This window comes from Neorhizobium sp. T25_13, assembly GCF_002968675.1.
Lineage (GTDB): Bacteria > Pseudomonadota > Alphaproteobacteria > Rhizobiales > Rhizobiaceae > Neorhizobium > Neorhizobium tomejilense.
This window is the reverse complement of record NZ_PVBI01000001.1, coordinates 509,669-567,339: the sequence shown is the minus strand read 5'-3', so window position 1 is coordinate 567,339 and position 57,671 is coordinate 509,669. Positions and strand designations below refer to the sequence as shown.

The 57,671-nt window shown below is 62.1% G+C and carries 49 protein-coding genes and 2 pseudogenes (1 of these 51 cut by a window edge); 15 read left to right on the top strand and 36 right to left on the bottom strand.

Annotated elements, in window-relative coordinates; genetic code table 11:
- Window positions 1-263: 263 nt before the first annotated feature.
- On the top strand, window positions 264-488 hold the full coding sequence (locus C5J22_RS02705) for a hypothetical protein (protein ID WP_046665581.1): 225 nt from the start codon (window positions 264-266) through the stop codon (window positions 486-488).
- Window positions 489-502: 14 nt separating this feature from the next.
- On the opposite strand, the pseudogene C5J22_RS31570 reads toward C5J22_RS02705, so the two are convergent.
- The 8 genes and pseudogenes from C5J22_RS31570 to C5J22_RS02660 all read right to left on the bottom strand — a co-directional run.
- Window positions 503-688: pseudogene (locus tag C5J22_RS31570) on the bottom strand (Crp/Fnr family transcriptional regulator); the annotation flags it as partial.
- Window positions 689-900: 212 nt separating this feature from the next.
- Complete coding sequence (gene uxuA / locus C5J22_RS02690; RefSeq protein ID WP_105437038.1) at window positions 901-2,100, bottom strand: mannonate dehydratase; 1,200 nt, start codon at window positions 2,098-2,100, stop codon at window positions 901-903.
- Between the two features lie 16 nt (window positions 2,101-2,116).
- Entirely contained in the window at window positions 2,117-3,166 is a 1,050-nt protein-coding gene (locus C5J22_RS02685) for an L-idonate 5-dehydrogenase (RefSeq protein WP_105437037.1), read from the bottom strand.
- Window positions 3,167-3,222: 56 nt separating this feature from the next.
- A complete protein-coding gene (locus C5J22_RS02680; protein ID WP_046635894.1) occupies window positions 3,223-4,629 on the bottom strand; it encodes a TRAP transporter large permease in 1,407 nt (468 codons plus the stop codon).
- Window positions 4,630-4,631: 2 nt separating this feature from the next.
- Window positions 4,632-5,207: a TRAP transporter small permease gene (locus C5J22_RS02675; RefSeq protein ID WP_105437036.1), complete on the bottom strand. Its 576-nt coding sequence runs from the start codon at window positions 5,205-5,207 to the stop codon at window positions 4,632-4,634.
- Window positions 5,208-5,276: 69 nt separating this feature from the next.
- Window positions 5,277-6,251, bottom strand: coding sequence for a sialic acid TRAP transporter substrate-binding protein SiaP (locus tag C5J22_RS02670; RefSeq protein WP_105437035.1), 975 nt, complete (start codon window positions 6,249-6,251; stop codon window positions 5,277-5,279).
- A gap of 57 nt (window positions 6,252-6,308) precedes the next feature.
- The gene (locus C5J22_RS02665) at window positions 6,309-7,022 is read right to left on the bottom strand and encodes a FadR/GntR family transcriptional regulator (RefSeq protein WP_105437034.1); all 714 of its coding nucleotides are present in this window, start codon (window positions 7,020-7,022) and stop codon (window positions 6,309-6,311) included.
- Window positions 7,023-7,138: 116 nt separating this feature from the next.
- Window positions 7,139-8,053, bottom strand: coding sequence for a LysR family transcriptional regulator (locus C5J22_RS02660; protein WP_105437033.1), 915 nt, complete (start codon window positions 8,051-8,053; stop codon window positions 7,139-7,141).
- Between the two features lie 237 nt (window positions 8,054-8,290).
- On the opposite strand from C5J22_RS02660, the gene C5J22_RS02655 reads away from it, so the two are divergent.
- On the top strand, window positions 8,291-9,187 hold the full coding sequence (locus tag C5J22_RS02655) for an MBL fold metallo-hydrolase (protein WP_205837146.1): 897 nt from the start codon (window positions 8,291-8,293) through the stop codon (window positions 9,185-9,187).
- 183 nt (window positions 9,188-9,370) lie between these two features.
- A complete protein-coding gene (locus tag C5J22_RS02650; RefSeq protein WP_105437031.1) occupies window positions 9,371-9,610 on the top strand; it encodes a hypothetical protein in 240 nt (79 codons plus the stop codon).
- 103 nt (window positions 9,611-9,713) lie between these two features.
- On the opposite strand, the gene chrA is transcribed toward C5J22_RS02650, so the two are convergent.
- The 3 genes from chrA to C5J22_RS02635 all read right to left on the bottom strand — a co-directional run bounded on the left by chrA (window position 9,714) and on the right by C5J22_RS02635 (window position 13,195).
- Window positions 9,714-11,120: a chromate efflux transporter gene (chrA, locus tag C5J22_RS02645; RefSeq protein WP_105437030.1), complete on the bottom strand. Its 1,407-nt coding sequence runs from the start codon at window positions 11,118-11,120 to the stop codon at window positions 9,714-9,716.
- Window positions 11,121-11,125: 5 nt separating this feature from the next.
- Complete coding sequence (locus C5J22_RS02640) at window positions 11,126-11,938, bottom strand: sulfurtransferase/chromate resistance protein (protein WP_105437029.1); 813 nt, start codon at window positions 11,936-11,938, stop codon at window positions 11,126-11,128.
- Window positions 11,939-12,178: 240 nt separating this feature from the next.
- Window positions 12,179-13,195 carry a LacI family DNA-binding transcriptional regulator gene (locus C5J22_RS02635; RefSeq protein ID WP_105437191.1) on the bottom strand — a complete coding sequence of 339 codons (1,017 nt, stop codon included), beginning with the start codon at window positions 13,193-13,195 and terminating at the stop codon, window positions 12,179-12,181.
- A gap of 180 nt (window positions 13,196-13,375) precedes the next feature.
- On the opposite strand from C5J22_RS02635, the gene C5J22_RS02630 reads away from it, so the two are divergent.
- The 7 genes and pseudogenes from C5J22_RS02630 to C5J22_RS31565 form a co-directional block, all read left to right on the top strand.
- A complete protein-coding gene (locus tag C5J22_RS02630) occupies window positions 13,376-14,410 on the top strand; it encodes a Gfo/Idh/MocA family protein (protein WP_105437190.1) in 1,035 nt (344 codons plus the stop codon).
- Between the two features lie 11 nt (window positions 14,411-14,421).
- Window positions 14,422-15,327 (top strand): sugar phosphate isomerase/epimerase, encoded by a 906-nt coding sequence (locus tag C5J22_RS02625; RefSeq protein ID WP_105437028.1) that lies wholly within the window; start codon window positions 14,422-14,424, stop codon window positions 15,325-15,327.
- Window positions 15,328-15,405: 78 nt separating this feature from the next.
- Window positions 15,406-16,638: a sugar ABC transporter substrate-binding protein gene (locus C5J22_RS02620; protein WP_105437027.1), complete on the top strand. Its 1,233-nt coding sequence runs from the start codon at window positions 15,406-15,408 to the stop codon at window positions 16,636-16,638.
- A 72-nt stretch (window positions 16,639-16,710) separates the two neighbouring features.
- Window positions 16,711-17,613, top strand: a complete 903-nt coding sequence (locus C5J22_RS02615; RefSeq protein WP_105426612.1) for a carbohydrate ABC transporter permease — start codon at window positions 16,711-16,713, stop codon at window positions 17,611-17,613.
- The gene (locus C5J22_RS02610; protein ID WP_105426611.1) at window positions 17,610-18,437 is read left to right on the top strand and encodes a carbohydrate ABC transporter permease; all 828 of its coding nucleotides are present in this window, start codon (window positions 17,610-17,612) and stop codon (window positions 18,435-18,437) included. The genes C5J22_RS02615 and C5J22_RS02610 overlap by 4 nt, the downstream gene beginning before the upstream one ends.
- Window positions 18,434-19,504, top strand: coding sequence for an ABC transporter ATP-binding protein (locus C5J22_RS02605; RefSeq protein ID WP_105437026.1), 1,071 nt, complete (start codon window positions 18,434-18,436; stop codon window positions 19,502-19,504). Before C5J22_RS02610 ends, C5J22_RS02605 begins: the two co-directional genes overlap by 4 nt.
- Window positions 19,505-19,942: 438 nt before the next feature.
- Window positions 19,943-20,146, top strand: a pseudogene (locus C5J22_RS31565) (transposase); the annotation flags it as partial.
- Window positions 20,147-20,199: 53 nt separating this feature from the next.
- Here the strand turns inward: C5J22_RS31565 and C5J22_RS31560 are convergent.
- From C5J22_RS31560 to tssA, 20 genes are all read right to left on the bottom strand, one after another.
- Window positions 20,200-21,645, bottom strand: coding sequence for a hypothetical protein (locus C5J22_RS31560; RefSeq protein ID WP_245440268.1), 1,446 nt, complete (start codon window positions 21,643-21,645; stop codon window positions 20,200-20,202).
- A gap of 9 nt (window positions 21,646-21,654) precedes the next feature.
- Complete coding sequence (locus C5J22_RS02595) at window positions 21,655-23,259, bottom strand: GMC oxidoreductase (protein ID WP_105437024.1); 1,605 nt, start codon at window positions 23,257-23,259, stop codon at window positions 21,655-21,657.
- Entirely contained in the window at window positions 23,259-23,711 is a 453-nt protein-coding gene (locus tag C5J22_RS02590) for a hypothetical protein (RefSeq protein WP_105437023.1), read from the bottom strand. The genes C5J22_RS02595 and C5J22_RS02590 overlap by 1 nt, the downstream gene beginning before the upstream one ends.
- Window positions 23,708-24,397 (bottom strand): phytochelatin synthase family protein, encoded by a 690-nt coding sequence (locus C5J22_RS02585; protein WP_105437022.1) that lies wholly within the window; start codon window positions 24,395-24,397, stop codon window positions 23,708-23,710. Before C5J22_RS02585 ends, C5J22_RS02590 begins: the two co-directional genes overlap by 4 nt.
- Window positions 24,394-24,732 (bottom strand): c-type cytochrome, encoded by a 339-nt coding sequence (locus C5J22_RS02580; protein ID WP_105437021.1) that lies wholly within the window; start codon window positions 24,730-24,732, stop codon window positions 24,394-24,396. The genes C5J22_RS02585 and C5J22_RS02580 overlap by 4 nt, the downstream gene beginning before the upstream one ends.
- 2 nt (window positions 24,733-24,734) lie before the next feature.
- Window positions 24,735-26,270 (bottom strand): multicopper oxidase family protein, encoded by a 1,536-nt coding sequence (locus C5J22_RS02575; protein ID WP_172746500.1) that lies wholly within the window; start codon window positions 26,268-26,270, stop codon window positions 24,735-24,737.
- A gap of 501 nt (window positions 26,271-26,771) precedes the next feature.
- Window positions 26,772-27,731, bottom strand: a complete 960-nt coding sequence (locus C5J22_RS02570; RefSeq protein ID WP_172746499.1) for a serine/threonine-protein kinase — start codon at window positions 27,729-27,731, stop codon at window positions 26,772-26,774.
- Window positions 27,724-28,341 carry a PP2C family serine/threonine-protein phosphatase gene (locus C5J22_RS02565; protein WP_172746498.1) on the bottom strand — a complete coding sequence of 206 codons (618 nt, stop codon included), beginning with the start codon at window positions 28,339-28,341 and terminating at the stop codon, window positions 27,724-27,726. Before C5J22_RS02565 ends, C5J22_RS02570 begins: the two co-directional genes overlap by 8 nt.
- 86 nt (window positions 28,342-28,427) lie before the next feature.
- Window positions 28,428-29,183 carry a type VI secretion system-associated protein TagF gene (gene tagF, locus C5J22_RS02560; RefSeq protein ID WP_172746497.1) on the bottom strand — a complete coding sequence of 252 codons (756 nt, stop codon included), beginning with the start codon at window positions 29,181-29,183 and terminating at the stop codon, window positions 28,428-28,430.
- A 15-nt stretch (window positions 29,184-29,198) separates the two neighbouring features.
- A complete protein-coding gene (gene tssM, locus C5J22_RS02555; RefSeq protein ID WP_105437017.1) occupies window positions 29,199-32,771 on the bottom strand; it encodes a type VI secretion system membrane subunit TssM in 3,573 nt (1,190 codons plus the stop codon).
- Window positions 32,768-33,655 carry a type IVB secretion system protein IcmH/DotU gene (gene icmH / locus C5J22_RS02550; protein ID WP_105437016.1) on the bottom strand — a complete coding sequence of 296 codons (888 nt, stop codon included), beginning with the start codon at window positions 33,653-33,655 and terminating at the stop codon, window positions 32,768-32,770. Before icmH ends, tssM begins: the two co-directional genes overlap by 4 nt.
- On the bottom strand, window positions 33,652-34,983 hold the full coding sequence (gene tssK, locus C5J22_RS02545; RefSeq protein ID WP_105437015.1) for a type VI secretion system baseplate subunit TssK: 1,332 nt from the start codon (window positions 34,981-34,983) through the stop codon (window positions 33,652-33,654). Before tssK ends, icmH begins: the two co-directional genes overlap by 4 nt.
- A gap of 74 nt (window positions 34,984-35,057) precedes the next feature.
- Complete coding sequence (tssJ, locus tag C5J22_RS02540; protein WP_105437014.1) at window positions 35,058-35,543, bottom strand: type VI secretion system lipoprotein TssJ; 486 nt, start codon at window positions 35,541-35,543, stop codon at window positions 35,058-35,060.
- Window positions 35,540-37,510 (bottom strand): type VI secretion system-associated FHA domain protein TagH, encoded by a 1,971-nt coding sequence (gene tagH, locus C5J22_RS02535; RefSeq protein ID WP_172746495.1) that lies wholly within the window; start codon window positions 37,508-37,510, stop codon window positions 35,540-35,542. The genes tssJ and tagH overlap by 4 nt, the downstream gene beginning before the upstream one ends.
- Window positions 37,507-38,598, bottom strand: coding sequence for a type VI secretion system baseplate subunit TssG (gene tssG, locus C5J22_RS02530; RefSeq protein WP_105437012.1), 1,092 nt, complete (start codon window positions 38,596-38,598; stop codon window positions 37,507-37,509). Before tssG ends, tagH begins: the two co-directional genes overlap by 4 nt.
- The gene (gene tssF, locus C5J22_RS02525) at window positions 38,595-40,343 is read right to left on the bottom strand and encodes a type VI secretion system baseplate subunit TssF (RefSeq protein WP_105437011.1); all 1,749 of its coding nucleotides are present in this window, start codon (window positions 40,341-40,343) and stop codon (window positions 38,595-38,597) included. The genes tssG and tssF overlap by 4 nt, the downstream gene beginning before the upstream one ends.
- A 15-nt stretch (window positions 40,344-40,358) precedes the next feature.
- Window positions 40,359-40,769 (bottom strand): type VI secretion system baseplate subunit TssE, encoded by a 411-nt coding sequence (gene tssE / locus C5J22_RS02520; RefSeq protein WP_105437010.1) that lies wholly within the window; start codon window positions 40,767-40,769, stop codon window positions 40,359-40,361.
- A 101-nt stretch (window positions 40,770-40,870) separates the two neighbouring features.
- Window positions 40,871-42,352: a type VI secretion system contractile sheath large subunit gene (gene tssC, locus C5J22_RS02515; RefSeq protein WP_105437188.1), complete on the bottom strand. Its 1,482-nt coding sequence runs from the start codon at window positions 42,350-42,352 to the stop codon at window positions 40,871-40,873.
- Between the two features lie 81 nt (window positions 42,353-42,433).
- Window positions 42,434-42,934 (bottom strand): type VI secretion system contractile sheath small subunit, encoded by a 501-nt coding sequence (tssB, locus tag C5J22_RS02510; RefSeq protein ID WP_105437009.1) that lies wholly within the window; start codon window positions 42,932-42,934, stop codon window positions 42,434-42,436.
- Between the two features lie 171 nt (window positions 42,935-43,105).
- Window positions 43,106-44,788 carry a type VI secretion system protein TssA gene (gene tssA, locus C5J22_RS02505; protein WP_172746494.1) on the bottom strand — a complete coding sequence of 561 codons (1,683 nt, stop codon included), beginning with the start codon at window positions 44,786-44,788 and terminating at the stop codon, window positions 43,106-43,108.
- 221 nt (window positions 44,789-45,009) lie between these two features.
- Here tssA and C5J22_RS02500 point away from each other — a divergent pair, with 221 nt between their 5' ends.
- The 4 genes from C5J22_RS02500 to C5J22_RS02485 all read left to right on the top strand — a co-directional run bounded on the left by C5J22_RS02500 (window position 45,010) and on the right by C5J22_RS02485 (window position 47,170).
- Window positions 45,010-45,369, top strand: a complete 360-nt coding sequence (locus C5J22_RS02500; protein WP_172746493.1) for an STAS domain-containing protein — start codon at window positions 45,010-45,012, stop codon at window positions 45,367-45,369.
- Between the two features lie 43 nt (window positions 45,370-45,412).
- Window positions 45,413-45,817 carry an ATP-binding protein gene (locus C5J22_RS02495; RefSeq protein WP_172746492.1) on the top strand — a complete coding sequence of 135 codons (405 nt, stop codon included), beginning with the start codon at window positions 45,413-45,415 and terminating at the stop codon, window positions 45,815-45,817.
- Between the two features lie 84 nt (window positions 45,818-45,901).
- Complete coding sequence (locus tag C5J22_RS02490; protein WP_105403562.1) at window positions 45,902-46,324, top strand: hypothetical protein; 423 nt, start codon at window positions 45,902-45,904, stop codon at window positions 46,322-46,324.
- Between the two features lie 72 nt (window positions 46,325-46,396).
- Window positions 46,397-47,170, top strand: coding sequence for a MinD/ParA family protein (locus C5J22_RS02485; RefSeq protein ID WP_105403563.1), 774 nt, complete (start codon window positions 46,397-46,399; stop codon window positions 47,168-47,170).
- A gap of 30 nt (window positions 47,171-47,200) precedes the next feature.
- On the opposite strand, the gene C5J22_RS02480 is transcribed toward C5J22_RS02485, so the two are convergent.
- The 5 genes from C5J22_RS02480 to C5J22_RS30975 all read right to left on the bottom strand — a co-directional run bounded on the left by C5J22_RS02480 (window position 47,201) and on the right by C5J22_RS30975 (window position 54,721).
- Complete coding sequence (locus C5J22_RS02480) at window positions 47,201-48,727, bottom strand: serine/threonine-protein kinase (protein WP_105437005.1); 1,527 nt, start codon at window positions 48,725-48,727, stop codon at window positions 47,201-47,203.
- Window positions 48,728-48,795: 68 nt separating this feature from the next.
- Window positions 48,796-50,439 (bottom strand): sigma 54-interacting transcriptional regulator, encoded by a 1,644-nt coding sequence (locus C5J22_RS02475; protein WP_105437004.1) that lies wholly within the window; start codon window positions 50,437-50,439, stop codon window positions 48,796-48,798.
- A 138-nt stretch (window positions 50,440-50,577) separates the two neighbouring features.
- Complete coding sequence (tssH, locus tag C5J22_RS02470) at window positions 50,578-53,292, bottom strand: type VI secretion system ATPase TssH (protein ID WP_105437003.1); 2,715 nt, start codon at window positions 53,290-53,292, stop codon at window positions 50,578-50,580.
- Between the two features lie 451 nt (window positions 53,293-53,743).
- A complete protein-coding gene (locus C5J22_RS02465) occupies window positions 53,744-54,253 on the bottom strand; it encodes an Hcp family type VI secretion system effector (protein ID WP_105403567.1) in 510 nt (169 codons plus the stop codon).
- Between the two features lie 225 nt (window positions 54,254-54,478).
- Window positions 54,479-54,721 (bottom strand): hypothetical protein, encoded by a 243-nt coding sequence (locus C5J22_RS30975; protein ID WP_172746491.1) that lies wholly within the window; start codon window positions 54,719-54,721, stop codon window positions 54,479-54,481.
- Between C5J22_RS30975 and C5J22_RS02460 the strand changes: the two genes are divergently transcribed.
- Window positions 54,708-57,671: the 5' portion of a DUF2169 domain-containing protein gene (locus C5J22_RS02460; RefSeq protein WP_105437002.1), read on the top strand. It continues 255 nt past the right edge of the window; only the first 2,964 of its 3,219 coding nucleotides appear in the window; its start codon is at window positions 54,708-54,710; the stop codon falls past the right edge of the window. The genes C5J22_RS30975 and C5J22_RS02460 overlap by 14 nt on opposite strands.

The window sequence follows — 57,671 nt, the reverse complement described above, 5'->3', positions numbered from 1 at the left end:
ATTTCTGCAAAGAGACTGCTGCCCATGCCGAACCTGCTGTTCAACCCGTGAACCGGGTCCGCGCAGGCCTCGCCGGGCTGTCTGCTCCAGATACAGCGCGGTCAGCGCCTCCGGACTTTGTGTCGATCCCATCAGACGATCGATATTACCGCTATAATTCAGCGTGTTGACGTTTCAAGGCCCCGCGAATTCCTCAGGCAAAAAATGGAATTTTGCCGTCTCGCCTCCATATAAATGGGTGGAAGCATGGAAAGGAAGAGATCATGACAATGACTTCAGAGGACGTCATCGCCGTACTCGGCCCCGTCGACCGGACACTTGTGACCGAGGTAATCGCAACCGGGGCGACCCAGGCTGAGCTGGCCGAGGCCTGGGCCTGGATCAGCAACGACGAAGCCCTGATGGGCGAAGGGCGGCATCTGCCGATCGGCAGGGTTGCCGCCCTTGTCGATCTGCTCGCCGCCGACGAAGAAGAGCAGGCCGAATAAACTTGGCAGTGGTTCCGATCGGACCTGGCCTCGGGCGGGCCATATGCGTCGTGCGCGAATTCCTCCATTGCAGGCCTGTCCCGGATGGTGATCATCCCTCGCTGCGAGCGGATGAACAAATTGCCCTCAAGGATGTGCAAGGAGCTGGTCACGCTGGGACGCCGTACGGCCAGCATCACCGAAATGAAATCGTGGGTAAGGGCAGACTGCCTTCGCGGCGGTGGGCAGTTTGGTCTTCGCAGTATCCGTGTCTGCGACGCAGCCGGGGACCTTCTTTCGGAGGTCACGGTTCGTCAGGCGCTCGCCGGCATCATTCCTTCCGGCGCGGTTGAACCTCCGCCGGCTGCTTGAACGCCCAGGTTCCCAACGACCATGTAAAGCTGACTACTGTTGGCCGGGAGGCCGCGCATGATCATGCCCCCAGGCCATAGCGGGGATGCGTGAGAGTTCGCTCGATACCGCGAAGCTCCGCCAGCCCCTTCAGCCGCCCGATGGCGGGATAGCCCGGCTGCGCACCGCGGGTCAGGTCGTCGAGGATTTCCTGCCCGTGATCCGGTCGCATCGGGATGCGGTGATCCTCGCGGCCTTCCCCGCGCCGACGGGCCTCCTCCGAAAGCAGCGCGGCGATCACGGCAACCATGTCCGTTGCGCCTTCCAGGTGCTCGTCCTCGAAGAAAGAGCAGGGGACCGTATCGGTGTCCCGCGTCACATTGCGCAGATGCACGAAATGAATGCGGTCGCCAAAGCGCGAGGCGATGAAGGGCAGATCGTTATCGGCTCTTGCGCCCAGCGAGCCCGTGCAGAGCGTCACGCCATTGGCGCGCGCGCCGACCTGATCCAGCATATGTGCGTAATCGGCTTCGGTCGACAGGATGCGCGGAAGGCCGAGCAACGGCCAGGGCGGATCGTCGCCATGGGCGCAGATGTTGATGCCGACTTCTTCCGCCACGGGCGTGACTTCCATCAGGAAGTCGACGAGGTTCTGCTGCAGTCGTGCCCGGTCGATGCCCTGGTAGGACCGCAGCTTTTCCAGCAGCTGGTCGAGCGTATAGCCGTCCGCCGAGCCCGGCAGCCCGGCGCCGATGTTCTTGCCCAGGGCTGCGATCTTTGCATCCGCCATTTCGGAACGCCGCTTCGCCGCATCCTCCTGCAGCCATTCCGGATAATCGCCGTGGGCCTTGGGACGTTTGAGGATATGGATATCGAAGGCGGCAAAATCGGTCAGGTCGAACCGCATGGCCTTGGCGCCATGGCGGGTGTCCCAGCGCAGGTCCGTGCGTGTCCAATCGAGGATCGGCATGAAATTGTAACAGACCGTGCGGATGCCGGAGGCCGAGAGACGCCGCAGCGTTTCCTGCCAGTTGGCGATATGGCGCTTCCAGTCGCCGGTCTGCGTCTTGATGTCTTCGGAGACTGGAACACTCTCAACGACATCCCACACCAGGCCGCCAGCCTTGATCTCCTCATGCCGCCTGGCGATTTCGTCGACCGGCCAGACCTCGCCGGTCGCAATATGATGGAGCGCCGAAACGATGCCTTCCGCGCCGGCCTGCGCCGCATCTCTCACGCTCACTTTGTCGATCGGGCCGAACCAGCGCCACGTATGTCTCATGTCTTGTCCCTCACGATTATTCGGTCTGCCCGAATGTGATCTGCACCTTGCAGGCCTTGGAACGATCCGCAGCCTGCTCGAAAGCCGCGGTCACCGCATCCAGCGGGAAGCTGTGCGAAATGATCGGCCGCACGTCGATACGCCGCCTGGCAATCAGATCGACCGCCTCGGCGAATTCGGTATGGAAGCGCTGCGAGCCGCGCCAGACGATCTCCTTGCCGACCAGCGCATTGAGCGGGATGGTCATGTCACCCGTCACGCCGACCTGGACGAGGGTTCCGCGCGGCTTGATCGCGGCAAATGCCGATCGCAGGGCCGCACCTGAAGCCGAGCATTCGAACACCACGTCGAAACTTCCCTTGTTCTCCTGGAAGGGGAGAAGCCCGTCCGGATCGGAAGCCACGTTGATCGTCTCGGTCGCTCCCATGGACGGCGCGCGTGACAGTGCCGCATCGGCCAGATCAGTTACCACGATCCGGGCGGCGCCCGCATGCCGGGCCGCGGCGACCGTCAGAAGTCCGATCGGACCTGCGCCCGTGACCAGCACGTTGCGACCCGACAGGTCCCCGGCCTGGGCGACAGCATGCAGGCACACGGCAAGAGGCTCCGCACAGGCGGCCTCGCCCGGCGTCACATCCTGTCCCACCGGATGGCACTGGATCGCCGGGACGACCAGTTTCTCGCGGAACATGCCGTTTTCGTGCGGCAGGCGCATCGCCGAGCCCATGAAACGCATGTCGAGGCAATGGATCGGCTGGCCGGTCCGGCAATATTGGCAATGGCCGCAGGGCTGCGATGGATTGACCGCAACCAGTTGCCCGAGCTCGAGCCCTAAAACCCCTGCGCCCAAGGCCTCGACGAAGCCGGAGGCCTCGTGGCCGGCGATGATGGGTTCGCGAACCCGCACCGGCCCGAACCCGCCATCCTGATAGTAGTGGAGGTCGGAGCCGCAGATGCCGCCCGCCGCCATTCCAAGCAGCACGTCGCCTGGACCGAGGTCGGGGGCATCCAGCGTCTCCACTCGGAGGTCACGCTGAGCGTGAAGGCGGGCAACGCGCGTCTGCATCGCACTGGTACCTTTCGTTCAAGAGGTCGCCGGTCCACCGAAGGCGGACCCGGCAGTTATCGGATCAGGCCCAGCTGGGTGGGCAGCCAAAGCGTGATCGCCGGGATGAAGGTGATAAGACCGAGCGCGATGAACAGCGGGATCATCCAGGGCAGGATGGCGAGCGCCGTTCGCTCCACCGACAGTTTGGAGATGCGGGAGAGAACGAAGAGCACCATGCCGACCGGCGGAGTCAAAAGGCCGATCATCAGGTTGAGGGTGATGATGAGACCGAGATGCACCGGATCGATGCCGTAGCGTGCGGCCACGGGCATCAGGATCGGTACCAGGATGCTGATGGCGGCGATCGTATCGAGGAAGGCGCCGACGATCAGAAGCAGAATGTTGACGATGATCAGGAAGGTCCACCAGCTGTCCGTCAGGCTGAACATGAAGTTGGAGAACAGCTGCGCTGCCTGGCTGACCGTCAGCAGCCAGGCGAAGATGGATGCCGCGGTGACGATGAACAGAACGGAGGCCGTGGTTTCGATCGTATCGAAGGATGCCTTGGCCAATGCCCTCAGCGTCATGGTGCGATAGCGCACCAGGCCGAGGAAGAGCGACCAGAGGACGGCAGCCACGGCGGCTTCGGTGGGCGTGAACCAGCCCATGGTCATGCCGCCGATCAACAGGACAGGCGTCATCAGGGCCATGACTGCGGAAAAGTCGAAGTACCAGTCCAGCGCCACCAGAAACGCAAGCCCGATCAGCACCGCAACATTGACCGACAGGCCCGCCAGGATCATCAGGTAGACGGTGGCAGGGAAGGCAAGCACGATCGCCACTTCGAGCGAGGCGCCGAGCAACTGCTTCAGCTCGAAGGGCGTATCGGAGCCCCAGCCCTTGCGTTTGGCGAAAATATAGACGGTGAGCATCATCAGCGATGTCATCACGATGCCCGGGATGATGCCCGCCATGAACAGGGCGCCGATCGACGCATTCGCCATCATGCCGTAGATGACGAAAGGCAGCGACGGCGGGAAGATCGGGCCGAGCGTTGCCGACGCCGCGGTAACGCCGACGGCCGCCTCGACCGGATAGCCATGGTCTTTCATGGCCTTGATTTCGATCGTGCCGATGCCGGCAGCATCTGCCAGCGCCGTCCCGGACATGCCGGAAAAGACCACCGAGCCGATGATGTTGACCTGCGCCAAGCCGCCCTTCATCCAGCCGACGAGCGACAGCGCAAAACGATAGATGCGGCCGGTGACGCCGGCAATGTTCATGAGGTTGCCGGCCAGGATGAAGAACGGCACGGCAATCAGCGGAAAGCTTTCGACGCCGGCGATCATGCGCTGAGCGGCGATGATGTCAGGCGCCACGCCGTAGATCACCAGATAGAGCAGCGAGGCGACAGCCATGGACACGGCGACCGGCGAACCGATCATCAGAAGGACGAGGAATGACCCGATCAGAAGCAGCATGGTCAAATTCCTCCCGCGTGAATATCGTCCTGCGCCTGCTCGCGCACGGTCTTGGTGCCGGTCAGGTCCTTGACCAGGTTGTGGACGGATCGCAGGAACATCAGGGCGAAGGCTGCAAAGACTGTGTAGAAGACGATGCCGCGCGGCAGGTCGACCGTGACCATTCGCTCCTCCCCGACAATCTCCAGATAACGCCACATCAGCCATGTGATATAGGCGAAGAAGGCAATGCTGATCGCATCGACCACGAGTTCCAGGAGCCTTCCGGCCCGCCTCGACAGGAAACGGTAGAGCAGATCCACATGAATGTGCCGGACCATTCGCACGCACATCACGGAACCGAGAAACACGACGACGACTAGGCAGTTGGCGGCGATTTCCTCCGTCCATGAAAAGCTGTCGTTCAGCACGTAGCGTGTGAAAAATTGCAGGAATACGGATAGACCCATGGCCCAGAAGACCGCAAGCGTCACCCAGTCCTCGATGGCATAGGGAGACAGGTCAACGGGCGCTGCTTCTTCCTCAAAGGCATGCGCCATTTCTTCCACGCTTATCGGCGCGTGCGAATGCTCCGTCATCGGGTCCACTCCGTTCATGAAAAATCGCAAGAGGTTGCCCCGACGCGTTGCACGCCGGGGCTGGGATCATCACTTCAACGCGCGGATGGCTTCCCAGTCGGCCTTTTCGTAGCCGAAGTCCTCGAGCTTCACCTTGTCGATGACGTTCTTCTCGAAGTCTGCCTTGTCGACTTCGGTAACGGTCAGGCCCTTCTTCTTGAATTCATCGACGAGCGCCTTTTCGCGGGCTTCGATGGTCTTGGTCGTGCGGGCTGCGGCTTCCAGCATCACATCCGTGAAGATCTTCTTGTCTTCGTCGGTGAGGCTGGCCCAACGGGTTTTGGAGACGACGGTATTCAGATGATCGACGATATGGCCGGTCAGCACGATGTTCTTCTGAACCTCGTAGAACTTCTTGGCCTCGATCGTCGTCAGCGGATTTTCCTGCGCTTCCACCGTACCGTTCTGTAGTGCCAGATAGACTTCCGCAAAAGCGATCGGCGTCGTGTTGGCACCGCAGGAGCGCGGCATTGCCAGATAGGCCGGAACATCCGGTACGCGCATCTTCAGGCCCGCCATATCGGCGCATTTGGAAATCGGCCGATTGGATGTGGTGTGGCGCGTACCATAATAGCTGAGAGCGACGATGTGGTTGCCCGTCTTGTCTTCGTAACCCTTGGCGAGCTTCTTGAAGACTTCGCTCTTCGTGTAGGCCAGAAGATGGCTCGGGTCGCGGAAGATATAGGGATAATAGGTGACGCCGATCGGCTTGTGGTCGCGCGCCGCAAAGCTGGAGCCGGAGATGATGATATCCACGGTGCCGAGCTTGAGGCCCTGGTTGATATCGGCTTCTTTTCCAAGCTGTGAAGCCGGGTAGACGTCGATCTTGTAGCGGCCATTGGTCCGCTTGGCGATCTCGCCGGCAGCCCAGACCGAGTCGGTGTGGAAAGGCTCGGGTGTCTCATAGACATGAGCCCATTTCAGCACGGTTTCGGCATGCGCCGAAAGCGTCGATGCAACGATGATGGCAGCGGCGCCCAGCAATGTCTTCAGTCGGTGTTTCATTCTTTCCTCCCAGGTGAAACGGAACTGTATGGTCGATCCGGCCGCGATGGCGGACGGTCAGTCTTCTCGGGTCGGTTCCTCCCCGAAGCTTTCCGAGAATCTTTTTTGCGCCAGCGTCAGGTGACGACGCATGGCTTCGCGCGCCGAAGCGGGATCCCCCGCGGCGATGGCGTCACGAATGACACGGTGCTCATCGAGCGCCAGCTTCCATGTGTGCGGTCCTTCAAAGTAGCTGGCGAGCTTGGTGAAATAAGGCGACATCCGCGTATCGTAGATCAGCCCCGTGAAGTGCTTCAGCGCCGAGTTGCCGATGATGTCGGCGATGGCGGTGTGGAAGTCGCGGTCGCAGGCAAGAGCGACCGGGCCGTCGTTCAGCGACTGCTCCATGCGCTCCAGCAGCAGATCGATGCGGGCGATGCCGTCGGGTGTCGCGAGACGCGCGGCCTCTTCCGCGATGCCGCTTTCGATCAGGCAGCGCGCCTGAAGGATTTCGAGGGGGCCACCGCCTTCGTCGTTCGGCAGGACACCGGTGGGCTGTTTCGGGGCGCTGGAGATGTAGACGCCGGATCCCATCCGGATCTGGATCCGACCTTCGACCTCGAGCACGATCAGTGCCTCGCGAACTGTCGGCCGGGAAACGGAAAATCGCTCGGCAAGCTCCCGTTCGGGCGGAAGCCTCGAACCCGGCTTCAGCTCCCCCGTGTCGATCAGCACACGAATCTGCTCCGCGACCTGGCGATAAAGCCGGCGCGGCTCCAAAGCCACGAACATCGAAATCCTCCGAGCGCATCACTCCCTTGATGCGCAGGCGGTCAGATTGTCTGACCAATTTCTACTATGAGTGAATTGGAAAATCTGTCAAGTCGCAGATGGCCGGGAACTGGATTTCATTCCGCGCGTGGTGTTTCGGTTCTCAACGCCGCAATCAGCATGTCCACGAATGCAGAGACTTTGGGCGGACGGAAGCGTGCAGCCGGATAGACCGTGAACACGCCGCCCGAGGGCAGCTGCCAATCGGGCAGGACGTGAACCAGGCGCCCGCTCGCCAGTTCAGCGTTCGCGAGGAAGTCCGGCAGGACCGACAGCCCGCCACCTTGCCTCGCAGCTTGCATGACCGCCGGCGTGGTATTGATCGCGATGGACGCCTTAAACCGCACCGTGAGCGTCTCGTGATCGCCGCGCGTGAACCTCCACTCCAAAGGTTCTCGCAGCGCGTTGTTGGCAACAAAGGGCAGGGCGGGCAAATCGGCGAGCCCGTTCAGTTCCGCTATTCTGCCGGCAAGCTGAGGCGGACCGACCAGATATTGCCGAAACGAGCCGATCCGCCTGGCCTGCAGGCTTGAGTCGGTCAGCCACCCGACACGAATGGCGAGGTCCATGTTGTCGGCGACCAGATCGACCATCTTGTCGCTGAGGTTCAGTTCGACCTTGCAATCCAGATAGCGGGCCGTGAAGGCGGTGACCACAGGCACGATGACCGAGGTGCCATAGTCATAGGGCGCCGTGATCCTCAACAGGCCTTTGGGTTCTGACCTGGCTTGCGCCAGTTCCCCCAGGGCATCCTCGGCCTCTCTCAGGATCGATACGCATCGGGCGTGAAACATCCGGCCCGCTTCGGTCGGCTGCAGACGCCGCGTCGTGCGCATCAGCAACGTCGTGCCGACCTCCTGCTCGAGCCTTGCAACCTGCTGGCTGACGACCGCCTTGGTAATGCCGAGATACTCGGCCGCCCGGGTGAAAGACCCCGCATCGATGACAGCCACGAAATAGGCGAGCCGATTGAGATTGGTCGCATCCTGCATGAAGGCTTCCCCTGTGATTGTTAGCTCTTAGCATACATTCTGTCGTGTTTGTTGGTCTTCCTGGCTCTATTTCCTCATGTCATTTACGGCTTCACAAGCAGCGCGGCATGAGCGGCAGGATCCACATCCCCCATCGGCTGGATCCACTGCCGGGATCAGACCGGCATCCCATCAGGCTGCCAGCCCAGTCGTCATGACTTGAATTCCAGAGACTGAACGCAACACCAGGAGACAGCGATGTTCACAAGGAGAACGATGATGAAAACCACTCTCGCCGCAGGCGCCGCCGCCGTTTTTGCGCCCGCGGGTCTCGGCCATGCCGCCACCGGCCTGACGTGGAAGCACTTTCCTGCTGGGCAGAATGGTTTCTTCCGCAGCCCGGTCCTGGTCTCCGGCGCAACGGAAGCCATATTGATCGACGGCGGCTTCACGCTCGCCGACGGCAAGGCTGTCGCTGAAGCGATCAAGGCCACGGGCAAGACACTCACCACGATCTATGTCAGCCAGTCCGATCCGGATTATTATTTCAGCCTTGGCCCGATCAAGGCTGCCTTTCCGGGTGCCAAGGTTATCGCGGCCTCGGCAACTGTCGCGGCCATCAAGAGCAGTGTCGAGAAGAAGCTTGCTGTTTGGGGGCCGCAGCTCAGGGAGAACGGCCCGCAGGCGCTGGCCGATATCGTCATCCCGGAAACCTTTGACGGCAAGACGCTGACGGTTGACGGCGAGATCGTCGAGATCGTCGACGCGGAAGGCTTGTCCAATCGCCGCTATCTCTTCGTCCCGTCGCTGAACGCCGTATTCGGCGGCGTGATGGTCTTCAACGGTGTTCACGTCTGGACCGCCGACACCAACAGCGCCGAATTGCGGGCCGCCTGGATCGCCAATCTCGAGAAGATCGCAGCGCGCAAGCCAGCGATCGTGGTCGCCGGCCATATGACGCCGGAAGCCCTGAGCGACCTGTCGGGCGTCGCGCATACCATCGCCTATCTGAAGGCGTTCGAGGAAGAACTGGCAAAGGCCAAGGGCTCGGCCGGGCTCAAGGCGGCGATGGAAGCACGCTTCCCGGGCCTCGGCATGGGCATCGCACTCGACATAGGCTCCAAGGTCGCCACTGGCGAAATGAAGTGGGGCTGACCGGCAACGAGTGCAAATCCCGATCCCATCCCCGCCCTGTTAGGGGTTGGGTGGTCAAGACAAGGGTCGCAATCTCAATTGCGGCCCTTGTGTCCGACGGGACCCGCGTACGCTTGGCAGCAGCACTTTCAGCTTCGACATCCGGGTGCTAGACGCTGGATTTTGCGTCTGAAGGATATTCCCATGAAGAAATTGATTCGCCTGCTGCTGACGGTCGTCCTTGCAATCGTTGTTCTTGTCGGTTTCCGCTGGCATCGCTATGTCACCAATACCGACAGCCCCTATGATGAAGTCGGCATCTCGCTCAATAGCGCCATGCCCGGTCCGATCAACAGCTGGGGATGCGCCAAGCTCAAGGCCACCTTTGCCGGCTCCTTGCCGCCCTACGGCTGTGCCGCAGGCAATGCGACGCAGTGGCGGTAGCCAGTCGCACCAGTCGCGTCGAAGCCGCAGGATGTAGCCGCGATCCACCCCTTGACCGGCAGCAATCTGAACAATGCCGGGACGCCAAGCGTCTCGGCCCACATCAACTCACGGCGATAAACCTCCAGCAGATTCCCAAAAATGCTGACCCCAGAAGCGTCGTGATGACCGACAGGCCGAAGCGGAAGATGGATATGGCGGCGATGGCCGTCAAAACGAGTGAGGGCAAAATAACCGAGCTCAAGACAGGTATATCCATGGACCAGGGACCCGCTGATATCTGGCGAATCTCGCCAAACAGGACATGCAGGCCGAACCAGACCGCCAGGTTGAGAATCACGCCAACGACGGCGGCGGTAATTGCCGACATTGCCCCCGTCAGGGCGACGTTGCCCCGCATCTTTTCGATGAATGGGGCGCCTGCGAAAATCCAGAGGAAGCTTGGGAGGAACGTGACCCAGGTTGTCAGGATGGCGGCGAGGGTCGCTGCGGTCAGCGGATTGATCGTTCCCGGATCACGATGGCCCGCAAGGAACCCGACGAATTGCGTGACCATGATCAATGGCCCGGGGGTCGTCTCTGCCATGCCGAGTCCATTGAGCATTTCACCCGGACGGAGCCAGCCAAACTGCTCGACGGCCTCCTGCGCGACGTAGGCGAGCACGGCATAGGCGCCGCCGAAGGTGACGACGGCCATCTGACTGAAAAACACGCCGATTTGCGAAAATACATTGTCACGACCGAGCGTCAGCAGCAGAGCGGCGACCGGAAGGAGCCACAGCGCTGCAAGGACGCCTGAGGCCTTCAGCGACCAGGCCAAGTTCGATCGCGCATGGAGGGGGATGTCTTCGCCGAGAACGGAGTCCCGATCTTCGAGGATTTTGCCCGAACCGGATTTGTGCCCGCCGCCGACCCTGAACGCAGCGACCCCAGCACGGCCACCAAAATATCCGATGGCGCCCGCGCCTATGATGATCAGCGGAAACGGCACGTGAAGGAGGAAGATCGCCACAAACGCGGCGGCGGCAATCGCCACCATCACCTTGTTCTTGAGGGCGCGACTGCCGATCCGGAAGACCGCCTGAACGACGACCGCGAGGACGGCGCATTTCAGGCCGAAGAACATCCCCTCAATGAGGGTCACGTCGCCGAAGAGGACGTATATGTAGCTCAGCGCCAGGATCGAGATGAAACCGGGTAGAACAAATAGAAGGCCGGCAATCATGCCGCCCTTGGTTTTGTTGAGCAGCCAGCCGATGTAGATGGCGAGCTGATGGGCTTCGGGACCAGGCAGAAGCATGCAGTAGTTGAGGGCGTGAAGAAAACGATGCTCTCCGACCCAGCGTTTTTCGTCGACGACGATCCGGTGCATCACTGCGATCTGGCCAGCCGGACCGCCGAAGCTGAGTGCGGCGACCCGTGCCCAGACCTTGACGGCTTCGGAAAGAGGTACGACATCGCCGCCGGCGACCGGCTGACTGACGGTGAGGCTTTTGGCCGTATCAGTCATGGCCGCTACCCCTTCCTCGGATTTGGCCAGTTATGTGTCTCCTCCGTGGCGTCGCGGCACCAGCGATACATCGCGTCATAGACCAACAGGCCTGCCTCCAATTGCTCAAGGTCGTCGTTGAACATCCGTGACAATCCGAGCGAGATTGCCAGCAGACCCTGCGCTTCAGGGGCCAGATCGGGTCGGGCCGTGTCGGCGCCCCGCACGATGGTGGCGAGATGCAAAAGAGCGTCGCTGTTCAATCCGAACTCGTCGATCATCACGTCGAAGGTGCACAGTTCCCCGCGATGGCTCCAGAAAACGTCCTCGATGTCAAAAGGCGTCGCGTTGAAGCGGTCGCCCACCAGCGCGACTTCGCTCGCCGGAACGAACAGAAAGATCGCGGAAGGATCGACGAAGCGACGGATCAGCCATGGGCAGGCGATTCGGTCAATCTTCGGCCGTGCCCGTGTCACCCACACGGTTCGCCCTTGGACGTCCCGCGAAGGGAGCTTATCCTCGGGAACGAGAATGCCTCGCGAGTCGCGCCAGGCCTCAAACCCACCTTCCAGCGTCTCCGCTTCCGTTCCCATCGTCCGCAGGTATGCCGCGACGCCATGGCCGAGTTTCTGTCCCCTCTGGCAAAGGACAATGGCAGGACCGGCTATCTCGGTGCCCCATTCGGTGACGCGGCGAAAATCCCGGCGGATCGATCCGGGGATCAACCGAGGATCGCTTCCAAAATCCTCGTCGTTGCGGACATCGATGATCGTCGGCAGGTTGGGAGTGCCGATGATGCGGGCAAGTTTGTCTGATGTGATTTCAAGATATGACGGCATAGCGCGTCCTCCGTTGTTGCGGGTTCATGGACGCGATTCTTCGGCCGTGGCCTCGTGGGGTGATCGCAACCCCATGGCAGAGCATTTGCTTTCTCCAGTCCGGATGTCAAGCGTTTTGCAAAACCTTTGGGAAATTCCCCAGCCCGAACACCGAGGTCTCCGGTCCAATTCTCCTCGAGGCGTGTCATGGCTGAGACGTCATCTTCTGCGTTGACCTTGGGTATCCGCCGAGCAAGCCGCTCAGCCGCTTGTGCCTTCGATCAATGTCATAGGCCAGATCACGCGGGGTGTCTGTCCGACGTAATGGGACTGATAGGCTGGCATGACCGACAGCAGATGCTCCGCCAGGCTGATCCCCAGATCACGAAGCGACAACGTAAAGCAGGTCAACGCCGGAGAGAGGAACTGGGTCTGAGGGCTATAGCGACCGATGATCGCAATGTCCTTGCCCGGCTTGACGCCGGCGTCCTCTAGTCCTTTGTAAAGCCCTGTCACCAGTATCTCGTTGACCAGGACGATTGCCGATGGGCGTGGAGATCTGGAGGCGATCTCGTGTGCTACAGCGTAGCCCCCCGCCTCGCTCGGTTTTGCGCGGAAGACATGATCCTCGCTGAGGACAAGCCCATGTTCCGCGAGCACCTCGCGGCATCGATCGGCAAACAGGTAACCCAGGTTGAGATCGCCATTTGGCCAGATGATCCCGATATCTCTGTGGCCCGCCTTGACCAGCCGTTTGATCGCGACCTCCGCCATGCCTTCGAAGTCCAGATCGATCCACGGCTGGCCGACATCGGTCAGGCTGCGGCCGAGCGAGATGAACGGAATGTCGTGCCGATGCAACAGCTCGAACCGTGCGTCATTGCGGCGGGTGGCCGAGAGGATGATGGCATCCGCAAAACCGCGCGCCACGGTGCGCTGCAGATAGGCATAGGGATCTTCGTTGGAAGAGCAGAGCAGGGCGACGAGATCGAGCTTGTGGCGGCTAAGCACGGTCTGCACTCCGTCGAAAACGCTCATGAAGAAAGCGTCCCCCTGGCTGGTGATTTCCGGGCCGGTCTGCATCATGAAACCGACCACGCCGGTCGAGCCCTTGCGCAGCGAGCGGCCCGACTGGTTCGGCACATAGCCAAGCTTCTCCGCCGCCTCCAGAACGCGCCTGCGGGTCTCCGCATTCACATCCGCCTTTCCATTGAGCGCGCGGGACACGGTGCCAATGGAAATATCGAGATAATCGGCAAGTTGGCGGATGCCTGTCACAGGGAAGCCTTTCAAGGGTTCGACATACGACCGTAATCGTTTTCGGAAGCAGTATTGACAAAAAAATCGATGCGTTCATAGTACCGTAAACGTTTACGGTTGCACAGGAGGTGCCGTACCGTAAACGTTTACGGTTGCACAGGAGGTGCCGTACCGTAAACATTGCATGGGAGGATGTCGGTGACATACAAGGTCGTTTTGTGTGGCTGCGGAGCCATGGCCAAAGGGTGGCTGCGTGCGCTCCAGTCCACGCCGAAGCTGAGGCAAGCGCTGACCGTCGTGGGTCTGGTCGATCTCGATGTGTCGGTCGCGCAGGCCCTAGCCGCCGAGTTTTCTCTTCAGCCCGTCTCCGTCGGATCCGATCTCACCACGGTGCTGAGCGAAACGGGTGCAGACATTGTATTCGACGTCGTCATCCCCGCCGCCCGCCATTCAGTCGTGAAAGCCGCGCTTTCCCACGGATGTCATGTGCTGAGCGAAAAACCCATGGCCACCTCGATGGAGGAGGCGACAGACCTCATCCGCGCCGCCGAGGCTGCGGGGCGCATTCATTCCGTCGTGCAGAACCGGCGTTTCATTTCCGGTGTGCGGCGCATGCGGCGCTTCGTCGAGAGCGGTGCGATTGGCGATATCACCGCGATCCATTGCGATTTCTTCATCGCCCCGCATTTCGGCGGCTTCCGGGAGCAGATGGACAATGTCCTGCTTCTGGACATGGCGATCCACACCTTCGATGCAGCGCGCTTCGTTTCCGGCAAGACACCGCTTTCCGTCTACTGCCTGGAAACGAATCCACCCGGCTCCTGGTATGCCCACGGCGCCAGCGCCAATGCCGTGTTTCAGCTCTCCGACGACGTGGTCTTCACCTATCGCGGCTCCTGGTGCGCCGAAGGCCAGCGCACCAGTTGGGAAAGCGAATGGCGCATCGTTGGCTCGAGAGGCATGCTGACCTGGGACGGGGAAGACGCCTTCCGCGCCTCGGTTGCGGGAAGCGACAGCGGGTTGCTGCGCGGCGCAATACCGATCGAGGTTCTGCCGCCCGCCCGGGAGGAGGAGACCCACGGCCATGCCAGCGTCATCGCCGATTTCCTCTCGGCGATCGAAACCGGCGGCGTGCCGGAAACCGCGGGACAAGACAACATCAAGAGCCTTGCCATGGTTTTTGGCGCGATTGAAAGCGCCAGGTCCCGGCAAACCATCGACCTTGCAGCATAAGGGCCAACAATATGACCGGACAGGCAAATCATTCCATCCGCATCGGTACCATGGTCAGCGCCACAAAAGGGCAGGCGGCCGAGCGGATTTCCCAGATCGCCGATATGGGCTTTGAGAGTTTCCAGCCCTTTTTCTGGCAGACCACCAACGGACAGGACGTCGCCGAGCTTGGCAAGCGCTGCCGCGAGGCGATCGGAGGGCGGGACATCACCATCTCCACCATCGGCATGTTCGGCAATCCCCTGGAAGAAACGGAACTCGATCTCCAGACGCTTCAGGGCTGGAAGGATTGCATCGACAACGCCCATCATTTCGGCGCCACCTGCGTTGCCGGCTTCACCGGGCGCATCCGCAACCGGCCGCTGCCGGAAAGCCTGCCGCGTTACCGGCAGATCTGGAGCGAGCTTGCCCGCCGCGCCGCCGACAAGGGCATCCGCATTGCCTTTGAAAATTGCGCCATGGACGGCAACTGGGCAACCGGCGACTGGAACATCGCCCATAACCCGGATGCCTGGGAACTTATTTTCAACGAGACGCCGGACGAGCATATCGGGCTCGAATGGGAGCCTTGCCACCAGATGGTCTATCTCATCGAGCCCTTGCCGCAGATCCGCAAATGGGCGCAGCGGATTTTCCACGTCCACGGCAAGGATGCGACCATCCGCTGGGACGTGATCCGCGAGCACGGCATCTTCGGAAAACATCCCTTCGTTTTCATGCGCACGCCGGGTTTCGGCGACAGCAACTGGACCGACATTATTTCGGAACTGCGGCTGGCCGGCTGGTCGGGCTCAATCGACATCGAGGGATGGCATGATCCCGTCTACCGGGATGCGCTGGAAATGACGGGCCAGATCCACGCCTTGAACCATCTGAAACAGGCAAGGGGCGGCACGTTCGTCGTCGATCCGGTCTGATGCGCAGGCCGGCTGGCCAGAGAAGGAGCTCTGCGTCAGCCGGATGAGAATTGAGGATAACCAAGAAGGAGGAGAACCATGGGTATCCGCAGGACTATGATTTCCATTGCGCTGGCTCTGGCCAGTGCGTCATTTGCCGGCATGAGCGCGAGAGCGGAGGATGTGAAACTCGTTCTCTGGTCGCTGGACCGCGATATCCAGCCCGCGCCGAACCTCATCAAGGAATTCAACGCGCAGAAGAACGGCATCCAGATCGAATATCGCCAGCTCCAGTTCGACGATGTGGTGAGCGAGGCGATGCGCGCCTATTCGACCGGCAAGGCGCCTGATATCATCACCATCGACAATCCCAACCATGCCATGTTCGCGTCCCGCAAAGCCTTTCTGGATCTGACCGACATGATCCGGCAATCCAAGGTCATCAAGCCGGAGAATTATTTTCCCGGGCCGCTGAAATCGGTGACCTGGGACGAAAAGTATTACGGGGTGCCGAAGGCGACCAATACGATCGCACTTTACTACAATAAGGATCTGTTCAAGGCCGCAGGTCTCGATCCCGAAAAGCCGCCGCAGACTTGGACCGAACTGGTGGCGACGGCGAAAAAGCTCACCAATCCGTCCAAGAATATCTACGGCCTCACCTTTTCCGCCAAGGCCAACGAGGAGGGCACTTTCCAGTTCCTGCCTTGGGCGCAGATGGGCGGCGCCACCTATAAAACGATCAACAGCGAAGGTGCCGTCAAGGCCCTTACGGTCTGGAAGCAGATGCTGGATGAAAAGCTGGCCTCGCCGGATACGCTGACCCGAAGCCAATGGGATTCGACGGCCACCTTCAATGCCGGAAATGCGGCCATGGCGATTTCCGGCCCCTGGGAAATCGACCGGATGTTGAGCGATGCCAAGTTCCAGTGGGGCACCGCGCTTCTGCCGGTGCCGGGCGAGGGCGCTCAGCGTTCATCCGCCATGGGCGATTTCAACTGGGCGATCTTTTCCAGCACCAAGCATCCGAAGGAGGCTTTCAAGGCTTTGGAATTCTTCGCGTCCAAGGATGTGACCATGTACAAGGATTTCGGCCAGCTTCCGGCCCGCTCCGACCTTCCGGTTCCGCCGACGGGCAATGCTCTGAAGGATTCAGCGCTCGCCACGTTCGCGGAACAGCTGAAATATGCGCAGCCTCGCGGCCCTTCGCCGGAATGGCCGAAAATCTCGAAAGCCGTACAGGACGCGATCCAGGCGGCCCTGACAGGCCAGATGGAGCCGAAGGCCGCGCTCGATCAGGCAGCTGCGAAGATCAAGTCGATCGGGGGCTGAGCCAGCCGCCATCCCGCAGTGACGGCCCGGCATCCACCGCCGGGCCGTCCTCCAGGCTTCAGCGAGGTTTCGATGAAAAGAGTGTTCTCCAGCATCACGGATGGCCGTGGCTTCGACCTTGTTCTGGTCGGGGTGCCCTTCACGTTTCTCCTGGCGCTGTCAGGACTTCCGCTGCTCTACAATATCCTGATGAGCTTTCAGGAAGTGGATATGTTCAGCCTCGGCAGCGTCATCCGGCCTTTCGTCGGCTTCAAGAACTATGTGGACCTCTTCACCCAGCCTGAAACCATGTCCATCCTCCGAAACACGATTGTCTTCGTGGTGGGGTCGATCACGGGGCAGTTCCTCGTCGGCTTTGCGCTTGCCCTGTTCTTCTGGATCAATTTTCCTGGGGCATCCTGGCTGCGGGGACTGTTTCTGGTTTCCTGGGTCATGCCCGGCCTCGTCGTCGGCGCCATCTGGAACTGGATCCTGTCGGGCGATTTCGGCGTGCTCAATTTTCTGTTGCAGCAAACCGGCCTCATGAGCGGCAATATCTTCTGGCGGTCCGACCCGAATTTTTCGCTCTGGGCGGTCATCCTCGCCAATATCTGGCTTGGCACCTCCTTCAACATGATCCTGCTTGCGACCGGTCTTGCCGCCATTCCGGCGGATCTCTACGAGGCGGCGGAAATGGATGGCGCCAATGCCTGGCAGCGCTTCTGGACCATCACCCTGCCGATGATGCGCTCCACCATCGGCGCCATCATCGCGCTCGGGCTGATCTTCACCCTGCAACAGTTCGATCTGTTTGCCGCAATTACCGACGGCGGCCCGAACAATTCCTCCAATGTCGCGCAATACTGGGCTTGGGATCTTTCCTTCCGGCAATATGATTTCGGCAAGGGCGCCACCATTTCCGTCATCATGACCGTCTTCGTGATGTTTGCCGCAACCGTCTATGTCCGCTCCACACGTCACGAGGTGCGCGGATGAGTGACAATGCACGCAACCGGCTGCTGCTCGCCCTGTCCATCGTGATGGCGGCGATCTATCTCTTCCCGCTCTACTGGATGTACGTGACGGCGCTGAAAAGCGGTTCGGAAATGTTTGCCACGCCGCCCACATTCTGGCCATCCTCTGCCCAATGGCGCACCTTCGCCTATGTCTGGGAAAGCCGGAACATGGGCCGCTACCTGTGGAATTCCACGGTGATCGCCTTCGGTGCGGTAGCCCTGATCGCGATCCTGGGCACCGGCTGTGCCTATGTGCTGGCGCGCTATCGCAACATCTGGGTGGATATCGGGCTTTTCCTCATCCTGATGTTTCAGGTTCTGCCCGCCTCGCTGATGATAACGCCGATCTTCGTGGGTTTTTCTCAGCTGGGGTTGCTCGAATATCCGCGCCTCGCCGTCATCCTGGCCATTACCGCCAAGAGCATGCCCTTCTTTGTCGTGCTTGTGCGCGCAACCTTCATGGCCGTGCCGATGGAGCTGGAGGAGGCGGCGCTGGTGGACGGCAATTCCCGCATCGGCGCCTTCTTCAACATCGTTCTGCCGCTGGCGCGCAACGGCATTCTGGTCAGCGCCATCCTCATCTTCATGCAGGCCTTCGGCGAGTTCGTCTATTCCAAGTCGATGATCCAGGACATCCAGCTCCAGCCCGCCAGCGTCGGGCTCAATTCCTTCATGGGGCCGAACACCAGCGAGTGGAACAACATCATGGCCTACGCCACCATGTATGTGACGCCCATCCTCGCCATCTTCGTGCTCTTGCAGCGCCGCATCGTGTCCGGACTCACATCGGGAGCCTTGAAATGACCCACCAGATCGAACTCTCGGCCGTCAACAAATATTACGGCGCCTATCACGCGCTGAAGGATATCGACCTTTCCATTCGAAAGGGCTCGTTCGTCGCACTGGTCGGCCCGTCCGGCTGCGGCAAGTCCACGCTGCTGCGCTCGCTGGCGGGGCTCGAAACCATATCGAGCGGCGATCTCGTCATCGCCGGAAAGCGCATGAACGGGGTACCGCCCCGAAAGCGCGATCTGGCCATGGTGTTCCAGTCCTATGCGCTCTACCCGCATATGACCGTCGAACAGAACCTGACCTACAGCCTGAAGATCAACGGGGTCGGCAAGGCGGAGAGGAAAAAGGCGGCCGCCGATGTCGCGGCGATTACCGGATTGTCGAACCTGCTGCACCGATATCCCCGCGAACTGTCGGGGGGACAGCGTCAACGCGTCGCGATGAGCCGTGCCATCATCCGCAACCCGCAGGCATTTCTCTTCGACGAACCGCTATCGAACCTCGATGCAGCACTGCGTGTCCACATGCGCAAGGAGATCAGGGCACTGCATGATCGCCTGGGCGCGACCTCGGTCTATGTGACCCATGACCAGGTCGAGGCGATGACGATGGCGGATCATGTCGTCGTGATGCGCAATGGCGTTATTGAGCAGCAGGGCAGGCCGCTCGATCTATACGACCGGCCAAGCAATCGCTTCGTCGCCGGCTTCATCGGCTCGCCGGCGATGAACTTCATTCCGGCGCGATCGACCCCTGACGGTAGAGCCCTTGTTCTGGATCTTGCCGAGCCGCAAACCATTCCTTTCGATTGCCCGCTGCCGGCCGGGCGTGCCCTGACCGTCGGCATCCGCCCGGAGCATCTCACGTTAGCCGCGCCTGACGCCGCCGGCTTCAAGGTCGATGTCGCGGCAGTTGAAACGACCGGCGCGGTGACGTTCATCACGACCGCGACAACGCCTGAGATTGTCATAGCCCTGAACGGCAGGAGCGTTGTGGTGGCGGGCGAAACCATTCGTCTGACGTTTTCCGGTGACCATGTCCATCTGTTCGACGCCGAGACCGAACAGCGCCTCAAATGACCGTGCTGGCGCGCTATCGGTGTTTAGGCTGCGTTGGGAAAGTTTCCGGTTCATGGGGATGCGTAGCCAAGTACAAGGCTGACGCAGCTGAGCGCAAACGCTTCCATACCCCGGCCCGCTTCGAGCAGGAGTGCCCCGGGATGTTGGTCTTGCCTCGATCAGGCTCCTCAAGGTGAGCCTGCGAGCTGGTCGAGCAACCCTTCAATGCCCAGCTAGTGCCGGATCGACAGCGATCAATCCAGCACTAGCTGAGGCTGCTTTCCAAAGATCTGAGATGCTCGGAGCAGCCCGATTTGACCAGGGCGAGCAGGATTGCAGTCCCGCTTCTGCTTCTTATTCATAAGAGCGCAGGGTCTCAATGTCCTGGTCCGTCAGCAGTGTTGATTTCCACTGAGAGCTGACCCGGCGTTTCCACCGAGAAGTGACCCGCCTTTAGGTATCGTTTGTGTTGGTCATGGTGGTCAAGTTCCTGCGTTTCTCCTTCGCCCGGTGTATATTTCGGGCCTCATCGGGCCGGGAGATCGCAAGAGTATCGAGCCGATGGCGGAACGGCTTGCGCCTGATCGCTACGACCGCCCACATCATTTCATCTCGGATGGCATTTGGGACACCGGTCCGCTTGAGGCGGAATTGGCCGTTGAGACCAGCAATTGCCGCGATCAAACATCTACGACGGCACCGCTCCGGTCGCGGTCTCAGGCGGCCGGGCTGCCCGAAAGTGCCGATGGCGGCAGGCCGGGTGCGACGCGTTTGCCTGTCAGCCAGTACAGCATCAGAGCAATGGCCACGAGCACAGCGACGATCTGGACGGCAAACACCATCTCATAGGCGCTGTTGATATCGAGGCCGGCGAGCTTGCTCGACTGGAAGACGATTTCGAGGATCTCGATCCCGACTTCGGTGCCGAACATGATGATGAAGGCCGGCGCCAGCGCGACGATCTTGCTTTGCGCGCCCAGCCCGGCGACGACGCCGATGACGGCCGCCGTCGCCGTGCCCATGCCGATGCTCGACAGCATCTTGGAGATGTAGAACAGCGGGACGTTGATCTCCTGATAGGGGTAGAAATAGATCGCCACCATGCCGGCCAGCAGAAACGGCAGCGACAGGCCGACCATGCGCGTGCCCCAGTGTGGGTAACGTACCAGAATCGCTCCGGTGGCAAACACCGAGATGATCTGGCTGGCGGCAGAAAGCGTCGCGCGGTTGTCGATCAGATCCGCCGAGCACAGGTGCCGGACCAGATAGGCGGTGTCGTAAAGGCCGGTGGTCGGGATCTCCAGCACGAACAGGACGCAGAGCAGGAAGATCGCCAGATGCGGGACCTCGCCGGCGCCGCGGGTCAGGTGCTTGCGCTTCAAGAACAGCGCTACGACGATCGCAACGAACACCGCCATCAGCGTCAGACTGATGATGCTGTCGATGCCGACGAAGGAATTGGCGGCGGTCCAGGCCTCGAAGGCGATGACGGCAATGATCAACGGCAGCGCCCGCTTCCAGGCTTTCGGGGCATCGGCGGGTACCGGTGCAAGAGTGTCGTCCGCTTTGCCCTTGTCGCCGAAGACGAAGGGAATGAAGATCAGGAAGACCAGCGGCAGGGCGGCCATGATCAGGAAGTAGTTGCCGGTGCCGATGTCGAAGGCGACGTATTTGACCAGCTGTGGCGTCACCAGGAATGCGATCGGCTGGGCCGAGATCCACACCGTGGTGAGCCGGGAGCGCATCGCCGGGTCCTTCTCGTTGTTGATCGCCAACTGCGCCAGCGGCGCGAAGAAGGCGACGGAAAAGCCGCTGAAGGCAAAGCTTGCAATCACCACGGCTTCGCGGATCTCCAGCGCCGGATCGACCAGCATGGTGACGCCGACCAAGGCATAGCATGCCGTGGTAATGACGGCGAAGATAACGGCGATCTTCTTAGCGCTGCGCACCGAGATGACGAACGGAGCCAACGCCAAAGCCAGCACCGCGCCGCCCAGCAGCAGCTCGATCAGTACGTCGGTCTTTTCCACGGAGATGTTCAGGAAGCTGGCGAACTCGCTCTGCGACACCGATACCGTGGTGGTGCTGATTGAGCGCAGTCCGTTACCGAGCAGCACGAACATCGCCAAGATGAGACCTTCAAGCGCTAGGAGCCTGTGCATTCTGTTCTCTCAGTTCTTGAGGTTCTGGATCATCCGGCCGGCGGCGCGGATCGCCAATGCGGCGATCGTCAGCGACGGTGCGTTGACGGGGGCGGTGACATGGGCGCTGGAGCCGAGGATGTAGAGATTGCGGTGATCATGGGCGACGAGGTCGGTGTCGACTACGGATGTCTTAGGGTCGTAGCCCATACGGGCGGTGCCGCCGATGATGGCGTTGGACAGGTAGGGATCGTTGCTCTCAACGTCGGTCGCACCCATTGCCGAAAAAATCTGCCGGTTGATCTTCAGTGCCTTGGCGAGCCCCTTCTTGGTGTAGTCGTCCATCGTGAAGGTGACCTTGGGCTTCGGCACGCCGGAACTGTCCATCACATCGGCCAGCTCGACCCGGTTATTCCAATCCGGCAGGACTTCGGCGGACGAATTCAGGCGCAAATGGCGGGCGACCTGGCGGTTGATGCTGCGGGCCAGTTCTGCCCCGGTCATGCCTTGGGCGATCAGTTTCCTGGCGAGCCCCGTGGCATCCGAATTGCCCGCCCAGCCGCTGTTCATGAAGGAGGTACCGGCGGCGGCATACTGGCTGCGGAACGCGCCGTCGCGCAGCTCCAGCAGTCCGCCGGTCTGCTGCGGACCGCGATAGGGATAGACCGGCTCGGGCATCATCGCCCAGGCGTCCTGATTGGCTTGGGTCAGCAGATAGCGGCCGACGGCGCCGGACGAATTGGCGACGCCATTTTGCGCGCCCGCCTGCTTGGAATTCAGCAACAGCCTCGGATTTTCGATCGCGTGGCAGCAGAGCGCAAAGACATCGCCTTCGACCCAGAATGTTTCGCCATCCGGCCGGCGGACCTTTACCCGGGTGACATTGCCGTCAGGGCCGAGTTCTATGTAGGTGGCCAGGGCGTCGGTGAGAAATTTTGCGCCCGCGGCCTCGGCCTTTTCGGCATGCACCGAGGCATCGTATTTGGCGCCGATCGGACAGATCGGCACGCAGGTATTGTTGCCGCAGCAGGCCGGGCGGTCGTCGAAAATCTCGGAATTGCGGGCATGGGAAAAGCGGCCGGCATGCAGGCCGAGCGTATCCAGCGCCTTGATCACCTGGTGGTCCATGTAGCTGTGCGGGATCGGCGGCATCTGGTACGGGGTGTCGCCGCGCGGCGCGCCCCAATTGAACGCCGGATCGCCGGCCACGCCCCAGCGCTTTTCCGCTTCCTCATAGAAACCGACGAGCGAGTCGTAGGTGATCGGCCAATCTTCGGCCAGCGCATAGTCGGTCTTCATCCGGAAGTCGGCCGGGCGAAGACGGTCGGCAAAGCCGGTCCAGTGCCAAGTGGTGCCGCCATAAAGCCTGAGATAGGCGCCGATGAACTTGTCGGCGCCGGCCTGGACGTAGAAATCGTCGTATCGGCCGTCTTCCGGATGGGGGGCGGAAGGCGCGCTCGGATAGGGCGACTGCGGACCCTTGACGGGATTTTCGTAAAACGTCTTGAGATTGCTGGAACGGTCGCGGCGCGGGCCGGCCTCCAGCACCAACACGTCGACGCCTTTGAGCGCAAGTGTATAGGCCAGATGCGAGCCGGCCATGCCGGAGCCGATGACGACGACCGTGGCGCGCATCACATGGCTCCCGGAATAGGTGCGTTTTCCCAGTGGCCGAAGCCCGGGCCGCCGCAGGTGCCGGGGGCGGAAGCAAAGGTTACCGCTTTCCAGGACAGGCACCAGGGGTAATATTTGGCGCTGGTGACGCCGTCGCGGACGACTTCGCCGGTATAGAGAAAGGTGGCGACGAAGGCCGCCTGTGCCTGCAATGCCGGTTCGGCATCGGCGATGCGGTCCAGCAAAGGGCCGGTGTCGAGCGCCGCCACGAAGATGCCCTTGGCATCGGGACCATAAGCCAGCACGAATTCATACTCCGCCGCCTCGATCAGGTAAGGCGAGACATCGGTAACGCCGCCGATCTGGCGGGCGATGTCGGCAAAGGCCCAATCCCGATTGCCGAGCGCCCGTGCCTTTGCGGCACCGGGGACCAGCGGCAGGATGCCGAGGAACATGCGGCGGCTGAGCTTCATTTGCTGACCACCACGAAACCACGCATAGCGTTCGAGCCGGTATCGGTGGTGGCCATTCCCTTGTAGAGGTCGGCAATCGTCAGCCACACCGGCGGATACTTGTACTTCGCCACGTCGAGCACCAGCACACGGTCGCTGTCGGCGTCATAGGCGGCGACAGGCGAGATGTGGCCGTCACCGTTCTGGCCGATCGGCCTGCGCGAATAGTTGATGACGAGACGCTTCGACGGGTCGGCCAGCACTGCCTTGACGGTGTCGCGCAGGGTGTTGGCGTCGAAAGTGTCGGCATGCTTAAATTCGGCTGTGGCGCCGAGATTGGTGAAGAACTGCGCCAGCTGGCTCAGCACCAGACCCTCGTGCTCCACCATCGGATAGGGTTTCACCTTCTCGTTCTCGGCGGTAAAAATGTTTTCCTGGGTGAAGAACGGCCAGGGATACAGCCGCTGGGACACCAGGCGCGGCCCGCCGAGGCTGTTCATCACCGCGGCGATGGTCGCCGGGCCGCAAAAGGTGAGGATGTGCTCGCTGTCGAGGGCGCTTGCCAGCGCGAAATACTGGGCTTCCAGTTCGGCGCCCTTGAACAGTTCGATGCCCTTGGCATCCGGCAGGTAGATCAGCTCGTCGGCATTAGCTGTGTGCGGCGCCAGCAGGACGAGGCAGACGGAAGCTTTGAGAAGGCGGTTCATTTCTGATCTCCAAACCAGGCGGCCAGGGCGGCGATATCGTCGTCGCTGAGGCCTTTGGCAATTTCACGCATGACGATGGCCCGGCCGCCGCCGCGAAGGCCGCTGCGATAGGCGTTCAGGGTGTTTTGCAGGTAGACGGGCTGCTGGCCGGCGATGATCGGCACGTCGGCAAGGCCCGGACGGCCGTCGGCGCCGTGGCAGGCGAAACACTGCGATGCCTTGTCCGGCGGCGAAGCCGGTGCCGCCAGTCCTTCGGCATGGGCGGCCGTTGCCATGCCCGCGAGTATCATCGCCAGCCCCAACCGATAGTTCGCCTTCGCCCCAAGCAGCTGCATGCTCAGTCCTCGATATTGATGTTGATCATCATGCCGGTGTCCTCGTGCGGCAGGATGTGGCAATGCATGACGTAGCGCCCGGAAAAATCGGTAAAGCGGGTGCGGAAGCGCAGCGTGCCGGCCGCCGGCACCGCGACGGTGTCGAGCCAGGGCTTGCGCAGATCAGGCACGCCGTTGACGTCGATCACCTGGAACGGATTGACGTGGATATGCAGCGGGTGCGGGTAGGGCGTAGTGTTGACCAGCGTCCATTCCTCGACCGCGCCGACCTTGGTGACGACGTCGTCGCGGCGAGGATCGAACGGCTGGCCATTGATGGTGAACTCGGTGTCGTGGAAGAAGCCCTTGACATCGGAGACGCCGAGCACGAACTGCCGGTGGCCGGTGATCTCGCTATCGGCGATATCGGTGAGGATGCGGTTCTTCGGCAGCCGCCCGGTCGGAAGATTCCGGCCGAAGGGGATATGCTTGGCGACACGCGCGTCGTCGGCGGCAATTACGACGATTTCGGCCAGCATCATATCGGGCAGCGGTTGCTTTCCCTGGCTGAAGGCGGGGCGGCGCAGCTCGTAGGTGCCGACCTTCGGCGCCTTGACCAGAATATTGGCCCGGTTGCCCGGCGCCAGGTCGACATTGGTCACCAGGTCGGGCTTGGGCAACGGATTGCCGTCGCGCCCGACTTCGTAAAGCTCCAGCCCATCGGCGGTCAGCGGCAGGAACTGGGCGTCGCCGGCATGCAGGACCCGCCAATGCTGGACTTCACCCTCGCGCATGTAGATGCGCGGGCGGTAGCTGCCGTTGATCAGGAAATTGCGCTCGGCATCCAGTGCCCAGATCGGCTCTTCGCTGGTCAAAAGGCCTTCCAGCCCCGGTACCGGCGCCTGGATGACCATCACCCGTTCGACCATTGCGGCAATTTCAGGGACCGTGTCGAGCGTCCCGCCAATGATGGCCATACCGGCGGCACCCGACGCCACCTGGGCTGCGACCGAACCATGGCGATGAGGGTGGTACCAGTAATTGCCGGCCGGATGATCGTGCGGGATCTTGACGACATAGTTGAAGCGCTGGCCCGGATCGATGTTCAGATAGACGTTGTCGCTGTTGCCGCGCGGGCTGACATGGAAGCCGTGGTAGTGGACATTGGTGGTGTTGAAGCGGTTCGGCGTGTTGGTGACCATCTGGTCTGTATCGGAATTGGCCGGCATGCGGTTTTCGAAGGCGACCTCCAGGGTGTCGCCCGGCATCAGCCGCAGGGTCGGCGCCGGCAGGCGACCGTTGAAGATTCTAAGCTTCGCCGGGCCCGAGGGCAGATTGACCTCGGTGATGTCCATGTGGAGTTTCGCCTTGAGGCGCCCGCTCTGGCTGCGAATCTCCGAAGGATTGATCAGATCGTCGGCAATGCCCAGCGGCGAGGCTTCCGGATAGGTCTCGACGGCACCGGCCAACCTGCCGCCCAGAAGCGCGCTAGCGGCGCCGCCAATCAAGGTTGCCGCGACGGAACGTTGCAGAAAATTGCGCCGTGAAAATATCTGCATGAAAAGCCCCCTTCAGGAGGCTTTCAAGAGCGGCGCGAGACCTTAATTTTACGCTAATTCGGCGCGCAAGCAGCAGCTTTTCTGTGGCTTTTTCTGGGCGGCAGTCATCCACTAGACCTGGACAAGGCTTTATAGGCGACGACGAAGTCGCTTAGATGCTGGCGAAGCTGATCATCGCGTCCTTAATAATAACCTTTAATGGTTGCATCTTTGATCGTTCGGTTCATTCGCTTGAGCTGATCGTTGGTCCGGGAGTGTCTGGGCTTGGTCGTCCCGTGTTCAATACCGTTTTTTTCCGGTCGAATTTCTGAAGCGTGCAACATCGGCTTGATCATCGCCGCGGTCGACCGCGGCCCATCAACTGCGAAGCATGGCGAAGTTAACCTGCATTATGGCAGTGAGCCGGGATAAAGGCTCTATAGCCGGTTGTCGGTTCGTCATGGCTACTTCAGCATCCTACTGATCAGTCCAATCGACACGCAGGCTGGCGTAAGCAGTGTGCTACTCACCTGCTCGTGCCAGGGCGATATGCGTCCACCATCCGGAAATCGCCTCAAATGGCCCGCCGGTGAAATCGCGCGCAAACTCGGCGGCCGAAGCGGTCCGTTCCCCGTCGTCGAGCGAGATCGCCCGCCGTAGCGCCCGCCACCGGCTGGCCGAAAGTCCATAGGGACGGGTAGGGACATGGCCCGCTTCTGCGGCCTCGAGGGCATTGCCGGGGGCATAGGGGCGGATGCCGGTCAAGGCGAGGTACGTGATGATGCCGAGCGAAAAGACGTCGTCGCCGGTGCCAGGCTCGGCGCCGGCAAGCCGTTGCGGTGATGCATAGGCCGGCGTCAGCGCGCCAAGGCGGCCGAGAATGGCGACCGTATCCTCCTCGCGGGTCTTCCTCGGTCGTGCCACCGGATAGGCGATGTTGAAATCGATCAGCTTGATCCGCCCGGATGTTTCCAGGAATATGTTACCAGGCTTGAGATCGGCATGGATGATGCCTTTGCCATGGGCAAATTCGAGCGCGGCCGCGATTTTGCCAACCAGCCGGTCAACCGCCGGCAGTACCAGCCGGTGCCCCGGTGCCTCGCGCAGCATGCGCGACAGCGACTGTCCTTCGAGATATTCCATGATCATGAAATGAAGCCGCCGATCGGAATCCATATCGTAGACGCGGACGATGTTCGGATGGACGAGATCGCGCAACCGCCGCGCCTCCCGATGCATCAGCGCGATCACGTCGGGATCGGTATTCTTGCCCGCGGCGATCAGCTTCAGGGCCACATGAGGATCGGCGAGGCCGGCGCGCAAAGCCACCATGTCGCGGGCCTTGAAGACCCGCGACAGCCCGCCGCGGCCGATTTCCGCCACCAGTTGGTACCGCCCGCGCAGCAGGCGCGAGGGATCGATCGGGGGCCGGTCCTCGATGAGAACCAGCGCCGTCGATTGCGGTCTGTGGTCCTCACTCATCGGCAAGCACCCAGACCAGCACCAGCGTGATATCGTCGACGGATCCGCCCGCGATCGATTTCGCGAGCAGCCGATCGGCGGCATTCTCGCGTCTGTCGCACAGGATACCGACCAGTTCGTCCTCGCCCATGCCCTTAAGCAGGCCGTCGCTGCAGAGCACGAACAAGTCGCCGTCGGCAAGCTCTACGATCCGCCGGTCCACATCGACCTTGGCCGAGGAACCGATGGCACGGGTCAGCGCGCCGCCTTCCGCCGCATGATCCTCCGAGATCAGGTAGAGCTTCTCGTTGCGCATCAGGTAGAGCCTGGAATCTCCGACCCAGAGGCAGCAGGCGTAATCTTCCCCAACCAGCAAGGCCACGGCGGTCGAGCCGGAAATGCCGGCTGCCGGATTGGCAAGGCTCTCGCCGAACAGGGCTGCATTCGCTTCTTCGAGCGCCCGCGTCGCATTGTCGATCCGTTCCTCCAGGGAGGTGGCGGCGCTCCGTTGCTGAAGCGACGTGATCACCGTCCGGCTGGCGATATGGCCGTCGCGATGGACGCCCATGCCGTCGGCAATCGCGAAAAGGCGCTCGCCGAGGCTGACCATATAGGCATCCTCGTTGTGCATATGAGAATATCCGCGCCGGGTTGCCGCTTCGGCTTCAACGATGCGGCGTGGCCGCGGGAGACGGGGATCGTCTGTGGGATGCTCCATCAGGCAAGGCCCGTGCCGGGCGGCTGGCGCTGCTGCCATCCCGCCGGCCAATCGGCAAAAAACAGGGGCCGCGCGGTGGCTTCAGTCGGCAGGCCGCGAACCACATAAAACTGTGACGGCCTGAGCGGCGCATGACCGTCGTGCCACCAATAGCTTTCGGGGGATCCGGCAGGCGAGGGAGCGGGACCGGAGGGAAGGCTGCTCGCCTGCGCCGCCCGCTCACTCGACCAGGCCGGATCGGAGCCGATGAAACAGGCAGCTTTTTCTCTATCCGCCAGAAGCGGGCTGGCCGTCGCCGTCTCACGCGCCACAAGCGAAAGATCGGTCGCCACCGTCTTCAGCATTTCGACGAACTCTTCCTTGGCGATCTGGTCTTCCATGAAGCCGAGCATGGCGGCTTCGATGCGGTCGAGCGCCTTATCCAGCCGAGCATCCGGCCTCAGTATCCCGGCAGTCTCGCGGGAAACCAGCAGGACCGCGAACGGAAATGCCCGGCCGGCCCCGTCGATCGACCCCGCCATCAGGCCGGCCGCACCGTTGACACCGGCCTTGCCGCCGAAACCCGCCGGCATCAGGAAGCGCCAGACCGGCGAGGAGAGCACGTTTCGCTGGAAACTCTCTTCACCCTCGCTGCGCAACGATGCCATCCAGCCGGCTGCGATCTCGGCCCAGGCTTCGGTGACGCGAACGGGCAGGCCGTGAAACACGAAATCCTTGGCCGCGGGAACCTTGCCGAAATAACCGAGCAATTCCAAGGGAGCCATCCTCCCTCACAGTGCCGGAGGGCAGCGGAACGAGGCGTAGAGCTCACCATTGAACGGATTGGCGACGCTCGATGCCCTCAGCCGGAAGCTGGCCCTGATCTTGTCCTTCTCGATCGAGAACTCGAACTGGTCCTGGCCGCTGGTCCTGGCCATGCCGGTGCCGCTCAGCATCCGGAAGATCGCCCAGTTGCCGCTGCGCTGCACGGTCTCGGTCTTGCCGTCGAGAAGCGTGATGCTCAGCTGCGCGGTGCTCGCATCGCGCTTGCTCGGCCAAACGAAGTCGCGGGGCCGGATCGGTCCATGCCGGTAGACGAGATCGGCATCGTCGAGAACGAAGGACGATCGGAGCGCCTTCGGATCGAGATACATCGGTTCGACGGTGAATTTCGCCTCCGGTGCCGTGCCCGACGCGCCGAAGAAGGCGTCGCGGATGGCGAGCGCCCGGGCGAACTGCCCCAGCGCATTCGGCGCCAGGCCGATGCCGCTGCGCTGCGGATCGATCGGCACCAGCTGACGGCCCTTGACGACGACGAAGGGCGCCAGATTGTCCTTGAAGAACTGGTCGATGATGCCAGCCGGCTTGAAGATGTCGGCAAAATCCTGAAGCGAGATTTCCTGCTGCGATTCCGGCGAGAACGGGTAGCGGTCGTTCATCATCGCGTTGCAGGTCGGAAGAACCTCCTCCTGCCAGCGCTGGTTGACATGTGTATAGGCAAGCCTGCGCAGCACCTGCCAGGTCCGGTTGGAGACGAATTCGACCATCGGCCGGATTGGCGTCGGCTTGGTGGCCGCATTTGCCCTCAGCCGCGAGAAACTGTCGGTGGTCGGGTTTTTGCCGCGCTGAAGCACGAAATCGAAGGCCGCCGCCTCCGGGCTCGGTGCCGATGCGATGCCGGCCGCCGTGCCGAAAAGCTCCCCGAACAACTGCTGCATCTGCGCTAGGCCCTGGCCGTTCTGTGGATCGACCAGCGATGTCAGCGGCAGGAAGGCGTTGCGGATCGTCGTCCCCGGCCACGGTGCGGAACCGAAGGCTGTTGCGAGTGCTGTCTTGGCGAGCGCATCCGTGACGGTGCCAGCGACCGCCATGGCGATCCCGGGCGGGGCGGCGACCTGGGACAGCGCACCCCCCGGCGCCTGGCTTTCGGCATTGGCGCCGGGCAGCGGCAGTTCGGTATTGTCGCGCAGCGTCGTCAGCAGCGAGGTCAGCGGCGATTGCGGGCTCGAAAGATCGCGCAGCACCGTCTGGCCCTGGCTCAGCGAATCGAAGTCGATCACACGCACCGGGTTGACCGCGCTTTTCCATATGGCGATGTAGTCGCGCACATAGGCCTTGGCGATCTCTTCGGAGAGTTTCTGATAGGCATCGTTGCTGATGCCGTTTTCGCCGAGAACCCAATCGGTCCCGGTCGAGCTGCGGATATATTCGGGCAGCCGCGGTAGGAAGAACTGGTAGAAGCCGTTCTTCGTGTAAAGGCCGGGGATGACGCTGGTGCCGCCGGCGGCTGTATCGACCTGCAGTACCCCGGGGCCGAGAACGTTGATGATGCTGATCGGCGGCAATTGATAGCGCCGCTGTGCATCCTGGACCATGCGCGTATAGATGTCGGACGCCTGCGGCACGTCGGCGAGGCGCGTGCGCGCCGCCTGCACGGTCGACTGGTCGGTCGCAGTCCCCGCCGGCAAGAGGGCGGCGAGGCTCTCCGCGTGTTCGTCCATGCGCAATTTGGCGTCGGGCCGCAGCGCAAAGGCCGCCTCGTTCTGCCGCGAAAATTCGCTTTCGACCCGGCCTCTTTCGTATTTCTGGCCGGTGGTCAGCATCAAATAGGTTTCGAGCTGGCCGCGCAGCAGCAGGTTGTTCGGGTCGGCGGTTGTCGACAGCAGCTGGATCTGGGTCTGCAGCCGGGCCACGACGGACGGAAGAAGGAAGGTCCTGAGCAGCGCGTCGTAGGTTTGCAGCGAGACGCCGCGCAGTTCGGGCCGCGCGTCGATCGACAGGATATCCGGAAGCGGCCAGCCCGATTCCGCGATCTCGCGCAGCCGGCGCGCTTCGTCGAGGATCGGCAGCAGGCTTTCCAGCGACCGGTTGTTGCCCGCCTGCTCGATGCCGATCTTCAATTTGTCGGCGGAAGCGTCGGCCTGTTTGATCAGCGAAAGCGAGCTGTCCAGCCCCGCCAGCCAATAGCCGCAGAACAGCACGGCGACCGCAGCAAGGCCCGCATAGGCGGCACTTCGGGCAGCGGCGAACTGCCGTTCGACCTTGGTATTGCGTCCGACGAGGTTCTGTTCGGCAAAGACGATGTTGGTCAGCAGATTTTTGATGAAGAACGCCTTGCCCTGGCCGCTTGTCGGCGGCTGGTGGCTGGGTGCCAGCGCGAAACTGCGGCCCATGGCGCCGAGAAGCCTGTCGAACGGTGTTCCCTCCTGGGTGCCGGAGGTGAAATAGACGCCGCGCAAGAGCGGTTGTGCCTCATAGCGGTTGACCCGGAAGACATCGGTGACGAAACCGCGCAGTACCGCCGAAAGCGAGGCGAATTCATGCGGAAAACCGTAGATGCGGCAACGGCGGCCGTTGTTGCGCTCGGTCTCGAGTTTCGACGGCAGGCGCCTTTCGATGCGGCTGACGAGGTCCTGAAAGCCGCTCTCGAATGTCGGGCCGAAGCTTGCCTGATCGTCGTCGCGCGGGAAGGTGATGCCCCAGACCTGATCGCGATCAGCTTCGGTCGAGTCGTCGAAATATTCTTCGAAACCGGCGATGAGGTCGCATTTGGTGAACAGCACATAGACCGGCAGCCGCATTTCGAAGCTGCGATGCAGTTCGCGCAGCCGCTGCCTGAGAATTTCGGCATGGCGCTGCCGTTCGGCCTCGCTGGCGAGCGCGACATCGGCGACGCTGATCGCCAGCAACACGCCGTTGACCGGCCGCCTTCTGCGGTTTTCCTTGAGGATGTTCAGAAACCCGCCCCAGGCTGCGGCATCTATGCCCTGGTTGACGTCCTGAGTCGTGTAGCGTCCGGCGGTATCGATCAGCACCGCGTCGTTGGAGATCCACCAGTCGCAATGGCGGGTGCCGCCCATGCCCTGCAGAGCTGCCGTATGCCCGGTTTCGGCCAGCGGAAAGTCGAGGCCAGAATTCTGCAGGATGGTGGTCTTGCCGGTCCCCGGCGGGCCGATGATGATGTACCAGGGAAGGTCGAACAGGTATTCACGCCGTTTGCGCCCGTCGAGCGGACTGTCGCGCAGCGTCTTCAGCGTCTTTTCGAAGCGCTCGCGGATGAGTTCCACTTCGTCGGAGGACAGGTCGCTGCCCATCGAGATCAGCTCGTCATTGACGAGCATCGAATTGATTAGCCGGGCGTTGGCCCGCCGCGCCAGGAAAAACCTGAGGAAGGTGACGACGAAGAACAGCAGCAACGCGCCGGTGGCCACCAGCGTCCGGCTCGGAACGGTGGCGAAGGGTGTAACGCCGCCGACCGTGACTTGACCGCCGAACAGCCAGAACAGCGCTGCGAGCAGGATGATCATCAACAGGATGATCAGGCTGGACGGTCGAAGAATGCTGACGAGATAAGTTCTGATCATCGACGGTATCCTAACCCGCTGGTCAGCGCCGTAATCTTGGTGAGGACGGGTTTCAGGGCTCCGGAGAGGTAGAATTCCAGGTAGACATAGACGACGACAAGCGACAGGCCGGCGATCGCCGCCGCCATCCACAACGGAAACACGGCACGGATCTTCTTGCCACCCCGTTCACCTTTGGAAATCTTCGAGAGCGGTTCTTCGGCGCCGGTATCGCCCGCCTTTTTGATGACCCGCGACAGCTCGTTGCGCAGGTCCTCGAGCTGGTCGCGGCCACGCTCCACGATCCGGTACCGACCTTCGAAGCCGAGCATCAGGCAGGCGTGGATGAGGAGCAGCAGCGGCAGACGCTGCGCCGGGCTCTGTTTCACCCGGTCGAGGATCACGAACACCTTTTCGCCGCCCCAGGTCTCGTTGTGATACTGGTTGAGCAGGGAGTTCGAGCTCCATTCGCTGCGGCTTCCCCAAGGCGTCATCAGCACGGTCTCGTCGATGGTCGCACAGAGCACGTAGCGGGCCGCGACGATATCGCCGGCCTCGACGCCGCTCTTCTGGGCAATCTGCTGGAAGCGGTCCATTTCCTCGACGACCTGGCGGCGCAAGGCCGTGACATCGGCTCGTTCCGTCGAATTGCGCAGCTGCGCGACGATCAGGAGCAGCGGCGCTGCGGCCCGTACCAGCTTGCGCTCCGGCGCGGTGTCGAGCTGTTGCACCAGGTTGATGGCGCTTTGCAGCGACGCGTCGCCGGCATTGGCGGACGGCAGCAACGACTGGCGCACGACGACGGTCGGATCGTCGCCCATCTCACCGCCGAGCGCCGTTCTCGCCCGGGGGCTTAAGTGACGCACAACCGTCGGGGCGTCGTTATCGTCGCCGAAATTGCTCATCTGCCGGCCTCACGCTGGATCGCCCAGAGCTCCAGGTCGAGCCCGGGATAATTGCCGCTCACATGCAGGGCGAAGGCGGCGGAATCCTTGAGCTTCGCCCACAGCGGATTGGTGGTGTCGACCTCGAAATAGACTGCGTTCTGGATGAACGGGATTTCGCGCGGCGCCACCGAAAGCGGCTGGATCGCGATGCCCGGAAGCTGCAGGTTGACGAGATCGCGGATCTGCTCGACCGGTCCGATCTTGATATGCGCCGGTAATTGCTGGCGGATGTTTTCGAGTGCCAGGTCGGCGCGGGCGATCAGCACGAAACGGCGGCTGTTGAACGCCATCCGATCCTTGATCTCGCCGAGCCAGATGCCGAAATCACGCTCCGTCAACGGAATGCTGAGCGCGTTGCGTTCGACGATGACGCTTAGCATCTGGCGCAGGATGGCAAGCAGCCCGTCGAAGCTCATGCGCAGGTCGAGATGGTTGTATGGCGGCATGTCCGGCGGCCGCCGGGTCGACGAGGCATAGGCAGATATCTCGGCGGCCAGCGCAATCACCTCGCGATAGGCGTTCTCGGCGGAATGAAGGCCGGTCGCGATCAGGTGACCGATAATCACCTCGGCGCGGTTGGCAATGCCGAGCAGCATGACGTCGAGCATGCCGGAACGGGTATCGTTCGCCTGTCCGGTTGCGCCGGCGGTCAGCGATGCCGCCCTGCTGCGCAGCAGGCCGCGGATCTGCTCCAGGATCGAGATCAGCCTGAGACTTGCCCCGATCGCGACCACCGGGGGGATATAGGTTTCGGTGAGGGTTACCTGGCTGAGCGCGCCGACTGTCTCGATTTCGCCGATCGGCAGATAGGTGAGCTCGTCGAGTTTCTCGCCCTCAAGCACGATGCGCACATTCAGCGTGCCGACGCCGATTTCGGCCGGCGGTCGGTTGGCCTGCGCGTTGTCGATCACACGAACCGCGGTGTTGCGGAAACGTTGCGTCATGCCAGCGCCTTCGGCGACCTCGCTCGCCCCCGGGGCGCGGATCGGCAAGGCCAGAAACACACGTTTGCCCTGGCTGCCCGGCGGTACGTGGACAGCCTGCGGCAGGGGCTGCGCGCCAGGCGCGATGAAGAGGGTGCCATCGGGAAAGACGATATCGACGGCACTGACGCGGATCTGCCCGGTCTTCAACGCTTCCTTGTCGAATTCGAGCTGCCGCACGCCCCATGGATAGGGAGCGAGCCCCGCCACGCGCTGGTCGAGGTTGCTTTCGATCCAGCGGTCATATTGCTGCAGGTGCTGCGGCCGAAGAAACATGCCTTCCAGCCAGAGTGGCTTGCCCATCGATGTCAATCATACCCCCTGGGCCAAGGCCCCGATTGCGCATTCAAATTCAAGGTTTCGCCCGGCAGGTTGGATCACTTGCCGAACGAAAAACGCGAATATTTCTGGATCCGAACCGCCAGGCTCGTGACGTAGATGATGAAACGGTTCTGCGAGCCCTTCTCCAATTCGATGGAATCCCGCCACTGCGCCGACTGCATGTCGCGGAAGCTCGCGACGACGCCGATATAGGCAGCCTCGCTGGAGATCTCGCGATCGTATTTTTTCTCGGTCCCCGGCAGCATCTCGAATTCGCGGCTGGAGATCAGGTCCGCGCCGAGCAGCTTGGCCTCGTCGTCGAAGTCGAAATAGGTGGCGTTGTTGAAGGCCTTGAGCGACTTCAGTTCGTAAATGCGGATCACCACAGGAGAGGCGAGCTTCGTTTCGCCCGGATTGACGGCCACGTCGGCATTGATGGTGAAGGCGGCAGGCGTCGGCTCCGGCACGCCGCCGCAAGCCGAGAGCACGCCTGCCAAAACCAGCAGCGCGATACCGAGGAATGTCAGCCGCTTGAAGCTCATTTCTTGTTCTCCCAATATTGCGAAGCGATCCGCCGGGCCTGTTCCTCCTGGACCTGAGCAAAGGCCTCGGCGATCAGTTGGCGCGCTACGCCGTCGAAATTGCTGCTCATGCGCTGATGCATGTCGACATAGGTTTCCCACTTGCCCTTGCGCGCGCCCAAGCCCCGGATGCGATGGGCGCCTTCCGCTTCGTTGTCGCGCGCCGCGTGCTCGGGGCTCAGCCGCTCCATCAGCAGTTTGATCGCCCGCTGCATCGCCGCCATGGTCAGCATGACGTGCTGCTTGAGGTCCTCCAATGCCGATTGGGCAGCTTCACCAGGCGCCTGGAAACCGCCCGAGCGGGTCACGAACAGTTCGTCCAGCGCGAGCTCTGCCATCTTGAAATGCTTGAAAGGATTATTCTCTTCCGGCTGGACCTGTGTTTCGTCCATGCGGAATTCCGACTTCACCATGCGGCGGGCCGACAAGAGCAGGATGAGGCCGTCGGAAAAGGCCCGCACCATCTCGCCGACCTCCTGCATCACCTGCTTCTGCCTGTCCGGTGAAATGTCGGCGCCTGGCAGGCCCATGCCGGTGAACAGTGCGACCAGCGCGGTGCCGTCGGCACCGGTCCGGCCGGGCGGCTGGAGCGGCTGGCCGGAGGCCGCGCCAAAGGGCTCGCCGGGAGCCGCAGCCAGAGGCGGTTGCGGCTCAAGTGGACCGGGCAATATGGGCGCCATGGACGGCAACGGCACGCCCGGTACCGAAGCTGGTATCTGAGCAGATGCGGGAACTACCGGCCGAGGGTGACCGTCTCCGGCCGCCTTCTCGATCAGCCGCGCCTTGCGTTCTTCGCGGCGGGCCTTCATTGCCTCTATGGCATCGAATTCGCCGGCAGGCTGCTCCGGTCCCGCCGGGCGTGTCGCAGCCGGCTCGCTCAATCGCGCCAGATCGGCCATCAGCGACGGGCTGAGCGGTTCGCGGGCAGGCGGTAGCGGCACAGGCCCAAGTAAGGGCGGAGTTGGGGCCGACTGAGCGGGTGGGTTGGCCGCCAAAGGCTGATGACCGAACGGTGAGGCCGCGGTATTCCCTGACTCCTGCCGCAGCTCCCGGTTACGACGCGCCGGGCTGGCAAGGATGGAAAGCGGATCGAAATCGTCGGGAATGAGTTTTTGGGGGCCGGCAGCCGGCATTGGTTGCGGCGCGGGCGAGGGAGCAGCCGCGACGCTTGGCTGCGAGGCGACCGGCGGCCACGACTGCGAAGGCTCGAAACCCGCTGGCAAACCGGTGGCGGGCTGAGGCGGGGAACCCGGCGATGGGAACCGTTCGCGCGGATCCGGCCCCGGCATGAAATGGGCCGGTATCGGCTGTGGCGCCGGCATTGCCGGCTGGCCGTTGGCGATCATGCCCGCAAATGGATCCGTCTGACGTGGAGAAGGCGAGAAAAGCGGGTCGACATAGGGAATGGCAGAGGCGGCCGGATCTGGCGATGCAGCCTCCGGCCATGGTGCCGATCCGAGATAGGCGAGCGGATCCTGGGTATTCCTGGCCCAGACATCGCCCATGTCGCCGCGTTCGCGCAACGCCTGTTCGGCCGACGGCGCGGCATTCTGCCAGACGGGCTGATAGGCCTGCGGCAAGGCAGGGCCCGATGTTGGTGCCGGTGAAAAGGCGGCGGCGGCGGCCAGGAGCTGCGCCTCGATCAGGTGTTTGGCGGCGCGGAACCTGAGGCCGCCCACCAGCGCCACGCCGTTGCCGCGTCCGAGTGGCTGCTGTCTGCCATCGAGGAAAATGCCGTTGGTGCTTTCGTCGACCAACATGAACTTGTTGTTCTCGAAGACGACGCGGCCGTGGATGGACGAAAGGATGCGCTCCTCGTCGGAGAGAACCCAATCGCATTTCAACGAACGGCCGAACGTGCCGCCCTGAACTTCGAAGACATGTTCGCTCGGCTGTGTCCTGCCGACGAGGGAGAGCCTGATCCTCATGACCGCCCTCCGATGCCCTCGAAGACCGCCATGGCGGCAGGCGGCATATCGAAGGACGACACCGTGCTGTCGGTCGACAGGAGGACCGTGTCCTCGAGCGGCTGCGGCGTGTCGGCATGAAGCCAGCTCGTCCAGCCGAGGCGGCATTCGCCGAGCTTCGCCATCGGGATGGTCTCCGGCTCGAACGAAAATTGCAGCTCCCATTCCAGCGGCTCGCGCGTCACCATCAACAGCAGTTCGCAGAACTGGCGATGTTTGGCGCCATGCGGCAGGAAAGGTTCGAGCACGGCGAAGCTCGCCCGGCCGGCGCAGATGCGGTACTTGCCGAAATCGTCGTCGAGTTCGAAGCCGAGGATCGCGTCCTCGCCGAGGATGTTGTTCGTTCGGCCAAGCGCCAGCCGAGACTCTTCGCCGATCGCCACCTTGCGCGGAATGAACTCTTCGATCCGGCAGGGGATCGCAAAGAAGTTGGAGAGTGTCGCGCCGACCACATCGGCCGAATTGGAAAAGAGCGAAATCAATCCCAGATGCGGCAGAAGCGCCGAGCGGGAAATCTCGCCGATCCGGTCGCGATCCTCGATCGGGAAACCGCACAGCGCCAGGAAGCGTTTCGACAAGGGGTCGGCGCCGCCGCTTTCATAGCGCAGATAATAGCGGTACTTTCGCCAGATCACATGCAGCAGCGAGATCAGCCGGTGATTGAAAAGATCGAGGAAATCCTCGACCGGGGCCGGAACGGTATCCGACTCGATGATCCGCTCGGTGAACCAAGCCGGCAGCGGCGAAGCCGGGCCGTAGAGGCCGAAGAAATTGACCCGGATATCAAGCCGGTCGGCCGCCGTGTCATAGGCGACGGCACTGACATCGGACGCCCCGAAACTCAAGGAGCGGGTGGCGCGAAACCGCAGATATTCGCTCGAAGGATCACCCAGGCTCCCGACAGGCCGCGCGTCGCCGCGCCTGAGTTCCATCAGCACGACAAGCTGGTGGAAACGGAAATGAGCGAGTTCCGAAAGCTGCGCGTCCCCGAGCGCTCCGGCCATCCGGCCGGAAACCGCCTCCACCGCCATTGCCTCGTTGCCACTCATAGCGTCGCGGCCTCACCCCATTTGGCGGCCCAGCGAAACACGATGTTGGAATCGAGCCCGGTCATCGAAAACCGGTGCAGGCTGTTGATGCTCGAATAGGATTTCAGGAAGTGGTCGAGGATGGAGCCGAAAAGATACATTTCGCCTTCGCCGCCCATCATGTTTTCGGAGACCGAAAGCGTCAGCTCGAAACTGCGCACCGGCCGGCCGCGGCTGATGACATCGACGCTCCTGCGCTCGAAGCTTCGGAAACTCTGCAGCAGCATGTCGCGCTGCATGGCCGCCTGCCGGTCGGTCCGGGCGCGGAAGTCATAGGCGCCGACCACTGTCCGCAGCGCCTCAACATCGATGATCGAGGAGAAGTTGCGGGCCAGATTGGCGATCAGCGTCCAGAGGATGTCTTCCTCAAGCGGCGGCGGCACTTCGCTCAATACCGGCGTGATGTTGGAAAATTCCAGCTTTGCCGGCGTCGATGATGTCGGCTGATTGACGCTGCCGACCCCGAGGCGGCTGGCAAGCGCCCCGTTCGAACATCTAAGCCGCATCGACACCATCTCGGTTTCCGGCAGGCCGACCTTGCCGAGGCGGGTGACGAAGGACAGCGAGTGATCGACGCCGTTGGTGAGTACGCCGGGCTTCACCTGAGTGCGATAGTAGAGCTTCGGCTTACCGTCCTCGGAGAGATCGTGGCGAAAACTCTCGAACGGCTCATAGACGATGCGACGGCCGCTGCCCTGAACCCAGCCTTCCACGCCCTCGACGGTATGAACGCTGAAATGGCTGGAATCGCCGGCCGACCGGACCGGATATTCGGAGCGCTCGTGGGAAACCGTCAGCGGTCGGCCTTCGGCCTCGAACAGGTTGATCGCCGGCGTGGTGTTGAGCGCGAAGAGATCGGCGCTGATGCGGGTCGATTCCGGAAAGGCCTGCGACATTTCGAAAGCCAGACTGAAGCGGTCGGCGCGGGAGTCGGCGAAGTTCTCCAGGCCCTTCAACCGCAGGAACATGAATTTTTCCGGGCAGGAGAAATATTCCTGCATGATCCGGAAACCGTCGAAGGCGCCTTCGGGATAGGGCAGGGCCGCCTCTGTGGGCGCAAAGCCCATCGGTTCGACGGTGAGGTTGGCGGCGGCCGGCCGCTCATCCGGCACAATGAGCTGAACGCCGCGCACCCGCTCGCGGAAAAAGAGATAGAGCTGGCGGGCCGTTGCCGTGTCCTTGGCGCTGTTGATGAACAAGGTCAGCGGCCCGGCTGCCAGCGCCTGCAGGCCGGCGCCGCCGGTCTGGCGGAACGAAATCACGATCCGGCTGCTGTTCTTGCGGTTTTCGAGTTCGGCGCCGACGATCTCGAAGGGCAGGACCTTCAGGTCGAAACTGGTCTGGAACGAAATGGCTTCGCCGTCGATCGGCCGCGACTGCACCCTTGTGCCGCGCGGCACGTCGATCGACACGCCGCTCGCCCCTTCGGCAAAGCCGAAGCGCACCATGGTGATCGGGGCGACGGGCCGCAGGTAATGGGGCCAGACCAGTTGCAGGAGGCTGAGCGCCAGTTCCGGCATTTCCGCATCGAGCCGCTGGCGCAGCCGCCCGACCATGAAGGCCATGCCTTCGAGCAGGCGCTCCACATCCGGGTCGGTGGCGTCCTTGCCGAGATGGCGCGCCAGCCGCGGATTGGCCTTGGCAAACAGCGCACCCATCTCGCGCAGATAGGAGAGCTCGTCCCGGTAGTAGTTGTTGATCGCCATCGGTCCAACCCTCGACTAGCCGTTGAACCGCATGCGTCCGTCGCTGCCGAGGACCGAGTCGAAAGCAACCTTGACGGTGCGATCGTCATCGGCCAATTCACCATCCACGTGAAAGATGAATTCGAGCGGTCGCGTCTTGTCCTCGATCGGCCGCACTGCGACATTGCGCAGGCGCGGCTCGAAACTGCGCAACTGCCTTTCGACATCGCGCGCGATCGAGGAGATCAGGCTGCGATAGTCGGAGGTCGCGTTGAAATCCGAAAGGCCGAAATCGGGCCGGGTCTCGCAGCAGCCCTTGCGGCTGTTGAGGATCATCAGAAGATTGGCAAGGATACTGTCGAACACGGCAGAATCATCCTGCCGGCCGGCCCTTTCGGCTCCGACCCCGTCAAGCTCCAGGCGCTGCAGCAAGCTTACCGATACCATTGCTTACTCACTCTCAAAAGCCATTGGCCGGACAGCGAATGCCCGGCCATCAGGTACATCTGCGCCATCATGGCCGCGACGACCGCGCTTCAGGCCCCGTATCAGGCCTTGTCGAGCTTGCCCTTGAGCGAAAGGGTGAAGTCGGCGCCCATGTATTTGAAGTGCGGCTGCACTGCCATGCCGACACTGTACCAGCCTGGTTCGCCTTCAACGTCGGACACCGTGATCTGCGCCTTGCGCAACGGCCGGCGGGAGCGCACATCGGCAGACGGATTGTCCTGGTCCGAGACATACTGGCGGATCCAGTTGTTGAGTTCGCTTTCCAGCTCGCCGCGGTTTTTCCAGCTGCCGATGTTCTCGCGCTGCAGAACCTTGATGTAGTGGGCCAGGCGGTTGACGATCATCATGTAGGGAAGCTGCGTTCCGAGCCGGTAGTTGAGCTCGGAGGCCTTGCCTTCGGTGGTGTTTCCGAAGGACTTCGGCTTCTGCACCGAGTTGGCCGAGAAGAAGGCCGCATTGTCGCTGCCCTTGCGCATGGTCAGCGCAATGAAGCCCTGCTCGGCGAGTTCGTATTCCTTGCGGTCGGAAACGAGCACTTCGGTCGGGATCTTGCTCTGCAGCTGGCCCATCGCCTCGAAGCTGTGAACGGGCAGGTCTTCGACGGCGCCGCCCGACTGCGGGCCGATGATGTTCGGGCACCAGCGGAATTTTGCGAAGCTGTCGGTGAGGCGGGTCGCAAGCGCGATCGACGCGTTGCCCCAGAGATAGTTCTCGGCCTCGCCGGCGGAACGCTCTTCATAATTGAAGGCCTTGACCGGAACGGTCTCTGCTCCATAGGGCGAGCGGAGCATGAAGCGCGGCATGGCGAGTGCGAAATAGCGCGAGTCTTCGCTTTCGCGGAACGAGTTCCACTTGGCGTATTTCGGGCCTTCGAAGATCGATTCCATGTCCTTGAGGTTCGGGATTTCCTCGAACGTATCGACACCGAACATGGCCGGAGCGGCACCGGCAATGACCGGCGCATGGGCCATGGCGCCAACGCTGGCGCAATACTGCGCAAGCTTGACGTCCGGGGCGTTCGGGCTGAAGGCGTAGTTGCAGACGACTGCGCCAACCGGTTGGCCGCCGAACTGGCCGTATTCCGCCGTGTAGATGTGCTTGTAGAGACCGGACTTTGCGACTTCGGGACTGTCCTCGAAATCGGCCAGCAGTTCGTCCTTCGAGACGTTCATGATCTCGATCTTGATATTCTGGCGGAAGTCGGTGCGGTCGACCGCGAACCTCAGGCCGCGCCAGGCGGATTCCAGCGTCCGGAATTCTTCGTTGTGCAGCACCTCGTCGACCTGGGCCGACAGCTTGCGGTCGATTTCCGCAATCATCTGGTCGATCGCGCTGCTGTTGACGGTGCTGTCCGAACGGGTCGGTTTCAGCAGCTCGGCGATAAAGGCGCTGACGCCCTTGCGGGCCACATCGTAGCCGTCGTCGCTCGGCACCAGCCGGGTTTCCTGCAGGATCTGGTCCAGCAGGGAGCTTTCGGCATGCTCGACGGTAACCTGTTGTTGGGCGGATTCTCTCTCAGCCATGAAAAAGCCTTCTTTCGAATTCGGACGCACTCGTTCGAGGCATCGATCGTGCCGCAGCTCCCCGGAAGGGGTAGGGATAAATTACTTGTCTTTGGAGGCCGCGGCCGTCAGCTCGGCCAGCAGTTTCTCCCGGGCTACGTCGTCGCCAAGAACGCCCTGGATCGCCTTGCGGAAGGCCGGGACATTGCCAAGCGGTCCCTTGAGCGCCACCAGGGCTTCCCGCAGTTCGAGCAGCTTGTTGAGCTCGGGGGTCTGGCGCACGATCGCCTCGGGCGTGAAGTCGTTGAGACTTTCCAGCTTGAGGGAGAGGTTCATCTGCCCGGCGTCGGCCTCTTCGGAAAGTTTGTCGTCGACGGCGATATCAAGGCTCAGGTTATGGCCCTTCATCACGTCGTTGAAATTGTCCTTGTTGACGTTGATGAGTTCGCGATCCTCTACGGGCGTGTCGTCGCCCTTCAGCGTGTAATCGCCGAGGAAGACCATCTTCAGAGGCAGTTCCACCTCTTCCTTGGCGTCGCCGGTCGCTGGCTTGTAGCGAATGTTGACGCGCTCTTTAGGCGCCACAGACGAGTCTTTCGTCATGTTCGGTTTCCCCCGTAAAACCCCAGATGCAATTCTTAAAATTCAAAGCAGAAAATATGTGTCTGCAGCGAATAACGCGCAATCGCTCGTCCAGACTGCCCTTGCCCGGACGCCTGCATAATTGCGCCTGTATATGTAGGTTTTATAACGGCAGCGATGTATTGCGCATCTTTATGCAATTTGTGGTGACGTGAGCCGAACCGCCTGGACGATGTCGAGCGCGCTCAGCGTTTCGGCGATGCGCGCCTTGCGAAGGACGATCTCCCGCTCTTCGAGATGACGGACGGCATTTCGGTGGGAATAACCCCGCCAGGAGAGCGCGGCGAGGGCCGTCGCAAGCGGCGGTTCCCAGCTCGCCAGCGCCTGATCCTCGACCATCTGCTCTAGCGCCGGAATGAGTGCGAACAGCGGTTGCAGCAGTTCGTAACGCAGGCAGAATTCGCCGATTTCCAGCTTGGCGCAGAACCGTTCCCGCCCACTCGGGCAGCGCTCGCTATAATCGGAGAGCAGTTTCAATCCCGCCAGGACCTGACCCTGCTGGGCAAGCTGGCCGGCGGCTGCCTTTACTTTGTCGCGTTCCGAACCCGTCGCCTGTCCGTCGCCGTCGGTCATGATCTGGCTGGCAATCCAGTTCTGGGTCTCGCCGTCGGCAAACGGGCTGCCGTCGCTGAAGGAAAGCTGCGTCAGTTCCGGCATCCGTTTGAGAAATGCGGAAAGCTGACCTGTAATAACGCTGAGCGCCGCGTCATAATCGCCGTCGAGCGCCTGCATTGCGCTGGCGATCAACAGCTGCGCGTCGAGATAGAAGGGCGAGGAAACGAACACGCTCTCGGCGGATAACAGCAGACCCTGATGGTTTCCGGCTGCCTTCAGGGCGGCAAGTTCCGCAAGCCGCGGTTTTTGAGGCGGCGGCAGCAGGGTGCGCCCGGCCTTGTCCGGCGGCGCCTTGAGGATATCACCCCAGGCGGCAAACCGTGTCGAAAGGTAGATCCGCGGATCCGCAGGCGCCGATGGCCGCAATGCGCCTGCGGCCCGGATAGCACTGCCGAACAGGGCCTGGAAGGTTTTTTCGACTCCCTCGCTGGTAGGCGCCTCGGCGATCTCGACCGCAGCGACCGGTGCCGCAGTAGAGACTTTCGGCTGTGGCTGAAACTGCGGTGGGGCAGTTGACGGCTGCGGCGTTTCGCCGACCGGAGCCGGAGAAGCAGGCGCTGATTCCGGTGCCGGCTGGCTCGCCGCTTCGGCCCGCGCCGCTTCGGCCGCGGCCTTGGCGTCTAGCTCGGCTTTCGCTTCGCGCGCATGCGGCCGGAGAGCCCGGATCAGCGGGCCGATGGCGGCCGGATATTTGCGCATCCGCTCCGACAGGAACTCGTCGATGATGACGAGCCGATCATGGGCGGCAAGAGCGAAGAGCTTGGCATCAGGGGAAGGCGGCCCGGACTCGATGAGCGGAGCCAGCCTTTCGGCCATCCAGTCGAGCGCGCCTGCGCGGGCTCTCTCTCGCGCCGGCGGCGGAAAAAGACCGTCCCAGTGGGCCTCCACCATTCCATGCAGGATGGCGACCCCGACGGCGAGGCCCCGATAGCTCTCTTCGCGCTGCAGCCCGAAGACCAGCCGCGAGGCGAGCACCATGTCTTTCGAGCGGGTCTTCAGAATGTCGATCGTCGCCGTATTGAACCGCTTCCAGTCGACTGCGGAAGGGCCGCCGGTTTCCATCTTGCGGAATTCGCTGTCCAAAGCGTCGAATTCCGCTTCGTCGCGTAGGTCGCGGCCGGCCGGCGCACCGTCGATGGCAAGCCCTCCGATGGAGGCACGCGGGTCCGCGATCAAGGCGTCAAGATCGATATCTGCCATGTATTGTCCCCGGCGGTGTGAATGACAGTCCCCCCGACCGGGCGAACCGCAATCCGGATTGATCAAAGAAGAAGGAAGTCGGGCTTTAAAATGCATAAGCGTCATAGTCGTGTAGTTTGAAGATCATATGAGCGAAGGGCGGGGCGTCGCGATTTTCTTGCCATCGGCGTCAGATGCCGCGGCGGCCGATGGGCGCGCGGATGACGGAGGCTGATGCGTGCATGATTGACATTGCCGAAACAACCGAGAGAGGCGCCACGATTGTCGCTCCCACCGGAAAGATCGATACCCTGACGGCGAAGGCTTTCGAGGCCGAGCTGAAGAAACATATCGACGGTGGTACCGGCGCCTTGCTGATCGATATGAGCGGGGTCGATTATGTCAGCAGCTTCGGCCTTCGTTCGCTGCTGATCGCGGCGAAACAACTGGCTCCCGCCGGACGCAAATACGTCCTGTTCGGTTTGAGCCCACATGTCCACGACGTCCTGCGCGTTTCGGGCTTCCTAAAGATCATTCCGGTGGTCGCAACCCGCGAGCAGGCGCTCGACCTGGTTGATCCGCCGCCACTCAGTATCGGCTAGGGGGCGTTGCGGAAAAATGACCGGCGCTTCCTGCATTGTTTCAGTGAACAACAGCCTTGAGGAACTTACGCAGGTCCATGCTGCCCTGGAGAATTTTGCCGATACCTGCGGAGTGACCGCCGAGACGCGGCATGCGACGATCCTGATCGTCGAGGAACTGTTCGCCAATGCGGTGCGCTACGGTTATGACGAGGACGAAGCGGACACCATCGTCATTTCCGCCCATTACCAGCAGGGCACCATGCGGCTGACCATCCGCGACCGCGCCCGTCCTTTCGACGTTAGCGCGCCGCCGCGCCGGCCCGACGAGACGCTGAGCCTGGAGGACATGGAGGTCGGCGGGCTGGGGCTTTTCCTGGTCCATGAATTTGCCCAGTCGATCACCCAGGACCGGGACGGCGCGACCAACGTAACGGAAATCGTCCTTAAGAATGCGCAGGCGAACTGAGCAGTTGGTGCCGGCATCGATGCTCAGTTGAACTTTGAATGGCAGCGCCAAGGCGGGAAGGCGCGAGCGGGGAGATTGAGGATTTTGGCCAACAACAAGCGGCGCAAGGCGATGGTGAGCCTGGGTTCTACCTGCGAGGCGATTGCCCAGGGGCGGTTCGAGGACATGGAACAGCTCTTCGGCATCGTCGCCGACGAAACCCTTCCCGTGGACATTCGCGACTTGGCGGAGACCTTTGCCGGCATGGTGGTGCAGGTCGAGGCGAGGGAGTTTCACGCCAACCAGCTGATCGACGAGCTGAAGGAAACCCAGCGCCAGCTCGAAGCTGCCCAGAATGCGCTACGCAAGGAAAACACCGACCTTCGACAGCGCCTGAAGAAGCTCGATGTGAAGTTCGACGAGGAACAGGCCGAGCACGAGATCCGCGAGATTGCCGACAGCGAATATTTCCGCGACCTGCAGCAGCGCGCCAAGTCGCTGCGCTCTCGCTTCAAAGAGAAGAATTGAGACCGCGACAGGCTGGCCTGTCGAGCCGGTCGAGGACTTCCGCTTCATCTGCGTTTTCATGGTAGATCAAAAATGACGAAGATAATTTCCACGCATTCCTATCGCGGCGGCACCGGCAAATCAAACCTGACCGCCAACCTCGCCGCCGGCCTGGCGTTGCGTGGGCACAGGGTCGGCGTCGTCGACACCGATATCCAGTCGCCGGGCATCCACACCCTGTTCAAGGTCGATCCGCATGCGCTGCGCTTCACGCTCAACGACTATCTCTGGGGCAAATGCGGCGTGGCGGAGACGGCGCTCGACGTCACCTCCGGTGTGGTCGATGGCGAGGGGCGCGAGATCGTTCCCGAGGGCGGCAAGGTCTATCTCGTGCCGTCGAGCATCAAGACCGGCGAAATCGCCCGTATCCTCAAGGAAAAATACGATGTCGAGGATCTGAACACCGGTTTCCACGATCTCTGCAACGAGCTGGAGCTGGACTATCTGCTGATCGACACTCATCCCGGCGTCAACGAAGAAACCCTGCTGTCGATCGCCATTTCCGACACGCTGATGCTGTTGCTGCGGCCCGATATCCAGGATTACCAGGGAACTGCCGTGACGCTCGAACTGGCGCGCAAGCTCGAAGTGCCGCAGCTGCTTCTGGTGGTCAACAAGGTGCTGGAAAGCTTCGATTTCCGGGAATTGGCGCAGCGAGTGTTCGCCAGCTACCGCACGCCCGTCGCCGCCGTCCTGCCGCTCTCGACGGAGCTCATTCAGATCGGCAGCACCGGCCTGGTACGGGCGATCCATCCCGAGCACGCATTTTCCGAGGGGATCGAGACGATCCTTGATGCGATCGAATAGCGGTTTGCGCGCCGATTTCAACCGGCGGCTTCAGCTTTCGAATATCGCCTGTGCGAAAACCTCGACACTGGCGATGCGCTCGTCGCGGTCGAAGCGCAGGGCCTGTTCGATCGTCTTCCAGGCGCTGGGATCGAGATCGGCGATCGGCTCCGGCTTCAATTCCAGCAATTGCGCATCGATGCTCGGCTTCATCGCAAACGGATGGAAGCCCATGAACATCTGGTAGGCGATGCAGCCGAGCGCATAGATGTCGTCGCGCGGATCGCGCGGCGCGTCGATGAACATTTCGGGGCTGGCGTAGGCGACCGTCAGTGCTTCCAGCGCACCGACATTAAAGCCTTCGAGATTATTGGCGGTGGCAAGCCCGAAGTCGATGAGTTTGGCCTGTTTATCCTCGCCGACGAAGATATTGCCCGGCTTGAGGTCCGAGTGGATCACGCCATTGGCATGGGCATAGGCAAGCCCTGCGCAGATGCCCTTGAGGACCGGCGCGATCAGCCCGATCGGCATCTGCTGGCCGGTCGAAGTCGCCAGGTGACGGTTGAGCGGCTTGCCGGTCAGAAGCTCCATGACGATGAACACTTCGGATTTGTCGCGGTCGAAGTCGAACACCGTCGCGATATTCGGATGGGCGAGGCTCTGGGATTTTCGCGCTTCGGCTTCCAGAGTTCTCAGCGCATTGGAATTGCTCCTGAACTCGTCGTTCAGGAGTTTCAGTGCCACATAGGGCTGGGCGCTGCCGGCCTCGAGCCTGCGCCGGTCGACGGCGCTGTAGACGATCCCCATTCCGCCGCGGCCGACCTCACGGTCGAGGATGAAACGGTCCCTGAGGATCGAGCCGATACCGGCGCGCTGGGCGCCGGTATCACCGAGCTTGCCGAGCGAGGCGCCCGTCGTTACGCCGTCGCGCACCGCTCGCTTGGCGGCGGAGCGGAAGCGGGCGCTGCGATAGCTGCCGAGCAATCCGTCGAGCGCGTCGCTGCGGCGCGAGCCTGCTTCCTCCGCGCGCTCGCCGCCGCGCCGGCCCTTGTAGTCGCCGATCAGATCGGAGAGCACGGCATCGCCGACACGGCTGCGCAGATCGTCGAATGTTGGCAGATTGACGCCGGGACGAGACGCTTCGGGCACAGCGGCCATGGTTGGCGGAAACTGACCCGCTGCGGGCCGGCTCGACGGCGGAAGGGGTCCGGGCAGGGCCGGGGAAGCGGCGATTGAGGGCAGGGCAGACAAGGGCGCCTCCGGTGCCGAAGCAGGTCCCGCCGGGATCGGTCCGTCAGGTCCCGGCTGGTTCGATGCCAGCCAATCCGGAGACGGCACAAAAGCGTGAGGCACGGTGTCCTCGTCGAACATATCGTCCGGAATGGGGGAGGCGGGTGCTGTAGCCGGGGTCGGTGCCGCGCCGGGAATGGCGGAGAGCAGGATCTGGGCGATGTCGGGCGGCAGCCTTCCGGCTTCCATGCTTTCCGCCACTGCCAGCCGCGCCGACATGCCATCGGCCTCGGATTTCAGCCGCGTCACCAGCGCGTCGAAGGTCATGCGGCCGCCAACGAAGGCCAAGAGGGCTCCCTCGGCGCCTATCGCCTCATCCGCCGGTCTGCGACCTGGTGATTTGCCCTGAAAGAATCTCAGTTTTCCGCTCTCTCGAAACCATTGCGCATGGGAGTGCCTGGACGGCGTATGTCATACCGATTGAGTTTTTCGACGATGGTGCGGCGACTGACCTTCAGATTACGAGCCGCGTGGCTCTGGTTCCAGTTGACTTCCCGAAGCTTCGTCTCGATCACCAGTGCTTCGTATAGTCCCACAATCGTCTTCAGGTCGCCATCGGGAATGAAGCCGGGCAATCGCGAGCTCTGCTGTTCGCGAAAACCGCCGATTTCGGGCGGCAGATGCTGGGGACCGATGGATTGGCCCCTGTTGGCGAGCAATACGGCCCGTTCCAGGATGTTTTTCAACTCCCGCACATTGCCCGGATAACTCCAGCGCAGCAGCGCATTGAGCGCTTCAGACGAGAGCGGCGGCACCTCGCGGTTACCCACCGCATCCTTCAGGAAATGGTCGATCAGGCCCGGAATGTCCGACGGCCGCTCACGCAGCGGCGGCACGATGATCGGGAAGACGTTGAGGCGGTAATAGAGATCCTTGCGGAACTCGCCGCGGTCGATCTTCTCCTCCAGATTTGCATTGGTGGCGGCGACAATGCGCACGTCCACATGCTCGGTCTTGGTCGAGCCGACCCGGCGCACCTCGCCTTCCTGCAGCAGCCGGAGCACTTTCGCCTGCAGACCGAGCGGCATGTCGCCCACTTCGTCGAGAAACAGCGTGCCGCCATGGGCTTCATGGGCAAGGCCTGCCTTGTTGCCAACGGCGCCGGTAAAGGCCCCGCGCACATGGCCGAACAATTCGCTTTCCAGCAGGCTTTCGGGCAGGGCTGCGCAGTTCTGGGCGATGAAGGAGCGCTCGGCTCTCGCGCTGGAAAGATGGATGTAGTTCGCCATCATTTCCTTGCCCGTGCCGGTTTCGCCGAGCAGCAGGATCGGAACCGACGAGCCGGCGGCCCGCTCGATCAGGTCGAACACCTTTTCGATCGGCGGGCTGTTGCCGATCAGCCCCTTCGGCTTCGATGATTTCGGTTTGGCCTTGCTGAGAAGGCGGGTGTTTTCCTGTAGCAGTTCCTCGTTCATGCGTCCGAGCTGCTTGATCAGGCGCTGGTTCTCCTCGAACAGCCGCGCATTGCGGATGGCCGCCGCCGCGTGCGCCGCAAGCCCCTGCAGCGGCCTGACGAGTGTTTTCGACAGCCCGCCGCCGCGCTCGCGGACGTTGACGAGCTGCAGCGTCCCGATCGTCTCCTCGCCGTCGACGAACAGCGGCATGATCACCAGCGAGCGCGAGCGGAAACCGATCGTCCTGTCCATTTCCCGGATAGCGGAAAAATCGAAGCCCGGCGCGTTGTCGATATCGGCGACGTTGACCATCGTCGCGGTGGTGACCGCAAAGGTGGCAGGATCGCGCAGGTTCGGCGTCAGCGACTTGTCGTAGAGCGCAATCCGGCTGTCGGCCTGGTTGGAACTGGTGACGCCGCGGTAGTTGAAGCAGACGCGGTGCAGATGGCGCGCCAGCCGGTCGAGCGTGAAGATCGCAGCGCCTTCGGCATTGGAAAGCCTGAGTGCTGCCTCGAGCACATGAACGAGCAGCGCCTCGACCCGGCGCTCCTTGGCAAGCGCGGTCGTCAGGTCCAGAAGGTCTTCATAGATCGTCTCGTTGCTCATCTTCCCGCTTCCCCCGGTTGCGGTGCTCCGGACCAATCATGTGCAATTCCGGCTGACAGCCCCTGAGCCAGCTGGCTTCTCGAAAGCGCGATCGGCCGAGACGGGAAGGCGATCCCTCCCGCCGTGCCTCGTTCTCTATCAGGACAATGTGTAGGCGAAACTACCGGCTTCGCTGATGCTGACATCGACCGCGGTATAGGCCTTGCCGTCCTCGCCCATGTTGCTGAGGAGCTCGGTGGCAAGTTCCGGCAGTATCGTGCGGTTGACGATATGGTCGATGTTGCGGGCGCCGGTTTCGACTTCGGTGCAACGCGCCGCGATTGCGGTCACCACGGCATCGTCATAGGCAAACTGCATCTTCTGGCTTTCGCGCAGGCGCTTGCCCACCTTGTTCAGCTTCAGGCGGACGATCTTTTCGAGCGGCGCGCCGATCAGCGGATAGAAGGGAATGATCTGCATGCGGGCGAGAAGCGCCGGCTTGAAATGCGCCGAAAGCATCGGGCAGATCGCTTCGACCAGCTCCGTTACGGCTGGGCGCTCCGCGCGGGTGCCGAGTTCGGTCAGCAGATCAGTCGCCAGGTTGGATGTCAGCACGACGATCGTGTTCTTGAAATCGATCAGACGGCCTTCGCCATCCGACAGCACGCCCTTGTCGAATACCTGGTAGAAGACGTTCATGACTTCGAGGTCGGCTTTCTCGACCTCGTCGAGCAGTACGACCGAATAGGGGCGCTGGCGTACCGCCTCGGTCAACACGCCGCCTTCGCCATAACCGACATAACCGGGAGGCGAGCCGACGAGCTTGGAAACGGTGTGCTTTTCCTGGAACTCCGACATGTTGATCGAAACCAGGAACCGCTCGCCGCCGAACAGCTGGTCGGCGATCGCGGTTGCGAGTTCGGTCTTGCCGACACCCGACGGACCGACGAACAGGAAGACGCCCATCGGCGCGTCCGGGTTCTGCAGGCCGGCCTTGGAGACGCGGACGCCATGGTCGATCGCCTCGATCGCCTGGTCCTGGCCGATGACGCGGGCGCCAAGATTTTCGGCAAGCGTCAGGATCGACTGCGCTTCGTCCTTCACCATGTTGCCGAGCGGAATGCCGGTCCATTCGGCGATGACCTGGCCGACCACGTCTTCGGTGACCTCGAAGGAGACCAGCGGGTTGCCCCTCTGCAGTTTCTTCAGCTTGTCGGCCGCCTCGCGGAATTCGGCGCGCAACGCGTCGAGGTCGAGGCCCGCTGTTTCCTCGGCGACCTCCAGTGCTTCCTGCTCGCCGCCTGCCGAGGGAACGGGCGTTTCCGTCGCCGGCTTGTCGCCTTCGAGCGACAGGCCGAGCTTGGAGCGAATGTCGAGGATCTGGTGCACCAGCGCCAGTTCGCCGTCGCGCTTGGCGACGAGGCCGGCGATTTCGGCTTCGAGACTTGCGATATCCTGCTTGATCGCTTCGATGCGGGCGTCGTCGGCACCATGGTTGGAGTGGTGGTCACGCTCCAGCGCGTCCAATGCGCGCTTCTGTTCGGCAACGCGCTTCTGCTTGAGCTCGGTCATCGGCGGCGTTGACGACAACGACAGTTTTACACGAGCGCAGGCGGTGTCGAGAACGTCGACCGCCTTGTCCGGCAGCTGGCGGCCGGAAATATAACGGGCCGACATCTTTGCGGCAGCCTCGACGGCGCTGTCGCGGATGTAGACACCATGCGCCTTTTCGTAGGATTTGCGCAGGCCCCGCAGGATGGTGATCGCCTGGTCCGGGCTCGGTTCGTCGAGCTTGACGAGCTGGAAGCGGCGGGCGAGCGCCGGATCCTTTTCGAAATATTTCTTGTATTCGCTCCAGGTGGTGGCGGCGACCGTGCGCAGCTCACCACGCGCCAGCGCTGGCTTCAACAGATTGGCCGCATCGGCACCACCGGCTGAACCGCCGGCACCGATCAGCATATGCGCTTCGTCGATGAACAGCACGATCGGCTTCGGCGAGGCCTTCACTTCGTCGATGATACCCTTGAGGCGGTTTTCGAACTCGCCCTTCACGCCGGCACCGGCCTGCAGCATGCCGAGGTCGAGGCCGATCAGTTCAATATCCTTGAGGAAATCGGGCACGTCGCCTTCGGCAACCTTGAGCGCCAGGCCTTCGACGACGGCGGTCTTGCCGACGCCGGGTTCGCCGACACAGATCGGGTTGTTCTTGCGGCGACGGCCGAGGATATCGATCATCTGCTGGATCTCGCGGTCGCGGCAGAAGACGGGGTCGATTTTGCCCTTGCGGGCTTGCTCGGTGAAATTGGTGCAGAAGCGGGCAAGCGCGCTGTCGGCGTTGAGGCCGGGCGCTACGTCACTCTTGCCGGCTTCACCGCCAGAAGCTGTCGAGCTTGCGATGGTTTCTTGGCTACCTTCGACGATGGCGGTGAAATCCGCCTTGAACCGGGCATAGGTGATCGCTTCGAGGCCGTTGAGCCAGCGCTCGTCGCCGAAACGGTTGGGCCTGGCGAAGATGGTCGCGAACAGCGCGCCCGAGCGGGTCTGGTCGAGCGAGAGCTCGACGGAGCTGACAAGCCAGGCTTCGGTCAGCCATTCGATCAGCAGCGGCGAGAAAACCGGCCGGCCCTGGTTGCCGCTGCGGATGCCTTCGAGAACCGCCTGCAGCTTGCGCTTGAATGTGGCTATATCCACTTCGAAATGACGGCAGGCGGCCTGGACGTCATGGGTCGTGTCCTCAAGGAACACCCAGAGCAGGTGCTCGACCGAGACCTCGTAGTGACCCCTGGAAACCGCGACGCCGGCGGCCGATTCCAGCGACCGGCGCGAATAGGTGTTGAGGCGGCCGACGAGACGGCGAAGATCGATGTCTATCACTGCAGTATCCCTGGGTTCAGCCGGGCTCGTGAGCACAGCGCGGCCATAATTGACGAAAATCCGCGGTCCGTTGGGCAGCTATGCCCGTCTGCGACTTCGGCGGGATGATTCTGATTTCAGGTCGGTGAAAATTCTGCCGTGGCAATGCTTTAGAAGGCTGGCTTTGGAACATGCCGAAGGATGTCGACCGGCTTGAGCATCTGCAGAGAAATAACGAAACACATCGCTGTAACGGCCCCCTTTGTGTTCCCTGTCGCTCCGGGCCGAAACCTGCTGCATCCAGCTCGGCAACGGCTTGCCCCCGCGCCGGAGACGATCGGCACGCGACTTGGGTAATACATCCATATGACAGGAATTTTGCACCCGGCTGTGAAGTGCCGAGAACTTGCAGTCAATAAGCGAAACCGCCCGCAAAATTGCGGGCGGCCGGGTGCTTTGGCCGAAAGGTCGATCAGACTGGCTTGCGCCAGTCGTCCGATGCCGAGGTGCCGGCGATTTCGTGGGTCCAGTCGCACTTGCGATAAGTGAAGGACCAGTCTTCGCAATGACCGCGGGAGTCGTTGGCGGTATCGGCGGTGTCAGGGAGCTGGACCTTGCCACCGACCAGGACGGCATCTTCCCACTTGATGGTGTAATAGTGTTCCTGCGTGCCCTTGGTGGACGTGCGCCAGAACTTCAGTTCGATTTCGAGGTTTTCACCGGTGGCAAGAGCCTGCCACAGCATCGGCGAAGCCTTGTCGAGCGGCTTGACGAAGCGAGCCGGCTCGTGCCGGCGGGTGCCGATGGCCGTACCCGAGTTCGGATCGCGGGGAACGATGGCGTTGCTTTCGAAGGCGTATACGAGGGATTCGCCCTCGTGGCCTTCCTGCCAGACGTTGCCGATGGAGTCGGCGGTGGAAGCGTCCTTGGTGATTTCGCCTTGGGTAACGCCCTTGATGGTGATGTATGCGATGCTTGCCATTTTTCTCTCCAATGGTCTCGGGGATCGGGAAACGGTATCAGCAGCAGCCGATGATTTTGTGAATTGCAAGCACTGTGCCAGTTTCAGAAAATCTGAAAATATTGTTTGAGTTCAATTTGTTATAAAGATAATTCGCCTTGCGGAGACCTTCTGAACTGAGAAGGAAACTTCGCAGTCGAAGCGTCGTCAGCGCAGCTTTCCTACCCCTTTCAGGGGATGCGAATTTTATGTGACGTCCGCAGCCGAGCCTTCGGGCCACCGCACGGTTTCCGCCGCGCTTGTTTTTCCGCCGTTTTCCTCTGAGCGCTGACGGCGTCGTTTTGCACTGCGCATATTTTCGCAAATTGACCGCGTGGCCTGCCGATGAAATCCTGATTTCCTGTCGTCGCCCGAATGGCGCGAACTGCACGGATGCAGGATCGCCAACTTATTTTCCCCGGAGGAGAAGGTCGAAATGCCCGCGCTCATGAAGCCTTCCCGTCTTGCCGCGGCAGTCCGCGCCGAGCCGGTTCCGCAAGGCGGCTTGTTGACCGTGTCGGCGTTTCTCCTGTTCGACTTCGAAAGCCCCCGCCAGCTGCTGAGTGAGCAAGCCCTCTGGCCGATGGTCACCGAGCAGATGGCCGGTGCGATTTTCGACAAGGGCAACCTGAAGCCGTTCGGTGAATTGATCATTGCCGGCGCAGCGCTTGCGCCCACCGATGCGCCGGTCACCGGTCTGCCGGTGGTGGCGCGCCTCGGCTCCATCGAGAAGTCGTTGAACGTTTTCGGCGACCGCTTCTGGCGCCGGACCGATCGCGGTGTCGTGCTCGTTCCCGCCGTACCGTTCGACAGGATGCCGATCGACGAGGCGCATGCCTTTGGCGGTCCACGTTTTGTGGAAAATCCGCGCGGCAAGGGCCATGACGCCCGCGCCATCCTGGAAGCGGGATATGACGCGCCGCTTCCCAATGTGGAAAATCCGCAACGCCTCATCCGGTCGCCCGACGATCATCCGCGCCCTGCCTATTTCGGCCCGCTGGCCGCCGATGCGGCCTCCCGCATGCGCCATGCCGGAACCTACGACCAGAGCTGGATCAAGAACCGGGCGCCGATGAAGCCCGACGATTTCAATCCGCTGTTTCATTGCGATGCCCTTGAAGATCAGCGGCTTCAGGCGTTTTTCTCCGGCGATGAGCGTTTTTCGGTGAGCGGCATGAGCCGCGGCGTGACAATGGTCGGCGGTGCATTGCCGAACATGATCCTGCGCGCCTTCGTCCATCGCCCGGGTGACGGCAGCCTGGCTGAGACGCGCATGGTCTGCGATACCGTGACGCTGTTTCCGAATATCACCAAGGCGGTGATGACCTTCCGCGGTCTTGCCAAGGCGCAGGACCCGTTCTGCGAGGATATCGGCACCGTCATGCTCGCCTGCGAGCACAGGGAAGACCAGCCGCGCCCGGCCGAATACTACGAACGCATCTTCCGCCTTCGCAGCGATCCGGAGCAGGCGCACAAGCACGTCCTGTCCGATTTCCAGCTGATGCCGCTTCGCGACGAGGCGGCGATCGGCGCAAGACGCGCGGCGCGGCTTGAAAAGGCCAAGCAAGGGCTCCAGACCTTCGTGGACAACCAGAACTGGATGATCCGCAAAGCCATGACGGATCAGGGTATCTCGCCGTCGCTGGCGCCGGTGATGGCAGTTGGCGAACTTGATGAACTGCCGCTTATCCCGTTGCCCGATCGCGAAGAGATCGCGCGCGGGGATCTCGACATCGCCGAATTGCTGGATGACGTCGAGACTTTGACCCGGGCGGTTGCGACAAAGAACCATCTCTATACGGCCAAGGCCGAGCTCTCCCGCCAGGCCGTGGTAAAGGCGATCCCGCCGTCGCTTGTGCCGCCACATATGCTGAAGCCCATGGCTTCGGAAGAGGATCTGGCGCGCTACCCTGATCTTGAACCCTGGGAAGGCGTTGCAGAAGCGTTCCAGGCCGACGTCTCGGCGATGCGGCCGAACAGGCAGAAGGATGAGCGCTTTGCTGAGACGGTCGATCCGGCGATGAAACAGATCGATGAAGCCTTTGCGGCACTCGATGTCTTGAAGGATATCAATCCGGCCGTCCTCGAAGCGCAATATGAAAAGGCCTGCGCCCGGGCGATGAAACTGCCCGAAGGCTCGCTGCTTCATGAAGCCCGCGTGGAGATCGAGGGCATTGGTGGACGAACGATCGCTGGAGACCGGAAAGCGAGCCCGGACGAGCCGGCTTTCATGGCGGACATCATGCAGCGCATGGACGAAATCTCCAGCCGGCCGGTTGCGGAATTCGCCCCGAGCCCCACCCCGGCGATCGCATTTCCGCCGATACCGGGTGTCAACGGCGACGCTGCGGCAAGAAGTTCCGCACAGATCGCCGGAGGGCTCCAATCCGCCACTGCCAGCCTTGCAAATCTTCTGCCGGGTGTCGCGGCCGGTGCGAAAACCGAAAGCCTTGACGACATTCTGGCCTCGCTGATCGCGGGCCTCCCGGCCTCGCCTTCGGCCGAGGGCGGCCAGACGCTTGGCCAGGCGACGTCACAGAAACTTGTCGACGCTTCGCGGGAGATTGCTTCAGCGGAAATCAAGGTCGACGAGGTGATGTCCGAGGCTCGCCGCAAGACACCGGCGGCGATCTTTCCTTTGGAACCCATGGTTCCGGCGGTGGCTCAAAGGCTCGGCTCCTTCATTGCGGCAAAGCTTGGCGAGGGGCATGACTTTTCGGGAGCCGATCTGGCGGGTGCCGATCTGGCCGGGCTCGACCTCCGCGGCCTGCCGTTCCGATCCGCCTTCTTCGAGCGCTGCAATCTGCGTGGCACGGACTTTTCCGGTGCCGATCTCGAAGGCGCGGTCTTCGCCGAAGCCGATCTTGAAGGTGCCAATTTCGCAGGTGCCAGCATCGGCGGCATCAATTTCGGCAAGGCCAACCTGCGCGGCACTCGTTTCGACGGTTGCGCGATGACCGCAACGACCTTGGTCGGGGCCGACATGACCGGGGCGTCATTCCGCCAGACGAAGCTTTCGGAAGTGGTCCTGATCGACTGCCGGCTGGACGGAGCGGATTTTTCCGACGCCCTGCTTGGCGATTTTCATATCCTGCGTGGACAGGCCGATAGGATCGTCATGGCGGGTGCCGAAATCGCCCGCGGCGTGTTCATCGACGTCTCGATGAAGCAGAGCGTGTTCAAGGGCGCAGGTTTCGAGCGCACGACATTCGGGGACGTTTCCGCCCCGACCGCCGATTTTACCGGTGTGCATCTGGAGGGCAGCAGCTTCATCGGGGCCTGCGACCTCACCGGCGCCATGTTTGCCGAAGCGGTCGCGATCGGTTCCTCCTGGAACGGCTCCAAGCTCGGCCGCTCCTGTTTCCTGCGCTCCACCTTGAACCGCAGCCTCTTCAACGGC

Coding starts and splice junctions, on each gene's coding strand:
- C5J22_RS02705 (WP_046665581.1), top strand. CDS start 264: ATGACAATGACTTCAGAGGACGTCATCGCCGTACTCGGCCCCGTCGAC.
- uxuA (WP_105437038.1), bottom strand. CDS start 2,100: ATGAGACATACGTGGCGCTGGTTCGGCCCGATCGACAAAGTGAGCGTG.
- C5J22_RS02685 (WP_105437037.1), bottom strand. CDS start 3,166: ATGCAGACGCGCGTTGCCCGCCTTCACGCTCAGCGTGACCTCCGAGTG.
- C5J22_RS02680 (WP_046635894.1), bottom strand. CDS start 4,629: ATGCTGCTTCTGATCGGGTCATTCCTCGTCCTTCTGATGATCGGTTCG.
- C5J22_RS02675 (WP_105437036.1), bottom strand. CDS start 5,207: ATGACGGAGCATTCGCACGCGCCGATAAGCGTGGAAGAAATGGCGCAT.
- C5J22_RS02670 (WP_105437035.1), bottom strand. CDS start 6,251: ATGAAACACCGACTGAAGACATTGCTGGGCGCCGCTGCCATCATCGTT.
- C5J22_RS02665 (WP_105437034.1), bottom strand. CDS start 7,022: ATGTTCGTGGCTTTGGAGCCGCGCCGGCTTTATCGCCAGGTCGCGGAG.
- C5J22_RS02660 (WP_105437033.1), bottom strand. CDS start 8,053: ATGCAGGATGCGACCAATCTCAATCGGCTCGCCTATTTCGTGGCTGTC.
- C5J22_RS02655 (WP_205837146.1), top strand. CDS start 8,291: ATGTTCACAAGGAGAACGATGATGAAAACCACTCTCGCCGCAGGCGCC.
- C5J22_RS02650 (WP_105437031.1), top strand. CDS start 9,371: ATGAAGAAATTGATTCGCCTGCTGCTGACGGTCGTCCTTGCAATCGTT.
- chrA (WP_105437030.1), bottom strand. CDS start 11,120: ATGACTGATACGGCCAAAAGCCTCACCGTCAGTCAGCCGGTCGCCGGC.
- C5J22_RS02640 (WP_105437029.1), bottom strand. CDS start 11,938: ATGCCGTCATATCTTGAAATCACATCAGACAAACTTGCCCGCATCATC.
- C5J22_RS02625 (WP_105437028.1), top strand. CDS start 14,422: ATGACCGGACAGGCAAATCATTCCATCCGCATCGGTACCATGGTCAGC.
- C5J22_RS02620 (WP_105437027.1), top strand. CDS start 15,406: ATGGGTATCCGCAGGACTATGATTTCCATTGCGCTGGCTCTGGCCAGT.
- C5J22_RS02615 (WP_105426612.1), top strand. CDS start 16,711: ATGAAAAGAGTGTTCTCCAGCATCACGGATGGCCGTGGCTTCGACCTT.
- C5J22_RS02610 (WP_105426611.1), top strand. CDS start 17,610: ATGAGTGACAATGCACGCAACCGGCTGCTGCTCGCCCTGTCCATCGTG.
- C5J22_RS02605 (WP_105437026.1), top strand. CDS start 18,434: ATGACCCACCAGATCGAACTCTCGGCCGTCAACAAATATTACGGCGCC.
- C5J22_RS31560 (WP_245440268.1), bottom strand. CDS start 21,645: ATGCACAGGCTCCTAGCGCTTGAAGGTCTCATCTTGGCGATGTTCGTG.
- C5J22_RS02595 (WP_105437024.1), bottom strand. CDS start 23,259: ATGCGCGCCACGGTCGTCGTCATCGGCTCCGGCATGGCCGGCTCGCAT.
- C5J22_RS02590 (WP_105437023.1), bottom strand. CDS start 23,711: ATGAAGCTCAGCCGCCGCATGTTCCTCGGCATCCTGCCGCTGGTCCCC.
- C5J22_RS02585 (WP_105437022.1), bottom strand. CDS start 24,397: ATGAACCGCCTTCTCAAAGCTTCCGTCTGCCTCGTCCTGCTGGCGCCG.
- C5J22_RS02580 (WP_105437021.1), bottom strand. CDS start 24,732: ATGCAGCTGCTTGGGGCGAAGGCGAACTATCGGTTGGGGCTGGCGATG.
- C5J22_RS02575 (WP_172746500.1), bottom strand. CDS start 26,270: ATGCAGATATTTTCACGGCGCAATTTTCTGCAACGTTCCGTCGCGGCA.
- C5J22_RS02570 (WP_172746499.1), bottom strand. CDS start 27,731: ATGAGTGAGGACCACAGACCGCAATCGACGGCGCTGGTTCTCATCGAG.
- C5J22_RS02565 (WP_172746498.1), bottom strand. CDS start 28,341: ATGCACAACGAGGATGCCTATATGGTCAGCCTCGGCGAGCGCCTTTTC.
- tssM (WP_105437017.1), bottom strand. CDS start 32,771: ATGATCAGAACTTATCTCGTCAGCATTCTTCGACCGTCCAGCCTGATC.
- icmH (WP_105437016.1), bottom strand. CDS start 33,655: ATGAGCAATTTCGGCGACGATAACGACGCCCCGACGGTTGTGCGTCAC.
- tssK (WP_105437015.1), bottom strand. CDS start 34,983: ATGGGCAAGCCACTCTGGCTGGAAGGCATGTTTCTTCGGCCGCAGCAC.
- tssJ (WP_105437014.1), bottom strand. CDS start 35,543: ATGAGCTTCAAGCGGCTGACATTCCTCGGTATCGCGCTGCTGGTTTTG.
- tagH (WP_172746495.1), bottom strand. CDS start 37,510: ATGAGGATCAGGCTCTCCCTCGTCGGCAGGACACAGCCGAGCGAACAT.
- tssG (WP_105437012.1), bottom strand. CDS start 38,598: ATGAGTGGCAACGAGGCAATGGCGGTGGAGGCGGTTTCCGGCCGGATG.
- tssF (WP_105437011.1), bottom strand. CDS start 40,343: ATGGCGATCAACAACTACTACCGGGACGAGCTCTCCTATCTGCGCGAG.
- tssE (WP_105437010.1), bottom strand. CDS start 40,769: ATGGTATCGGTAAGCTTGCTGCAGCGCCTGGAGCTTGACGGGGTCGGA.
- tssC (WP_105437188.1), bottom strand. CDS start 42,352: ATGGCTGAGAGAGAATCCGCCCAACAACAGGTTACCGTCGAGCATGCC.
- tssB (WP_105437009.1), bottom strand. CDS start 42,934: ATGACGAAAGACTCGTCTGTGGCGCCTAAAGAGCGCGTCAACATTCGC.
- tssA (WP_172746494.1), bottom strand. CDS start 44,788: ATGGCAGATATCGATCTTGACGCCTTGATCGCGGACCCGCGTGCCTCC.
- C5J22_RS02500 (WP_172746493.1), top strand. CDS start 45,010: ATGATTGACATTGCCGAAACAACCGAGAGAGGCGCCACGATTGTCGCT.
- C5J22_RS02485 (WP_105403563.1), top strand. CDS start 46,397: ATGACGAAGATAATTTCCACGCATTCCTATCGCGGCGGCACCGGCAAA.
- C5J22_RS02475 (WP_105437004.1), bottom strand. CDS start 50,439: ATGAGCAACGAGACGATCTATGAAGACCTTCTGGACCTGACGACCGCG.
- C5J22_RS02465 (WP_105403567.1), bottom strand. CDS start 54,253: ATGGCAAGCATCGCATACATCACCATCAAGGGCGTTACCCAAGGCGAA.
- C5J22_RS30975 (WP_172746491.1), bottom strand. CDS start 54,721: ATGAGCGCGGGCATTTCGACCTTCTCCTCCGGGGAAAATAAGTTGGCG.